This is a genomic window from Corynebacterium pyruviciproducens ATCC BAA-1742, from assembly GCF_000411375.1.
Taxonomy (GTDB): domain Bacteria; phylum Actinomycetota; class Actinomycetes; order Mycobacteriales; family Mycobacteriaceae; genus Corynebacterium; species Corynebacterium pyruviciproducens.
The window spans coordinates 821,063-878,733 of record NZ_KE150446.1 but is presented as its reverse complement, the minus strand read 5'-3'; the positions used below and the strand labels follow the sequence as shown (position 1 = coordinate 878,733).

At 60.5% G+C, this 57,671-nt stretch carries 47 protein-coding genes (2 of these 47 running past the window's edge); 14 read left to right on the top strand and 33 right to left on the bottom strand.

The window, feature by feature from the left end; translation table 11 throughout:
- The 8 genes from nuoG to HMPREF1219_RS03755 all read right to left on the bottom strand — a co-directional run.
- A protein-coding gene (gene nuoG, locus HMPREF1219_RS03790; RefSeq protein WP_016457696.1) for an NADH-quinone oxidoreductase subunit NuoG crosses the window boundary here: on the bottom strand, nucleotides 1-572 show its beginning. The gene continues 1,912 nt to the left of window position 1, outside the view; the window shows 572 of its 2,484 coding nt (coding positions 1-572); it begins with the start codon at nucleotides 570-572; its stop codon lies off the left edge, out of view.
- Nucleotides 569-1,912 carry an NADH-quinone oxidoreductase subunit NuoF gene (gene nuoF / locus HMPREF1219_RS03785; RefSeq protein WP_016457695.1) on the bottom strand — a complete coding sequence of 448 codons (1,344 nt, stop codon included), beginning with the start codon at nucleotides 1,910-1,912 and terminating at the stop codon, nucleotides 569-571. The genes nuoG and nuoF overlap by 4 nt, the downstream gene beginning before the upstream one ends.
- Nucleotides 1,905-2,657 (bottom strand): NADH-quinone oxidoreductase subunit NuoE, encoded by a 753-nt coding sequence (nuoE, locus tag HMPREF1219_RS03780; RefSeq protein ID WP_016457694.1) that lies wholly within the window; start codon nucleotides 2,655-2,657, stop codon nucleotides 1,905-1,907. The genes nuoF and nuoE overlap by 8 nt, the downstream gene beginning before the upstream one ends.
- Entirely contained in the window at nucleotides 2,654-4,018 is a 1,365-nt protein-coding gene (locus HMPREF1219_RS03775) for an NADH-quinone oxidoreductase subunit D (RefSeq protein WP_016457693.1), read from the bottom strand. Before HMPREF1219_RS03775 ends, nuoE begins: the two co-directional genes overlap by 4 nt.
- Nucleotides 4,018-4,686, bottom strand: coding sequence for an NADH-quinone oxidoreductase subunit C (locus HMPREF1219_RS03770; RefSeq protein WP_419762889.1), 669 nt, complete (start codon nucleotides 4,684-4,686; stop codon nucleotides 4,018-4,020). Before HMPREF1219_RS03770 ends, HMPREF1219_RS03775 begins: the two co-directional genes overlap by 1 nt.
- A gap of 50 nt (nucleotides 4,687-4,736) precedes the next feature.
- Nucleotides 4,737-5,306, bottom strand: coding sequence for an NADH-quinone oxidoreductase subunit B (locus HMPREF1219_RS03765; RefSeq protein ID WP_016457691.1), 570 nt, complete (start codon nucleotides 5,304-5,306; stop codon nucleotides 4,737-4,739).
- 137 nt (nucleotides 5,307-5,443) lie between these two features.
- Nucleotides 5,444-5,803 carry an NADH-quinone oxidoreductase subunit A gene (gene ndhC / locus HMPREF1219_RS03760; protein ID WP_016457690.1) on the bottom strand — a complete coding sequence of 120 codons (360 nt, stop codon included), beginning with the start codon at nucleotides 5,801-5,803 and terminating at the stop codon, nucleotides 5,444-5,446.
- 18 nt (nucleotides 5,804-5,821) lie between these two features.
- Entirely contained in the window at nucleotides 5,822-6,292 is a 471-nt protein-coding gene (locus HMPREF1219_RS03755) for a response regulator transcription factor (RefSeq protein ID WP_016457689.1), read from the bottom strand.
- A gap of 721 nt (nucleotides 6,293-7,013) precedes the next feature.
- Here HMPREF1219_RS03755 and miaB point away from each other — a divergent pair.
- Nucleotides 7,014-8,597 carry a tRNA (N6-isopentenyl adenosine(37)-C2)-methylthiotransferase MiaB gene (miaB, locus tag HMPREF1219_RS03750; RefSeq protein WP_016457688.1) on the top strand — a complete coding sequence of 528 codons (1,584 nt, stop codon included), beginning with the start codon at nucleotides 7,014-7,016 and terminating at the stop codon, nucleotides 8,595-8,597.
- 112 nt (nucleotides 8,598-8,709) lie between these two features.
- The gene (locus HMPREF1219_RS03745) at nucleotides 8,710-9,462 is read left to right on the top strand and encodes an Rv2732c family membrane protein (protein WP_016457687.1); all 753 of its coding nucleotides are present in this window, start codon (nucleotides 8,710-8,712) and stop codon (nucleotides 9,460-9,462) included.
- 126 nt (nucleotides 9,463-9,588) lie between these two features.
- Here HMPREF1219_RS03745 and HMPREF1219_RS03740 read toward each other — a convergent pair whose 3' ends face one another.
- Nucleotides 9,589-10,971, bottom strand: a complete 1,383-nt coding sequence (locus HMPREF1219_RS03740; protein ID WP_040427207.1) for a DUF349 domain-containing protein — start codon at nucleotides 10,969-10,971, stop codon at nucleotides 9,589-9,591.
- Between the two features lie 598 nt (nucleotides 10,972-11,569).
- Between HMPREF1219_RS03740 and miaA the strand changes: the two genes are divergently transcribed.
- Nucleotides 11,570-12,523 carry a tRNA (adenosine(37)-N6)-dimethylallyltransferase MiaA gene (miaA, locus tag HMPREF1219_RS03735; protein WP_016457685.1) on the top strand — a complete coding sequence of 318 codons (954 nt, stop codon included), beginning with the start codon at nucleotides 11,570-11,572 and terminating at the stop codon, nucleotides 12,521-12,523.
- A 23-nt stretch (nucleotides 12,524-12,546) separates the two neighbouring features.
- Nucleotides 12,547-13,374, top strand: a complete 828-nt coding sequence (dapF, locus tag HMPREF1219_RS03730) for a diaminopimelate epimerase (protein WP_016457684.1) — start codon at nucleotides 12,547-12,549, stop codon at nucleotides 13,372-13,374.
- 88 nt (nucleotides 13,375-13,462) lie between these two features.
- Here the strand turns inward: dapF and HMPREF1219_RS03725 are convergent, their stop codons facing one another.
- Nucleotides 13,463-14,020 carry a hypothetical protein gene (locus HMPREF1219_RS03725; protein ID WP_245554389.1) on the bottom strand — a complete coding sequence of 186 codons (558 nt, stop codon included), beginning with the start codon at nucleotides 14,018-14,020 and terminating at the stop codon, nucleotides 13,463-13,465.
- A gap of 689 nt (nucleotides 14,021-14,709) precedes the next feature.
- Nucleotides 14,710-15,447, bottom strand: coding sequence for a hypothetical protein (locus HMPREF1219_RS03720; RefSeq protein WP_016457682.1), 738 nt, complete (start codon nucleotides 15,445-15,447; stop codon nucleotides 14,710-14,712).
- 271 nt (nucleotides 15,448-15,718) lie between these two features.
- Here HMPREF1219_RS03720 and hflX point away from each other — a divergent pair, with 271 nt between their 5' ends.
- Both hflX and HMPREF1219_RS03710 read left to right on the top strand, forming a co-directional pair.
- A complete protein-coding gene (gene hflX, locus HMPREF1219_RS03715; protein WP_016457681.1) occupies nucleotides 15,719-17,260 on the top strand; it encodes a GTPase HflX in 1,542 nt (513 codons plus the stop codon).
- A gap of 74 nt (nucleotides 17,261-17,334) precedes the next feature.
- Entirely contained in the window at nucleotides 17,335-18,627 is a 1,293-nt protein-coding gene (locus HMPREF1219_RS03710) for a uracil-xanthine permease family protein (RefSeq protein ID WP_040426848.1), read from the top strand.
- Nucleotides 18,628-18,695: 68 nt separating this feature from the next.
- On the opposite strand, the gene HMPREF1219_RS03705 is transcribed toward HMPREF1219_RS03710, so the two are convergent.
- The 6 genes from HMPREF1219_RS03705 to lexA form a co-directional block, all read right to left on the bottom strand.
- Nucleotides 18,696-18,965 (bottom strand): HPr family phosphocarrier protein, encoded by a 270-nt coding sequence (locus tag HMPREF1219_RS03705; RefSeq protein ID WP_016457679.1) that lies wholly within the window; start codon nucleotides 18,963-18,965, stop codon nucleotides 18,696-18,698.
- A gap of 281 nt (nucleotides 18,966-19,246) precedes the next feature.
- Entirely contained in the window at nucleotides 19,247-21,373 is a 2,127-nt protein-coding gene (locus tag HMPREF1219_RS03700; RefSeq protein ID WP_016457678.1) for a PTS fructose transporter subunit IIABC, read from the bottom strand.
- 53 nt (nucleotides 21,374-21,426) lie between these two features.
- Entirely contained in the window at nucleotides 21,427-22,389 is a 963-nt protein-coding gene (locus tag HMPREF1219_RS03695; RefSeq protein WP_016457677.1) for a 1-phosphofructokinase family hexose kinase, read from the bottom strand.
- Nucleotides 22,386-23,216: a DeoR/GlpR family DNA-binding transcription regulator gene (locus tag HMPREF1219_RS03690; protein ID WP_016457676.1), complete on the bottom strand. Its 831-nt coding sequence runs from the start codon at nucleotides 23,214-23,216 to the stop codon at nucleotides 22,386-22,388. Before HMPREF1219_RS03690 ends, HMPREF1219_RS03695 begins: the two co-directional genes overlap by 4 nt.
- Before the next feature lie 392 nt (nucleotides 23,217-23,608).
- Nucleotides 23,609-24,391 (bottom strand): DeoR/GlpR family DNA-binding transcription regulator, encoded by a 783-nt coding sequence (locus HMPREF1219_RS03685; protein ID WP_016457675.1) that lies wholly within the window; start codon nucleotides 24,389-24,391, stop codon nucleotides 23,609-23,611.
- A 479-nt stretch (nucleotides 24,392-24,870) separates the two neighbouring features.
- Nucleotides 24,871-25,581: a transcriptional repressor LexA gene (lexA, locus tag HMPREF1219_RS03680; RefSeq protein ID WP_016457674.1), complete on the bottom strand. Its 711-nt coding sequence runs from the start codon at nucleotides 25,579-25,581 to the stop codon at nucleotides 24,871-24,873.
- 834 nt (nucleotides 25,582-26,415) lie between these two features.
- On the opposite strand from lexA, the gene nrdR reads away from it, so the two are divergent.
- The gene (gene nrdR, locus HMPREF1219_RS03675) at nucleotides 26,416-26,880 is read left to right on the top strand and encodes a transcriptional regulator NrdR (protein ID WP_040427203.1); all 465 of its coding nucleotides are present in this window, start codon (nucleotides 26,416-26,418) and stop codon (nucleotides 26,878-26,880) included.
- A gap of 62 nt (nucleotides 26,881-26,942) precedes the next feature.
- Here the strand turns inward: nrdR and hrpA are convergent, their stop codons facing one another.
- From hrpA to HMPREF1219_RS03645, 6 genes are all read right to left on the bottom strand, one after another.
- A complete protein-coding gene (gene hrpA, locus HMPREF1219_RS03670) occupies nucleotides 26,943-30,959 on the bottom strand; it encodes an ATP-dependent RNA helicase HrpA (protein WP_016457671.1) in 4,017 nt (1,338 codons plus the stop codon).
- A 196-nt stretch (nucleotides 30,960-31,155) separates the two neighbouring features.
- Nucleotides 31,156-32,094, bottom strand: coding sequence for a hydrogen peroxide-inducible genes activator (locus tag HMPREF1219_RS03665; RefSeq protein WP_245554388.1), 939 nt, complete (start codon nucleotides 32,092-32,094; stop codon nucleotides 31,156-31,158).
- A 636-nt stretch (nucleotides 32,095-32,730) separates the two neighbouring features.
- Complete coding sequence (locus tag HMPREF1219_RS03660) at nucleotides 32,731-33,393, bottom strand: LysE family translocator (protein ID WP_016457669.1); 663 nt, start codon at nucleotides 33,391-33,393, stop codon at nucleotides 32,731-32,733.
- Nucleotides 33,394-33,513: 120 nt separating this feature from the next.
- Nucleotides 33,514-33,888, bottom strand: a complete 375-nt coding sequence (locus tag HMPREF1219_RS03655; protein ID WP_040427201.1) for an ankyrin repeat domain-containing protein — start codon at nucleotides 33,886-33,888, stop codon at nucleotides 33,514-33,516.
- 99 nt (nucleotides 33,889-33,987) lie between these two features.
- The gene (locus tag HMPREF1219_RS03650) at nucleotides 33,988-36,510 is read right to left on the bottom strand and encodes a DEAD/DEAH box helicase (protein WP_016457667.1); all 2,523 of its coding nucleotides are present in this window, start codon (nucleotides 36,508-36,510) and stop codon (nucleotides 33,988-33,990) included.
- A 161-nt stretch (nucleotides 36,511-36,671) separates the two neighbouring features.
- Complete coding sequence (locus tag HMPREF1219_RS03645) at nucleotides 36,672-37,817, bottom strand: PAC2 family protein (protein ID WP_016457666.1); 1,146 nt, start codon at nucleotides 37,815-37,817, stop codon at nucleotides 36,672-36,674.
- Nucleotides 37,818-38,331: 514 nt separating this feature from the next.
- Here HMPREF1219_RS03645 and HMPREF1219_RS03640 point away from each other — a divergent pair.
- Nucleotides 38,332-39,597: a DUF4192 domain-containing protein gene (locus tag HMPREF1219_RS03640; protein ID WP_016457665.1), complete on the top strand. Its 1,266-nt coding sequence runs from the start codon at nucleotides 38,332-38,334 to the stop codon at nucleotides 39,595-39,597.
- A gap of 562 nt (nucleotides 39,598-40,159) precedes the next feature.
- Here the strand turns inward: HMPREF1219_RS03640 and galE are convergent.
- The 7 genes from galE to HMPREF1219_RS13190 form a co-directional block, all read right to left on the bottom strand.
- On the bottom strand, nucleotides 40,160-41,137 hold the full coding sequence (gene galE / locus HMPREF1219_RS03635; RefSeq protein ID WP_016457664.1) for a UDP-glucose 4-epimerase GalE: 978 nt from the start codon (nucleotides 41,135-41,137) through the stop codon (nucleotides 40,160-40,162).
- 228 nt (nucleotides 41,138-41,365) lie between these two features.
- Nucleotides 41,366-42,073, bottom strand: a complete 708-nt coding sequence (locus HMPREF1219_RS03630; protein WP_016457663.1) for a metal-dependent transcriptional regulator — start codon at nucleotides 42,071-42,073, stop codon at nucleotides 41,366-41,368.
- A gap of 245 nt (nucleotides 42,074-42,318) precedes the next feature.
- On the bottom strand, nucleotides 42,319-43,659 hold the full coding sequence (locus HMPREF1219_RS03625; protein WP_040427196.1) for an MFS transporter: 1,341 nt from the start codon (nucleotides 43,657-43,659) through the stop codon (nucleotides 42,319-42,321).
- 188 nt (nucleotides 43,660-43,847) lie between these two features.
- On the bottom strand, nucleotides 43,848-44,831 hold the full coding sequence (locus tag HMPREF1219_RS03620; RefSeq protein WP_016457661.1) for a sigma-70 family RNA polymerase sigma factor: 984 nt from the start codon (nucleotides 44,829-44,831) through the stop codon (nucleotides 43,848-43,850).
- 276 nt (nucleotides 44,832-45,107) lie between these two features.
- Complete coding sequence (dtd, locus tag HMPREF1219_RS03615) at nucleotides 45,108-45,542, bottom strand: D-aminoacyl-tRNA deacylase (protein WP_016457660.1); 435 nt, start codon at nucleotides 45,540-45,542, stop codon at nucleotides 45,108-45,110.
- A gap of 331 nt (nucleotides 45,543-45,873) precedes the next feature.
- Nucleotides 45,874-47,439 (bottom strand): DUF7782 domain-containing protein, encoded by a 1,566-nt coding sequence (locus HMPREF1219_RS03610; protein ID WP_051120472.1) that lies wholly within the window; start codon nucleotides 47,437-47,439, stop codon nucleotides 45,874-45,876.
- A gap of 470 nt (nucleotides 47,440-47,909) precedes the next feature.
- Nucleotides 47,910-48,764, bottom strand: a complete 855-nt coding sequence (locus tag HMPREF1219_RS13190; protein WP_016457658.1) for a DUF3099 domain-containing protein — start codon at nucleotides 48,762-48,764, stop codon at nucleotides 47,910-47,912.
- 46 nt (nucleotides 48,765-48,810) lie between these two features.
- Between HMPREF1219_RS13190 and HMPREF1219_RS03600 the strand changes: the two genes are divergently transcribed.
- The 4 genes from HMPREF1219_RS03600 (at nucleotide 48,811) to HMPREF1219_RS12755 (ending at nucleotide 52,122) form a co-directional block, all read left to right on the top strand.
- Nucleotides 48,811-49,062, top strand: a complete 252-nt coding sequence (locus HMPREF1219_RS03600) for a DUF3039 domain-containing protein (RefSeq protein ID WP_016457657.1) — start codon at nucleotides 48,811-48,813, stop codon at nucleotides 49,060-49,062.
- A gap of 2 nt (nucleotides 49,063-49,064) precedes the next feature.
- Entirely contained in the window at nucleotides 49,065-50,780 is a 1,716-nt protein-coding gene (locus HMPREF1219_RS03595; RefSeq protein WP_016457656.1) for a DEAD/DEAH box helicase, read from the top strand.
- A 368-nt stretch (nucleotides 50,781-51,148) separates the two neighbouring features.
- Complete coding sequence (locus HMPREF1219_RS13185; RefSeq protein WP_016457655.1) at nucleotides 51,149-51,946, top strand: DUF4282 domain-containing protein; 798 nt, start codon at nucleotides 51,149-51,151, stop codon at nucleotides 51,944-51,946.
- Between the two features lie 8 nt (nucleotides 51,947-51,954).
- The gene (locus tag HMPREF1219_RS12755) at nucleotides 51,955-52,122 is read left to right on the top strand and encodes a hypothetical protein (RefSeq protein ID WP_156823201.1); all 168 of its coding nucleotides are present in this window, start codon (nucleotides 51,955-51,957) and stop codon (nucleotides 52,120-52,122) included.
- Between the two features lie 47 nt (nucleotides 52,123-52,169).
- Here HMPREF1219_RS12755 and HMPREF1219_RS03585 read toward each other — a convergent pair whose 3' ends face one another.
- Nucleotides 52,170-53,933, bottom strand: coding sequence for an RNA polymerase sigma factor (locus tag HMPREF1219_RS03585; protein ID WP_016457653.1), 1,764 nt, complete (start codon nucleotides 53,931-53,933; stop codon nucleotides 52,170-52,172).
- 282 nt (nucleotides 53,934-54,215) lie between these two features.
- Nucleotides 54,216-54,968, bottom strand: a complete 753-nt coding sequence (gene ppgK / locus HMPREF1219_RS03580) for a polyphosphate--glucose phosphotransferase (RefSeq protein WP_016457652.1) — start codon at nucleotides 54,966-54,968, stop codon at nucleotides 54,216-54,218.
- Between the two features lie 433 nt (nucleotides 54,969-55,401).
- Here ppgK and HMPREF1219_RS03575 point away from each other — a divergent pair, with 433 nt between their 5' ends.
- Nucleotides 55,402-56,322 (top strand): inositol monophosphatase family protein, encoded by a 921-nt coding sequence (locus tag HMPREF1219_RS03575; protein WP_016457651.1) that lies wholly within the window; start codon nucleotides 55,402-55,404, stop codon nucleotides 56,320-56,322.
- Between the two features lie 314 nt (nucleotides 56,323-56,636).
- Entirely contained in the window at nucleotides 56,637-56,930 is a 294-nt protein-coding gene (locus tag HMPREF1219_RS03570; protein WP_016457650.1) for a DUF4193 family protein, read from the top strand.
- Nucleotides 56,931-57,469: 539 nt separating this feature from the next.
- On the opposite strand, the gene HMPREF1219_RS03565 is transcribed toward HMPREF1219_RS03570, so the two are convergent.
- Nucleotides 57,470-57,671, bottom strand: partial view of a DUF3093 domain-containing protein gene (locus HMPREF1219_RS03565; RefSeq protein ID WP_016457649.1) — the final stretch only. Its footprint extends 335 nt past the window's final position; the window shows 202 of its 537 coding nt (coding positions 336-537); its start codon lies beyond the right edge, outside the window; it ends in the stop codon at nucleotides 57,470-57,472.

Here is a 57,671-nt window from a genome sequence, read left to right as displayed (position 1 = left end):
TCGCCGGCGATCTGTTCTTGGAACCTCACGCAGCGGGTGCACATGATGCAACGCTCGCGGTCGAGCAGCACGCCGGACACCAGGTTGATGGGCTTGGGGAACTCCCTCTTTTCCAGATCAAATCGGGTGGCCCCCTGGCCCGCGCTCATCGCCTGATTCTGCAACGGGCATTCGCCACCCTTATCGCAGATGGGGCAATCGAGCGGGTGGTTAACCAGGAGAAACTCCATGATTCCCTGTTGTGCCTCGCGTGCCATGTCGGAGGTGTACTGGGTTTTCACCACCATGCCCTCGGCGGCCTGCAGAGAGCAGGAAGCCTGGGGTTTGGGGAATCCGCGGCCGTTGCCGGCATCGGGGACATCGACCATGCACTGGCGGCAGGCTGCGATGGGCTCGAGACCGGGGTGGTCGCAGAAACGGGGGACATCGATGCCCAGCTTCTCCGCGGCGCGGATGACAACCGTGCCCTTGGGGACGGTGACCTTCTGGCCGTCGATTTCTAAGGTGACGGTCTCAACTGGTTGGTTCTGTTCCACCGTTTCGGTCTCCTTGTCCGTAACCTTGTCACTCATGGCAGCATCTCCTCGTCAGAGAAGATGGCGCTCTTTTCGTAGGGGAACAATTCCCATGCCGGCGTGGTGTAGCCGGCCTCGAACTCCTCGCGGAAGTTGGCCACTGCGCTGGTGACGCAGGCGACGGCACCGTCGGCAAGCGCGCAGAAGCTGCGTCCGCCGATGTGATCGCAGATGGAGATGAGCTTGTCCACATCCCCCGGCTTGCCTTCGCCCCGTTCCAGGCGCTGGAGGAGCTGCAGCAGCCACCACGTGCCCTCACGGCACGGTGTGCACTTGCCGCACGATTCGTGTTTGTAGAACTCCACAAAGCGGGTTGTTGTACGAACCACGGAAGTGGTCTCGTCAAAGATCTGCAGCGCCTTTGTCCCGAGCATAGAACCTGCGGCGCGCAGCGCCTCGTAATCGAGCGGCACGTCGAGATGCTCGGGGGTGAGGATCTGGGTGGACGAACCACCAGGCGTGAAGTACTTGAGGTGGTGACCGTCGCGGATGCCACCGGCCATCTCGATGAGTTCACGCAGCGTGATGCCGAGCGGTGCCTCGTACTGCCCGGGACGTTTGACGTGCCCGGACAGCGAGTAAATGGTGGCTCCCTTGGATTTCTCGGAGCCGATCGCCGTGTACCACTCGGCGCCGTTGCGCACGATCGCTGGCACGGAGGAGATGGACTCAACATTGTTGATCACTGTGGGGGAGGCATACAGGCCTTCCACGGCCGGGAACGGCGGGCGCAGCCTCGGGTGGCCGCGCTTGCCCTCGAGCGAATCGAGGAGAGCGGTCTCCTCGCCGCAGATGTAGGCGCCGGCACCGGAGTGCACCTGGATGTGCACGGTCTTGCCGGAGCCCATGATGTTCTCGCCGGCGTATCCCTTGCGGTAGGCCTCCTGGATGGCTGCCTGGAGGCGGCGGGCGATGTGGACGACCTCACCGCGTAGGTAAATAAAGGCGTGCTCGGAATGGAACGCGAGGCACGAGATAATCGCGCCCTCTACCAGTGTGTGCGGTGTAGCCATCATGAGCGGCATGTCCTTACACGTGCCGGGTTCTGATTCATCGCCGTTGACAACGAGGTATTTGGGCTTGGGGTTGTCCACGGGGACGAAAGACCACTTTCGGCCGACGGGGAACCCGGCACCACCACGGCCACGCAGGCCGGAGTCAAGGACGAGGCTCACCAGGTCCTTGGGGTCCATGTCGAGGGCTTTGCGCAGTGCCTGGTAGCCACCGCGACGCTCGTAGCTTTCGATCTTCCACGGGGTCGGGTCTGCCCAGTTGGCGGAGAGGATCGGCGTGATCTTGAGGTGGGGAAGCCCGCCGGTGCTTTCGGGGCTAGTCATGGTGTCCACCTCCCACGGTCTCGTCGTAGGTGTAGCCGTCCGCGATCTCCAGGCCGCGGAGGCTGGCTGGGCCGGCGGCGGGGCCATCGTCGGCCCGGCCGTCGTAGAAACCGGCGAGGACACGCTCGTTGTCGCGCCAACTTGTGATTTCAGGCCCGCGCGTCGAGTGAACCGGCGTGCCATGGCGCAGTTTGTCCAGAATCTCGATTGCCTTCTTAGGCGTCATGTTGTCCATGAATTCCCAGTTGAGCATGAGGACGGGGGCGAAGTCGCACGCCGCGTTGCACTCGATGCGCTCGAGTGTGAACATCCCATCGCTCGTGGTGTCCTTGTCCTCGAGGGAGTGCTCTTTGTCGAGCCCTAGGTGGCGCCGGACGGCGTTGTAGATGATGTCACCGCCCATCGTTGCGCACAATGCGGACGTGCACACGCCTACGAGGTGTTTTCCTACCTCGTGGGTGTGATACATCGAATAGAACGTCGCCACGCCGACGACCTGAGCCTCCGTGAGGTGAAGAATCTCGGCGATGTGGCGAACCCCCTCGCCGGATACCTTGCCGTCCACGCTCTGCACGAGGTGCAGCATGGGCAGCAGTGCGGACTGGGGGTTAGGGTAGCGGCCCGCAAGCTCCTTCAGATCAGCGACATCAGCGTCGGTGAGTTTTGTTTTAGTATCGGCGAGATCGACGCGGTCGTCGTCGCCAAAGTGTGCCTCAAAGTGCTGGTGAGGCGCCTGGGTGGTCACCGGTCTACACCTCCAAGTACGGGGTCGATGGAACTGATTGCAACAACAACATCCGAGAGCGTCCCGCCCTCACAGAGAGCAGGCAGCGCCTGGATGGCGTGGAATGCAGGGTCGCGCATGTGGACTCGGTAGGGATGGGTGCCGCCGTCAGAGACCACGTGGCAGCCGATAATGCCCTTGGGGGATTCCAGCTCCACGTATGCCTGGCCGGCCGGCACCTTGAATCCCTCGGTCACCAGCTTGAAGTGGTGGATGAGGGATTCCATGTCTTGGCCCATGATGTTCTTCACGTGCTCGTAGCTGTTGCCCTGGCCGTCCTTGTACACCTTGAGGTAGGCGGGGCGCGCGATCTTGGGATCTTCAATCATGAAGGGCTGGCCCTCCGTCTCAACGAGACGGTCGCGGCATTGGCGGGCGATCTTCAGCGATTCGAACATCTCCGCCAGGCGCACTCGGTAGGCGCCGTAGGCATCGCAGGTGTCCCACACCGGAACATCGAAATCGTAGGTTTCGTAGCCCAGGCACGGTTCGGCCTTGCGCAGGTCCCACTTGAGGCCCGCGGCACGCAACCGTGGTCCGGTGATTCCCAGCGTCATGCATCCGGTGAGGTCAAGGTAGGCAACGTCAACGAAGCGCTTCTTAAACACCGGGTTATCGTTGAGCATCTTGGAAAAGTCCGGCATCCTCTTTTCCAGCCAGTCAAGGCACGTATCGAGGATCTGCATGCCGTCTTCCGGCAGGTCGCCGGCGACTCCACCGGGGCGGATGTAGGCGTGGTTCATGCGCAGGCCGGACACGCACTCGAAGAAGTCGAGGATGTGTTCGCGTTCGCGCAGACCGTTGGTGAGAAGAGTCGTGCCACCCAGCTCGTTCCCGCCTGTGGCCAGTGCCACTAGGTGGCTGGCGATGCGGCAGAGCTCCAGGCACAGCACGCGGATGATTTGGGCGCGCTGCGGAATTCTGTCCGTGATTCCCATGGCCTTTTCCACGGCCATGGAGTAGACGCACTCGTTGAACATGGGGGCGACGTAATCCATGCGTGTGACGAGGGCGGAGCCCTGCGTCCAGGTCCGGTATTCGGCGGTCTTCTCGATGCCTGTGTGAAGGTAGCCGATGGCGGGCCGCAAGTTGGTGACGATGTCTCCGTCCATCTCCAGGCACAGGCGCATCACGCCGTGGGTGGAGGGGTGGGCGGGACCCATGTTGATAATCATGCGGTCCGCACGGTTTTTGTGCTGCGCCTCAACAATCTGCTGCCAGTCGCCGCCATCAGCCTGATACTGCGGGATGGAGGGATCTGAGAACTCTTGCTCCGGCGACAGGGCTGTCGAACCCGCGGGAGCGGTGTATCCGGTAGTCACTAGCGGTACCTCCTTCGGTTTTCTACGGATGGGATGTCTGTATCGGAGAACTCCACCGGAATGCCACCGAGCTTGTAGTCCTTCCGCTGCGGGTGGCCCGACCAGTCATCCGGCATGAGGATGCGGGTGAGGCAGGGGTGACCGTCGAAGATAATGCCGAACATGTCCCAGGTTTCCCGTTCGTGGAAGTTCACGCCGGGGTAGATGGATGTGAGGGACGGGATGTGCGGTTCGTCCACCGGGCACACCGCCTCGAGGCGAATGCGCCGGTTGTGGGTGAAGGAATACAGGTGGTACACAGCGTGGAGCTCGGCGTCCTTATCGTGCGGGTAGTGCACGCCGGAGACCGAGGAGCAGGTTTCGTAGCGCAGTTGCGCGTCGTCGCGCAACGCCCTGGCCACGCGGAGCAAAAGCTCACGGGGAACATAAACCGTAAGCTGGTCGCCTCCGGAGACCACCGGAGCGTCGATAAGCTCAGGAACCAGTTCGGTGAGCCGTGCTATGATCGGATTGTCCTGCGGGTTCTCGTCGGAAACGATCCGCGGAGGAAGGCGCACGATCTTGGAGAAGCCGGACACATCTCCGGTGCCGTCAACCCACATGCCGCGCTTAGCGCCAAAGACAGCGTGAGAACCGTCGCGGGCGTCGTCTCCGTCGCGGGCGTCAATCTGCTGTTCCCCTGCGGGGGGATTCTTATCTGTTTCAGTCACGTCGCACTCTACTTCTTCATCTTCACTAGCTTCTCGGGAGCCTGCCGGATCTCGCCGGCCAGTGCCGCCTCTTCTTTTCGGCGCTCGTCCTCGATCGTGTGCGTCTCGCCCACCTTCGTCTGCTTTGCGATGATCGCGCGCAGCTTGAAGGTTGCGTCGATGAGCATCTCGGGGCGTGGCGGGCAGCCGGGAACGTACACGTCAACGGGGACGATGTGATCGGCACCCTGGACAATGGCGTAGTTATTAAAAATTCCTCCGGACGAGGAGCACGCGCCCATGGCGATGACCCACTTGGGGTCAGGCATCTGGTCGTACACACGTCGGAGGATAGGGGCCATCTTCTGGCTCACGCGTCCGGAGACAATGAGCAAGTCCGCTTGGCGTGGGGAGGCACGGAACACCTCCTGGCCCCAGCGGGAGGAGTCATAGCGGGGGCCCGCGAAGCTCATCATCTCGAACGCGCAACACGCGAGGCCGAAGGTGGCTGGCCACACGGACCACTCGCGAGTGAGCCCGAAGAGCCACTCGGTTGTGGTGGTGAGATAACCGCCTTTGAGGTTGTCTTCAATTCCCATGGTGAATAATCCAGTTCCTTATTAATTAACGTGGGTAGCGGGGATAGGGGGTTGCCAGGGTTGCTGGGTACGTGTGGTGCGTGAGGGGAGACACGCACCTGAACCCGTGTTCCCCGTGTGCACCATCGCGTGCCCTTCTATTCCCAGGTGAGTCCGCCGCGGCGCCAGACGTAGATGTAGGCGGTAAGGAGGGTGGCGACGAACAAGATGATTTCCACCACCATGAACCAGCCCATGAGCCCGAAGCTGACGGCAAAGGGGAACAAGAAAATTGTTTCTACATCGAAGATGATGAACATCATGGCGATGGTGAAGTACTTGAGTGACATCTTTCCACCGTCAGATGGCCTATCCACGGCTTCGATGCCACACTCGTAGACGTCGTACTTGGCGTTGTTGTGGCGGTGCGGACCCAGAATGATGGAGACCACAATCATCACAGCGACAAAGATTGCCGCGATAGCGACGAGTGCGAGGATCGGAACGTAATAACTCACGAAATTCTCCTCTTTCTATTAACTATTGGCCTGCTGCGCGGGCTGACTCATCGCTTGACGCTTACGCAATACATCGGCGACAGTAGCGGGTAGCTGCAGCGGATCGACAGGAAGTGGCACCACCTCGTCGGCCTTGGACCACGTGGCGATCCACGCGTCGTCTCGCCGGGCGAGCATGACAACAAGTGGTGGGGGATTATCCACTTCGTTACGAATTTGGTACGCCAGTCCGATGCCCCCGAGCGGCGCAGTTTCGCCGTCCAGGAGGCAGAGGTCGAACTCGCGGTTGTGAAGCGCGCGCACAAGGATGGGCGCGGTAGCAAAATCTGTTAGTTCCACGGCGGGGAAATCAGGCCCGAGAGAGCCGCCGATGGCGGCGCGGACATCATCTCTGATGGTGCGTCGATCGGAGTACACAGCAATCCGTACCGGTGATGTTGCCGGGTCCGGGCTTTCGTTGGTGGAGCTAACCGCACTGGATTCTGGCATATCATCAGACTAAAACATTCCACCCCAGATTTCGGGGTTTTCAATGTTGTCGGGTCCTCAAATTCGCAGCTCCGCATGATTTTTCCCGCCACTCACAACCGTGATTTTCGCAACGGATTTGGTTCCTAATTCCTGGCGTGGATGAACGGCGCGAAATTGTTCACTTAAGTAACACTATTTCTGCGGTCAAGGAGGAGAGTCTGCTGTATATATTAAGTTCCATGAATAGCATGTGGGTACCCCCGAAACATCTGACCAATCCTGTAAGCGGGGCAACCCTCAAATCTGAGCGCCGTGAAACTAGTGACTGGCACCACAAAAACATGAGTAATTTTCATGTGATTGAAGCCTATGTAACACCCCGTGGTGACCGCTGTCACGATCGCTTGGCTATTCGATCGGGGAGGCGACGGGCCACCGCCACCCCACGAGGTGCGTCCCCGAACGCGGAGGACCCGTGCCCTCATTCGGGGTGAGCGCTTTATTCACTTGCCTGTAACTTTCACCGTTCCAGCTCTAGCTTGTCGACGGCCCCGACGCAAGGTCGGCCCCGACGCAAGATCGACCCCGGTGCAAGGTCGGTACCGACGCTCACGACGGGCTCACCGCCGCCTAGCCCCCACGTAGTGGCCGAGGTGATACGTGGGTGGGCGGGGAAGCGCCCAGCCGGTGCCGTCGCTGACATCTTCGCGGGACCGTGAAAAGTGGCGAGGTGGCGTTTATGAAGCTGGGGCGGCATACCATACAATGTTGTGCCGTGACTGCCTCGATACAAAAGACCTACCAAGTGCGCACCTTCGGTTGCCAGATGAACGTTCACGATTCTGAACGCCTCGCCGGAATGCTCGAAGAAGCAGGGTATGTGGAGTATCAAGGCGAAGACCCCTTAGTAGCCGGAGACCACACCGAAGTTCCGGACCTCATTGTCTTTAACACCTGCGCCGTGCGTGAAAACGCCGCGCAGCGTTTGTACGGCACGCTGGGGCAGCTCCTGGGCGTGAAAGAGGATCATCCGGCCATGCAGATCGCGGTGGGTGGCTGTCAGGCGCAAAACGACGGTAAGAAGATCGTAGAGAAGGCGCCGTGGGTTGACGTAGTCTTTGGCACACACAACCTGGGCTCCCTGCCGGCCTTGCTGGATCGGGCCTCCCACAACAAGCGCGCGGAGGTGGAGATTAAAGACTCCCTGGAGGACTTCCCCTCCGTCCTGCCCGCAAAACGGGAGTCCGCCTACTCGGGGTGGGTGAGCATCTCCGTTGGCTGTAATAATACGTGTACTTTCTGCATCGTTCCCCACCTGCGCGGGCGGGAACTCGACCGCCGGCCGGGGGACATCCTCGCCGAGGTGCGGGCCTTGGTTGACCAGGGCGTGGAAGAGGTGACACTGCTGGGGCAAAACGTCAACGCCTACGGCGTCAACTTCGCCGATGCCACGATCGACCGTGACCGTTCGGCTTTTTCCAAGCTCTTGCGCGCGTGCGGCGATATCGAGGGATTGGAACGAGTGAGGTTCACCTCGCCGCACCCGGCCGAGTTCACCAGTGATGTCATCGACGCGATGGTTGATACCCCCAACGTGTGTCCGCAGTTACACATGCCACTCCAGTCCGGTTCGGATGCCGTGCTGAAGAAGATGCGACGCAGCTACCGGACGAAGAAATTCATGGCTATCTTGGACGAGGTTCGCGAGAAGATCCCGCATGCGGCGATCACCACAGACATCATCGTGGGTTTCCCAGGGGAGACAGAAGAGGACTTTCAAAAGACTCTGGATATTGTGGAGCGGGCACGCTTCAGCAGCGCTTTCACGTTCCAGTACAGCCCCCGGCCCGGCACGCCCGCGGCCGAGTACGAGGAGCAGATTCCGAAGGAGGTTGTGCAGGAGCGGTTCGAGCGTCTGCAGGCACTCCAGGAACGCATCTGCGCGGAGGAGAATAAGCGATTCATCGGCGAGGAAGTAGAGCTCCTCGTGCAGGACCACGTGTCCAAGAAGGGCTCCGCCAACCACAGATTGTCTGGCCGTGCGCGCGACGGTCGGTTGGTGCACTTCACGCCCCATGCCGCCGCTGGTGAGACGAGCGTCGGCGGAACGCAGACCGCAGCGAACTCCGCCATTCGGCCCGGAGATTTTGTGACCGTCACGGTCACCGAATCGAAGCCGCACTATCTCATCGCCGATTCGGGCGTGCATACGCACCGACGTACCAAGGCAGGGGATAACTTTGAGGCCGGGACAATCCCTACTACCGCCCCCAACCCGCACGAGGTTGGCCTGGGGATGCCCGCCATGCCCGGCCGGGCCTGAACCGGCATAGCCGGACCCACCGCTCCGGCCGATGGCCTACGATGGCCTACTATTCAATGAGAAGGTCGGGCTCATGCCAAGGCTCGCGATAAACAGGTAAAGGAAGTTACACATGTCATCCCACGATGAACAGTCCAACAGTGAGCATCGTCCGGCTTCCTCAGACGGTTCCTCTCCGGCTAAGCCCACGATGAGCTCGGCGGAATTGGCGCGAGCAGAAAAGGCAGCCGGGCGGAAGATTTACGTCGGCGGGGCAGCCTTCATGCTCCCCATCGCCCTTGCCATGTTTATCGGCGCCCAGTTCCTCCGCTATTTCGGGTCGCTCACGGGCATCGACGTATTTACCGTCAGCGAGGGCGCAAAGGAGTACATGCTCAGCGCGCCGATTTACATTTCCTCCTGGCTGGGATTGACTGCACTAGTGATCCTCGGTCCCGTCACGTTGATCACGCGTTCCGCGGTCGTTTCCTGGATCGGTTGGGCAACAAGTACTGCCGCGTTCTTCACCTCACTTCTGGTGTGGTGGCTGTCCCTCACCCCTCCCGGTGATCTGCCGTGGGGAGTGGGACTCGGGTTCGTTATCCAGGAGGCGGCCTATATTCTGGCGATCATGGGATTTGTGCTCACGCTGTTCACAAAGACCCCCGAGCAGATCGAACTGGCGGCGGAGAGGCGCAGGATCGATACGGCCCGTGAGCGCGCGAGCGAGCAGTCGGTTTTGTTGGCCGAGACACGTAACGCCGATCACCCGCTGCTTGCCGACGATCGTCGCAGCCGGGCCCACAATCGCACCCAATCGACATTTGCCCGGCAGACTCGTCGCGATGAGGCACCAAGCCAGCCAGAGCGAGACACAGACAAGTAAACCGACCACCCTTTACAAACAAAACATCCCTCAGAGGCGCACCGCGCGTGCGTGGGTGTGATACAGAAAGCTCCCGGCGGACGAGGAAGTCCGCCGGGAGCTTAGTACATTCGGGTGGAATGTAGGCTAGCGATTCTCTACTGCCTGGGATGCGGTCTTTGCCCATTCCTCCCACTGGGCCGCCTGCTCGCGCAGCTCGGCGGCCTTCTTTGCCTTGCCCTTGGCCTCGGCTTGCTCTGCCTGCTGGGTCAGCTCCTCCACCTTCTTGCTGAACTGTGCTGCGCGCTCTTGCGCGGCAGGGTCGGTGCGACGCCACTGATCGTCTGCCGCGTTGGACACGCGAGACTCGACGGCTGCGATCTTCTGCTCGAACTCGCGGATGCGTGACCGGGGAACGTAGCCGATCTCTTCCCACTTGTCCTGCAGCTCGTGGAGCTTGTGGCGGGCCTGCTCGAGGTCCTTGTCGGGCTGGATGAGCGGCTCGTACTCATCAAGTAGTGCCTGCTTGGCCTCGGCGTTCTGCTCAAACTCCTGGTCGCGTTCGCGGGTGACTGCGTCACGATTTCCAAAGAACACGTCCTGAGCTGCACGGAACCGTGCCCACAGCTTGTTGTCGGCATCGCGGGGCGCCCTGCCGGCGACCTTCCACTCCTTCATAAGCTCGCGATACTTGCCGGCGGTTTCTCCCCAGTCGGTGGAATCCTGCAGGGCCTCGGCCTTCTCCACCAGCTCTTCCTTGATCTTCTTGGCGGCTGCGCGGTTGCGGTCAAGTTCGGCGAAGTGGCTGCCACGGCGGCGCCGGAACGAGTCACGCGCGCGGGCGTAGCGCTTCCACAGCGCGTCATCCGTCTTGCGGTCGATGCCGTGAATGGTCTTCCATTCCTCGAGGATCTCCTTGATGCGATCACCGGCGGCCTTCCACTCGGTGGATTCCGCGGCGATGTGCTCCGCCTCCGCAATGAGCTCTTCCTTCCGGGCGATGGCCCGCTGCGCCCTCTCCGCCTTGGCCTTCTTCGCCTCTTCGCGGGCCTCGTCGGTGGCGCTGATGAGGAAGTCAAGGTAGGCGGTAACGGCATCGAGGTCGCCTACGACCTGCTCGCCGGGGAGCCGCTCGGCAATCGCCTTAGCCTGGGAGGCGATGGTGTTCGCCTCATCGGGGTGGGCCTCGAGTCGGTAGCCCAGGACCAGGACCTCGGTGCGCAGATCGTCGAAGCGCTGGGCGAAGTGGGTGAGACCCTGTTGGGGGTCACCGGCCTGCCACGAGCCAACGGCGACCTCGCCCACTGCTGTGGTGCGGTAGATCGTGCCCTCGGAGTCGACCCTGCCGAACTTGGATGGTTGGTCGGCTGCGGTGGGAATTGTGGGCGCTCCGGAGAGGCTGAACGCCGCAGATGCGGACCCTGCGGAGGGCGAAGCCGGCGTTGCAGCCGCGGGCGCGGACGTGGTTCGCGCTGCTGGGCGTGCACCCGGGCGCGGGCCGGGCTTGGGTGTGGGACGCGACTTGGGCATCGCACCGGGGGTGACAGAGCGCTTCTTGGGGGTAGGTGCTGCTGCTGAAGTATCGGTGCGTGGGACAGCCCCTGGGGCGGGGGTGCGGGGGTCGTCGGAGTTGGGGTTTTGCGTCGTCATGGTACTAATCCACGTCCTTCTACCGCCGTGTGGCGGCTAGGTTGTGCCGCGCAACACGGCTGCCAAAATAATTCGCCCGGGTGAAAACACCCTAAGTCGTCTTTATTTTACAGCGAATCTCCGCATAAGTCCGTACTTTACCTGCCTAAATTCCACCACTGCGGGGATGCCATACGCCTTGCCCGCAGCGGGCGCTGGGCTCATCCAGCCGTCGGGCAAGACAGAGCCCGATGGTGGGGAGGTAAGCGATTTCGTGTAGTAGGTGGTTGCGCACAGGTTTGCCACCTACGCTTATTGCGCTTTTCTCACCGTCACGTGAGCCAGCACTCGAAGCGCGCGGGCAGACGCTGCGAGCAACTTCCACGGGCATCTGCCGCGAGCGCCTCCCGCGAGCAACTCTCAGGAACTACTGCGGTGTGCAACTTTCCAGAGCTGAAGCGGGCGTTGCTGCTCGTGGGTGCCTCGCTAGACTAACCGTATGGTTTCACCTCACTCAGTACAGCCCAGCCTCACCCCGATCGTCATCGTCGGGCCGACGGCCTCCGGGAAGTCCGATCTGGCACTGAGCCTGTGCGAGAAGGTCGGGGGAGAGGTTGTGAACATGGATTCCATGCAGCTGTATAAGGGCATGGATATCGGAACTGCGAAGCTGTCCCCAGAGGAACGGCGTGGCATTCCTCACCACCTTCTTGATATTTGGGAGGTGACCGAGGAAGCGTCGGTGCGCAACTACCAAGAGCTGGCCGTGCGAACTGTTGAGGGCCTCATGGACCGGGGAATCCGCCCTGTCCTCGTTGGTGGTTCGATGATGTACTACCAGTCGCTTGTTGATTCCTGGACGTTCCCATCCACGGACCCGGAGGTACGGGCCCACTGGGAGCAGGTCCTATCCGATGTTGGGGTGCGTGAGCTCCACCGGTTGCTTGCGCAGCGTGACCCGGACGCCGCGGAGACGATCGAAGAAAACGATTCTCGCCGCACCGTCCGCGCGCTGGAGGTAATTGAGCTGACTGGTAAGCCGTACCGTGCGAGCCTGCCCACCCGCGGGGGTACGCCACGGTGGGGGGCGACCATCGTGGGATTGGCGACAGTGTCTCAGTGGCTCAACCCAAGGATCGAACTGCGTGCCCGTCGCATGTTCGAGCTGGGTCTGGTGGAGGAGACGCGGGACCTCGTCGGCCGTGGCCTCACGCGCGAATCAACCGCAGGACGCGCCATCGGATACGCGCAAGTGTTGGACATGGAGGCCGGTCTGGTGAGCTTTGATGAGGCTGTAGAGCGGACGATCACAGGGACGCGGCGCTACGTGCGCAGGCAGCGCAGTTGGTTCAAGCGGGACAAGCGGATTCACTGGATCGACGCGCAGGCGGGCGGTCACGGCGCGCCCGGCCTCGCCGAGGAAGCGCTCGACGTTCTACACTTAAACGCATGATTCCATCTCGGTTAGCTCACGCGATGCTCCTCAAAGGCCACGGCACGGAGAATGACTTCGTCCTTCTCGTCGATGTGGAGGGTCAGCTGGCCCCCACCCCCGAGGAGGTGGCGCAGCTCTGTTCGCGTCGCAGGGGCATCGGTGCCGACGGCCTGTTGCGCGTTGTTCGCGCCAGCGATGTTGACGATGACCTCGCTTCCGCCTCGCAGGCCACGTGGTTCATGGACTACCGCAACGCGGACGGATCCGTAGCCGAGATGTGTGGCAATGGGTCCCGTGTGTTTGCGCACTACCTGCGCGCTTCGGGTCTAGTTACAGAGGACACGTTCCTCATCGGCACGCGTGCCGGCGATAAGCGGGCAACCGTAGAGAGTTTCGATGGACACCACGCCGTTGTGTCTGTGGAGATGGGGCACGTGGAGGTCACCGGCCTTTCCACCTGTTCGCTTGGGGAGACAACGTTCGCCGGGTTGGGGGTGGACGTGGGCAACCCGCACCTGGCCTGCATTATCCCCGGGCTGACGGCGCAACAATTGGCGGCGCTTCCCATTGAACAAGGGTTCCGCTACGACGAGGAGTTCTTCCCCCAGGGAGTGAATGTGGAAATCGCGACGGAACTTTGCGACGGTGCCGTCTCCATGCGAGTCAACGAGCGAGGGGTGGGTGAGACGCGTTCGTGCGGCACGGGCACCGTTGCCACGGCGATGGCTGCGCTTGCCGACGCGGGGCTTTCCGCAGGCACCGTCTCCGTTCATGTCCCCGGAGGCGCCGTGACGGTGACGATTGCCGATGGGGAGGCGACGCTGCGCGGCCCGTCCGAGCTCGTTTTCGCCGTCGCTGCGACGGAGTAGCGCGTCGACGGGGTAACTCGGCGAGGGGCAGCGCGCCCGGCGCGCCCGGCGTAGCGTGCGCGAGGTGGCGGTTAACGCGGTGGGGAGGTTACTCTTTGCCGTCGGCTTCGGGTTCGTCTGCTCTACGCTTACCCCACATCTTTCGCCATTGGGGAGTAACTGAGGTATCGATTCCGGCTTTATTCCACGCCGTCATCGGGTCGTCGGTGAGGCGGCGGGATTCAAAAGCTGATTTCGTTCCGATGCGGAGGGCGGAGCGACGCGCGGCGGCCCACTTTTCAGCGATATCAGCGGCTCTCTCATCGGTCGCGTGGAGAATGCGGCGCAACTCCTCGGAGGATGTCGCAGACGCTGTTTTCGCCCCCAGCCGGTTGAGAAAACGGTGGCAATTGGCGGCTGCGTAGTGGAACGATTCGATATCCGGATCGGTGGAATCCGGGTTCGCGAGCTCCGGGCGGTGGAGCGTGCGGTCCGCGAGGTTATCGGTATCCGCACCTGTCAGAAAATCGTCGTACTGGGCGAGGGTTGATTCAATGTCTTCGCTCGACAGCCGAATGGACATGATGAGCGCATCGCGCTCGGTGGACTTCTGATCCTGGTTGACCAACAGGAAGGTGCACAAGAGGATGAAAACCGACAGAATCAAGCCCGGGATTTTCAACCATAGTGAGAGGATGATGCAGCAGACCACAACCACCGCAACGGGGAAAACAACCCCGGGCCGTTGATTCAAAGGCGCACCATTGTTAGTGGTGCCGTCGTCGTCCACAGCTGCATCCTTTCTGCTTCTGCACGTATCTACGAGTTGTTGCCCCATAGATCCGTGCGCGGGATTTCATCTTTTTACGCCATGGTCCCCACGGGACTCTTCCATTATTATCCGTCCGGTATCAGGTGTGGTGCCCGCTACCGGATGAATCTCAAACTACCGTGATTCTACCCCGCGGTGTTTTCCGGTCACAGTAGGTAGTGGGGGTTCACTTCGGCGGGGAGAAGCCATCCTCATCGCTGCCGAGAAGCGCAGTTTAGGGGCCATTTTGGTGTGCCGGACCGGTAATTCCAGGGACCGTGGAAGGCTCCTTGCTTGTCTGGTTAACCAGACAAGACGGCGACGTCCCACCCGCCGCAGGCCGCCTGGATGAATCATCAAACTACACGCCGTGGCGACCGCGGCGACAACATCGTCACGGGGTTTGGAGCAGTAGCAACCGCGGCGATGAGGAAGAGCCCTGTGCGCCTTGGCTGGGGGAGCTTGCCTGTCCACACCTTACGGGTGGGAGACACCCGTAACGTGTGCGGACCACCGGCCGGGAACGCCGGTGAGAGAGCACGCTCCTAGTGGCCGCCGCAGCCACAGCCACCGCCGCCACAGCTGCCACCACCGCAGCTGCCACCACAGCTTGAGGAGGCAACCGAGACGGAGCCGGTGAGCATGACCGTGCCGGTGAGGATATCCCCCTTAGCGGGCAGCTCCTCGGCATCGGGGAGGCAGATATCCATCGGCAGCGGCTCATGGACCACGGTGTGGATGAACCGCTGGCCTGTAAGCTCCGAGGTGCGGTAATCCGCCAGCACAATGGGGGCGGTGAGGCTGGCGGAAGCGTCGGGGACGGCAGCCCCCGACCCAGCGTCGATAAGCTTCGCGCCGGGGGACTCGATGGAGGGCTCGCAGTCACGGGCGGGCTCGACGGTGGCATCGAGGGCCAGCGCCGTGAGTTCTACAGCCTCGAACTGCAGTGGCTCGGAATCGACGAGCAGGGGGCCCTGCGCGAGGTTGACGGTGAGGGAGGCCACGTGGTAGCCGTCATCGTTGACCACGTCGAGGAGCGCCAGCACGTCGTTGACCATGGTCACATGGGCGGTAACGACGGTGGAGCCGGTGAACCCGCTGAACACCGCGTAGGGCTCGGAGGTGAGGATGGAGATCCGGCCGCCTGATGGATCGTTGTACTGAACGAGCTGGCCACCCTTTGTTTCTCCCACCACGCCGAGGGCGTTGCTGTTGATCGCTGCTTCTACGGTCCGCGTCCAATCACCGAGGTCGAGGCCGATACACCGGAGGTCTTGAGTCATGGGGACAGTATAAACGTCTCACCTAAGGGCACAGAGAGGAGGGGCGGACGGACGCGCGCGTAGGAATACGCGCGCGTAGATAGACGTGATGTTCGTGACACGGTCGCGGTGCTGACCTCCGTAGGTGCACGCGCGTAGGAGGCGCGTAGGAGTATGCGCGCGTAGGAGCACGCGCGCATAGATACATAAATAGATGCCCCGGGGAGAAGGCAAGCGGCCCGAGCAGGATGCTATTTTCCCCGGCTGACGCGGTGTGGAACAATGATGGGTAATGGCTAAGTTTGATTCATCTCTCTACCCCCGTGGCGGCGCTGCAGACCGAGACGCGATCCTGGCTGAAGTATTCGCCGATCACCGCGACACCACCGCCCACACCACGCACCCCGGCGCAGCAGCACCGCAACCCTCCGTCGGCGAGCTCGACCTGGAGGACCGCTCCCGCCACCGCGGGATGATGAAGGAAACGGAGATCTCCCGCACCGAGCGAGAAGATGGATACGACGTTGAGTACCGCAAGCTGCGCCTCGAACGTGTCGTCCTCGTCGGCGTATGGACCGAGGGGACGGTGGCCGAAATCGAAGCGGCCCTGGACGAGTTGCGCGCACTCGCAGAAACCGCCGGCTCCGAGGTAGTGGACACGCTGTACCAAAAGCGCGACAAACCCGACCCCGGCACCTACATCGGCCAGGGCAAGGTAGGAGAGCTGAAAGCCACCATTAACGCCCACGATGCGGACACCGTCATCTGCGACGGCGAGCTCTCACCCGGCCAGATGATCGCGTTGGAGAAGGCGCTCGACGTCAAGGTGATCGATCGCACCATGCTCATCCTCGACATCTTCGCCCAGCACGCGAAATCCCGCGAAGGTAAAACACAGGTCGCACTCGCGCAGATGGAATACCTCATCACCCGCGTGCGTGGCTGGGGTGGCGCACTGTCCCGTCAGGCCGGTGGCCGCGCCGGGTCTAACGGTGGCGTGGGCCTGCGTGGCCCCGGTGAAACCAAGATTGAGGCCGATAGACGGCGGCTGCGCAGCGAGATGGCAAAGCTGCGCAGGGAACTCGCCTCCATGAAGAAGGCCCGCGACGTGAAGGCGATGCGGCGCCGTGGCTCGACGATCCCCAAGATCGCCATCGCCGGGTACACCAACGCCGGCAAGTCATCGCTCATCAACGCTCTCACCGGCGCAGGTGTGCTGGTGGAGGACGCGCTGTTCGCCACCCTCGACCCCACAACTCGCCGTGCTCAGCTTGTCGACGGCCGGTCGATCATCTTCTCGGATACCGTCGGTTTTGTTCGACACCTGCCCACCCAACTCGTGGAGGCCTTCCGTTCCACCCTCGAGGAGGTTCTGGGTGCGGACCTCATTTTGCACGTGGTCGACGGATCGGACCCCTTCCCCCTCAAACAGATTGAGGCCGTGCGGAGGGTGATCCTGGACATCGTGCGCGAAGAGGAAGTGGAGGCACCGCCGGAGATTATCGTGGTGAACAAGATCGATGCCGCCGACCCGCTCGTTCTCGCCGAGCTGCGCCACACCCTCGACGACGTGGTCTTTGTTTCAGCGCTTACAGGGGAGGGGATCCACGAGCTGGAAAGCGCCATCGAGCTCTTCCTCAACACGCTCGATGCGCATGTCACACTCCACGTGCCCTTTTCTCGAGGCGACGTGGTGGCGCGGGTGCATGAGGAGGGAACCGTGCTTGCTGAAAGCTACACGGAATCCGGCACCGTCCTCGATGCCCGCCTGCCCCAGCAACTGGCCGCACAGCTGACCCAGTTCGTGCACGAGGGCGACGCGGAAGACGAGTAAGCCCCACGGACCGGCTCCCCCGAAACGACGCTCCGATTTCGTTTGTTGCTCGTGTCTTGCGATAATAAGGGCTCGTGAATTGGAATTGGGGCTGGACCGTCCACGGAGACGGCAAACGCATTGAGCCAGGCGGCGTGGTTGCGCCGGAAGAACGGCTGTCATGGCCGAGGACAATTGGGATCGGGATGCAGCACGTCATCGCCATGTTCGGCGCGACCCTGCTAGTACCCACTCTGACGGGTTTCCCCGTTAACACCACACTCTTGTTCTCTGGCCTGGGAACAATCATCTTCCTCCTCATTACTCGCAACAGGCTCCCCAGCTACCTGGGGAGCTCTTTCGCGTTCATCGCGCCGCTGACTGCGACGGCAGGGGAGACGATGTCCGCCCGTTTGGGAGGCGTAGTCGTCACAGGTGCCCTACTCATCGTCGTGGGCTTCGTGGTCAAGGCAGCGGGGAAGAAGGTCCTCGATGCCGTCATGCCTCCTACGGTCACCGGCGCCATCGTGGCCCTTATCGGGCTCAACCTGGCGCCCACGGCGGCGACGAACTTCTCCAGCTCGCCCCTTGTAGCCACAGTGACGCTCTTCTCCATCCTCATCTGCACCGTAGCGGGGCGCGGGATGGTATCCAGGCTGGGCATCCTCATCGGCGTAATCATCGGGTGGGTCTTCGCTGCTGCCACCGGCAACCTTTCCGAGGGTGCAGAGCAGGCGATCGCGGAAGCCCCGTGGATCGGCTTGCCCACCTTCCACACGCCCTCGTTTGAACCCTCCGTCATCTTTGTCACCCTGCCCGTCATCATCGTGCTCATCGCCGAAAACGTGGGGCACGTCAAGGCGGTCTCAGCAATGACGGGCCGCAACATGGATGATCTGGCCGGTGACGCCTTGCTCGCCGACGGCGTAGCAACCACCTTCGCCGGCTGCTTCGGTGGCTCGGGCACCACCACGTACGCGGAGAACGTTGGTGTCATGGCCGCCACCAAGGTGTACTCCACGGCGGCCTACTGGGTTGCCGCGGCCACGGCCATCGCCCTCGCGTTCATTCCCAAGTTTGGTGCGCTCATCTTCACCATCCCCACCGGCGTGCTGGGTGGCGCGACGCTCGTCCTCTACGGTCTCATCGGCATGCTGGGTATCCGGATCTGGCAGGATAACAACGTCAACTTCAACAACCCCGTTAACCTCACCGCGGCGGCGGTGGCGCTCGTCGCCGGCATCGGCAACCTCACCCTCACCGTGTTCGGGATAGAGCTGCAGGGAATCGCCTGGGGCTCGGCGGGCATCATTGTCTTGTTCCCCGTGATGCGGTGGCTGTACTCCCACGTGGGCGAGGGGGCCAACATCTACAACCTAGGAGACTAGGTCTCCCCGTGTAAGCAGAAAAAAGCACCAGCGGTTGTCGCTGGTGCTTTTGTTCGTCTTGAGGGGAGTTACTCCGCGTCGAGATCCTTCTCAATGAGAGCGGCGATTGCCTCCACGGCCTCCGCGTTATCGGAGGTCACGGTCACCTCGTCGCCGTGCTCTGCACCCATCGCCATGATGGACAGGCTCGAGGCGGCATCGGCCTCGTCGTCCTCATCGGCGCCCACGACGAGAAGCTCAATGTCTTCGTCGTAGTTGCTGGCAGCCTCAGCAATGAGGGTTGCGGGGCGGGCGTGGAGTCCCACGGAGGAGCCGACCTTGACAGTCTTGGAAGCCATAACTGGATCCTTTCAGAAGTAAAGTTTACTGTTGTGCGGTCTCGCCTGAATCCTCGATCCACCGCCATCGTCCAGACACTGTGGCTGTGACGGCGTGGATTCCAGCTCAACCTCGTTGTGAAATTATTACCGTCAATCGTACCCGACTTGTTGCCGGCGGGGAGCCTGATGTGTGAAACCGGGCACCAGTGTGAGGTATATCCCACAAATAGAAACGCGCCCCGCGGTGAGCGGGGCGCGTGGGGTGGTTCCGGGGAGTTCCCGCAACCGTTAGCTACCGTTTACGCGTTGGCTTCTTGCTTCTCGGCCGCCTCAGCCTGCTTTTCGACGATCTTCTGAGGCCACACGGTCTTGAGAAGAACGACGACGGCTGCGGAGACGATGACGCCGGCGATGATGGACACGAGCCAGCCGATCTTCGGCTCAATAGCGAACAGCACGAACACACCACCGTGCGGGGCGCGCGAGCCAGCGCCGAACAGCATGGACAGCGCGCCAGTGACGGCACCACCGGCCATCATCGAGGGGATGACGCGCAGCGGGTCAGCAGCGGCAAAGGGGATCGCGCCCTCGGACACGAAGGAGAGGCCCAAAAGCCACGAGGACTTCCCGTTCTCCTGCTCGGCGGGGGTGAACACGCGCGGGCGAATGAGCGTGGCAAGCGACAGCGCGATGGGCGGAACCATACCGGCGGCCATGACAGCTGCCATGATCTTGAGGGAGCCCTCGTCGCCAGCCGACAGGCCGGCGGTACCGAAGAGGTAGGCCGCCTTGTTCACGGGGCCACCGAGGTCGAAGCACATCATGAGGCCGAGGATGATACCCAGCACCACAGCAGAGGTGCCTGTCATGGAGTTCAGCCAGTTGGTCAGCCCGGTCATGATTCCGGCCAGCGGAGCGCCGAGGAGGAAGAACATGGCCAGACCAACGATGAGCGAGGTGAGCAGCGGGATGATGACCACAGGCATGAGGGAGGCCACGATGCGGTGTACCTTCCACGAGCCGATCCACCAGGCGATGAAGCCGGCGAGAACACCGGTGACGAGGCCGCCGATGAAGCCTGCGCCGAGCAGGACAGAGATCGCACCGCCGACGAAGCCGGGGGCGATGCCCGGGCGGCCTGCGATGGCGAAAGCGGTGTAACCGGACAGTGCGGCGACGATGAAGCCTATGGCCATCTGGCCTGTAGCGAACAACACCGCACCCAGGTAGAGCATGAACCCGGACTTGGTGAGCGTCATGACCTCGCCGTCGACGGTGATGTCATGGCCCGGCAGGTTCGTGAGGGAGTAGTCCGTCACAATGGTCTGCCAGGCGTTGGCCATATCGTAGCCACCGAACAGGAAGCCGAGGGCGAGGAGCAAACCACCGGCTGCCACGAACGGCACCATGTAGCTCACGCCCGTCATGATGGCCTGCTGAATGCGCTTGGGCCAGGAGAGGGAGGAGCTGGAATCGGCGGACTCGCTCGAGGCAGCGGCCGCAGTGCCGGCAACACGGTGCGCGTTGGGGTCCTTGCTGGCGGCGATAGCCTCTTCGATCATGACGCGTGGCTCGTTAATGGCCCGCTTGACACCGGATTCGATGACGGGCTTCCCAGCAAAGCGCTCGCGGTCCTTCACTCCCACGTCGGTGGCGAAGATGACGGCATCTGCTGCCTCAATGACCGCGGGATCCATCGGGGTCACGGCGCTGGAGCCCTGCGTCTCGACGGTGAGCTCTACGCCGTCCATCTCGTCGGCCGTGTTGGTCAGCGAGTCGGCGGCCATGTACGTGTGCGCGATGCCGGTGGGGCAGGCGGTAATGGCCACGATACGGGTGACATCGCCGGCCAGCGTGGACACCGCCTTGAGCTGAGCTGCGGGTGCATCCGCGGTGGTGGCGGTAGCAGCCGCAGTACCAGCAGCTGCGCCAGAAGCGGCCTCGGCAGACTTCTTCTTCTTTTTCTTCGGCGGGTTGTTGAGCACATCGGTGATGAGGCTGACGACCTCTTCATCCGACTGCGCGGAGCGCAGGCTCTGCACGAATTCCTTGTTCACCAGCGCACGAGCAAGTGTGGACAGAATCTTGAGGTGTTCGCGTCCGCCACCCTCAGGAGCTGCAATAAGGAAGGTGAGATCGGCGGGGCCGTCCGGAGCACCGAAGTCCACCGGGTTCTTGAGGCGGGCGAATCCCAAGGTGGGCTCGGTCACCGCCGCACAGCGGCAGTGGGGGATAGCCACGCCACCGGGGACACCGGTGTGGGACTTCGCCTCACGTGCGTGAGCCGCAGCGGCGAGCTCGGCTTCGCTTGTGGAGCGACCGGCCTCGGTGACGATTGCGGCCAGGCTCGTGATCACTTCCTCGGGGGTCGAGCCGAGTTCGGCATCGAGCCTCACCAAAGAGGGATTGATAATCTTTGTCTCCATTGTTATTTCAGTCGATTCCTTCGATCGTGTGATGGTTATGAAGTCTGAAAAGTCTATAGTTCGCGAACAGCAGTCTGCTCGAGATTAATCTGGTCCGGCGCGGGGATGGTCGTGCCAGGAAGCCCCGTGGCTGCGGAGCCGTAGGCCACTGCCATGGCTGCACAGTCAAGCATGGAGGAACCCATGTGACGGCCGCGGAGGAAACCAGCCAGCGAGCTATCTCCGGCCCCCACCGTGGACACCGGGTCTGTGGGTGGTGGCGTGGCGATGAACGAGCCCTCCGGGGAAACGAGGAGCGCACCCGCAGCACCGAGCGTGATGAGCGCAGCCTTCACGCCCTTCGCCTGTAGCTCCTGGGCGGCGTCAATGACGGGTTCGTACGAACCGCTCTTGCCCGCGGTCTCTAGCGCGTTGCCGTCGATGCCAAGGATCTGACCAAGCTCAAAGGCGTTCGGCTTGATGAGGTCCGGGGCAGTCTCTGGGAACGACGCCGCAAGATCCTGCAGCGGTTTATCGGAGGTGTCCACGCAGATGAACACGTCCGGTGCCTCGGCGCGAAGGCGTCGAACCATGAGCGCGTACCAATCGGAGGGGAGTCCTGGGGGCAGCGAACCGGCAAGCACCACCGTGGTGGCGTGCTGGGCTTCCTCGATGATGGCATCCTCGAAGGCCTGTCGCTCGCTCTCGGACAGGTGGGCACCACTCTCGTTCAACTTGGTGGTGGTACCGTCTGGCTCGCACAGCGTCACGTTGGTGCGCACCTGGCCTTCGATATCTACCCTGCGCTGATCCACGCCGACCTTTGACAAGAGGCTGACGAACAGATCATCGCTGCGGGCTGGAAATACCGCGCGGGTGGGAACACCCGCCTTGTGAAGGGCTACGGAAACGTTGATCCCCTTGCCGCCAGCCACGGACTCATGTCCGGTCAGCCGGTGGACGGAGTCCCGTTTAAGGTAACCCGGTAGGTAGAGGGTTTGGTCGATGGACGGATTAGCCGTCACTGTAACAATCATGCTGTAACAACCTTTATGTTGTATTGGAAACAACTGTCAAGAAAATCACTCGGGGCGTGAGCATCAGTCACGATGGCATCCACTGTGGTAAGTTGTGCGAAAGTAACGAGGAAATCCCTGCCTATCTTGGAAGAATCGACCAGGGCAACCGTTTTCTTTGCCGATCGTGCGATCGCACTCTTCACCGCTGCCTCCGTAGGATCCGGGGTGGAAAACCCGTGTGAGGGAGTCACGCCGTTGGCTGCGATGAACGCAATATCTGCCCGCAACGAGTAAAAGTGGCGAGCCGCCGATTCTCCCACGATGGCCCGCGTGTATGGGCGGAGGTTGCCTCCAACGAGATTCACGCCCGTGAGGCCTCCACCGGAGAGGATCTCGGCCACCGGCATGGAATTGGTGACGTACGTTGCGCCCTTGTTCGGAGAGGACTGCCGTAGCGCCGCGGCAAGTGCCGCCGTGGTCGTTCCGGAGTCAATCGTGATGGAGCACGGTCCCGGTGGGATGAGCTCCATGGCGGCGCGTGCAATAGCGGACTTTTCGTGCACGTGCAGGTGCGCTTTGTCGGAATACGCTGCTTCTTGCCGAAACGCTGGCCCGACTACCTCTGAGATGTTGGCGGTGTAACCCGTGGCATCATCGGAGTTGTGTACCGGCGGGATTGCACCACCGTGGACTCGGCGGACGAGTCCCATCTTTTCTAACTTGGCTAAATCGCGACGGGCGGTCTCCGGAGCCACCTCGCAGGCTTTAGCAAGAGCAGGAACACTCACGTGACCGTCCCTAGCGAGGGACGATTCAATGAACGTCTGACGTTCAGAGAAATTCACGCTATTCCTCCTTCCTTTGGGCAATCTCAGACCGCCGTGACAGTTTTGCTTCTCGGTGGGCCGAGCGTCGCAACCTTTTAAAGTTAGCTTCTTTGCGGCTGCGACCGGTATGACTGTTAATCTCGTGATTGAGAGTGGGTGTTGCCAACCGTAGGTGGGAAAACAAACATCCTTTCTGAGGTCACGCCTAGCGGATGATCGAGTTTTTTACCCTCGGTAAATTGGCTGTCAACCTGTGGCTACACCTTAGTAGCGAAGAGTGGGGATTGAATAGGTGAAAATCCCGTTTGAGACATAGGCCACCCCAAATCTGCCCGAAACCGGGCATGGAATGCCGGTTGAGTGTGACGGTGTCTACCGCCGTGCGAGCGAGCGCGGAGAGGGATGCTCTTTTACTGGTCAGCGATGATGACGTTGATAGAACGCTCGCGCATGGCATCGACGAAGCTTTGGGGTGCCCCGGCATCAGTAATGACAACATCGATATCATCGAGGGAGGCGAAGCTGACGAGGTAATCCGAACCCATCTTTGTAGAATCGCACAACGCGACGACGGTGCGAGCGTTGGTAATCATTGCTCGTTTTACAGCCGCTTCCTGGCTATCAGCGGTGGACAACCCATGATCGAGGGTGAGGGCGTTGGTGCCGATGAACGCGACATCAGCGCGCATGAGCGCCAGTGCGCGGAGGGCTGAATCGCCAACCACGGCTTGAGTAATCGCACGGACGCTGCCTCCCAGCAGCTGGACCTCATCCAGACCACTGGATGCAAGATCAAGAGCGATGGAGAGGCAGTTGGTCACGATAGACCACTTTTTTGCGTCGGGCTCTTCCGCAATCATGTGAGCAAGCTGCATGACCGTGGTGCCCGCGTCGAGGAACATGCCACCTTGCGGTTCGGGGAGGAACTGGAGAGCGGCCTTTGCGATTTCATGCTTGGCCCCCGAGGCGCTGCGAGCCCGAATATCGATGCTGCGCTCTGTAGTCTGGTAATTCTGGCTGGCCACTGCACCTCCGTGGACGCGGTGGACTGCCCCCTCTTGGTTGAGAACCGCGAGGTCTCGGCGGATGGTTTCAGCGGTAACGTTGAATCGATCAGCGAGCTCGGTTACATTGACACGTCCTTCCACTGCGGTGAGGGAAGTAATCTGTCGCCTGCGTTCCTCTGCATACATTCTCGTTCACTCCAATCGTCGCTGCGAAACTCAATAGCCCTCGTACGCAAAGCAATGGCAGGCAAACAGTGGGCCTGTCAGGCCGGGCGCGGTGGCTGTAATCCAACACCATTTTTACATGGATTCTGTGGGAATGCTTGTGTTCGGACATTTACGAGCGACGTGTCGGACCGCTTCAATATTCCGCAATCTGCGCTGTCATTCAATATAACGCGTGGTCACAAAGGTAAAGAAGCGACGTGACGTTCGGAAGCTGGAACGGAAAAGCGGACAAATAAAATTTCTGGACGGGCATAAAGCGTACCCCAATGTGGGGTTGAGTGTGGTTTTTATTCCGGTTGGAGGGCGTGAGAAATGTTCTCGTTGCCGGTGCTCGGTGAGTACGGCCCCGGGATAGGCGTGGGAGGGATCAAGGGCTAGCGACGAGGAGACCCGCCCCTGGGCACCACCTGGGTGGGCACGGGGCGGCGTGGCGGGTGTTAGTAACTGCGGAAGACAGCAGTGACAATGCCGAGAATTTCTGCGTTATTGCCCGGGATCGGATCGAACGTCTCGTTGTAAGGCAGAAGCCATACGCCAGTGGAATCCTTATGGAATTCCTTGACGGTAGCTTCGCCGTCGATAAGCGCGGCGACAAAATCGCCCTTCTCTGCGATGGATTGGCGTTTACAAACAACCCAGTCGCCGTCCAAAATGCCGGCATCCTTCATGGATAGGCCATTAACCTCGAGCATGAAGAGCTCGCCATCGCCGACGAGATCCGATGGAAGCGGCATGTATTCCTCAATAGTTTCCTCAGCCAGGACGGGCAGGCCGGCGGAAATTGTTCCAACAACGGGAATGTAGGTGGCGGAGACGAAGCCTTCCTTAAGCACGCCATCCTCGTCTACCGTGACCTTTGGCTCTTCTGGTGCGGTTTCACGGAGGTGGCGCACATCGACGGCGCGGGGCTTATTTGGATCGCGTTTGAGAAATCCCTTCTTTTCCAGCTCTTTCAGCTGGTAAGCGACGGAAGATGTTGACTGAAGGCCGGTCGCGTCACCGATTTCTCGGATGCTCGGCGGATAGCCACGAAGGGCCACTGAGTCCCGGATCACTTCCATGATTCGTTTCTGTCGGTCACTGAGCAGCCGTTGGTCCAGGTGTTGTTTACCCTTGTTGTGCTCGGAGTGCTTCTTACGCGTTGGCATTGTCCATCCTTACCCTGTAGAGCAGGCAAAACTTGCCAAGGGCAAGGGCCTGCGCTGTAACTGTCGCTTCTAAAAAGATAGCTTAGCAAAGCTACAACAAGTGTTCGAGAAAATGCGGATGAGTGTTGACTGTAGCTGCGGATCCTTCTTCTTTACAAAATCGCCCACATGTTCTAATGTGGGGTTTATATTCGAAAAAGGAACGTGTCGCGTTCCCCGTGCATTGTAGTGTGTGAGGCGTAAAGAAAGAGAGCGGAAAGGGGTCATATCATGGCTATAGTTACAGAGAATAACAATAGTAAATACGTGGGAGAATTTAGTAGAGATCTGAGGGTCCTGCCGGCTGCGGTGTGGGATGGCGGAGTACCCGCCGGGGTCACGCGGAAGGGTCGCACTGTTCGAAACGTGAGGGTCGAACATCGAACGGATGAACACCTACTTCGTTCTCGAGCGCCAAAGTCAAATCTTTCGAACGCGGTTACGGCGTCCGCGGGGCGACCAGAAGAAGCCGCGGGCGCCCGTGAAAGCGCAATAGTTAGCCCAACTCCGCTTAGCCGTGTGCGCGATCTGGGGGTGGGTCTCATCTTCGGTCTTCTCATATTCGGGTCTTTCCTCGGCGGCACTGCAAACGATTATTCGCAGGGGGATGTCGCACAATTCTCTTCGGTAGCTGCAGCACGCTAGGCTTTCTCGGGAGAATTTTCCCGTCCGCATTGAACGGTAAGATGCGAGAGGGGAGACGGATCCATATCGAGAGTGCCATCTCCTCGAAAGTGACAAGACCAAAGCCGCGTACCGGCGAAGTGGATCGTAGTGGTGGAGAAAGGCATCGAAATGCACTGTCCGTTTTGTAAATGCGAAAACAGTCGAGTGATCGATTCTCGCGTGGTGGACCAAGGCAGCGCTATTCGCAGGCGTCGTGAGTGCCCTGAATGTAAGGGCAGATTCACCACTATGGAACAAGCGGTGCTCCTTGTGCTCAAGCGAAACGGGTTGACGGAGCCATTTAGCCGGGAAAAGGTCATCCGGGGTGTTCGGCGCGCGTGCCAAGGGCGCTCGGTTTCCGAAGACTCTTTAAAGAAGCTGGCTCAAGAGGTGGAGCTAGCCGTCCGTCAGAAGGGATCGTCGCAGATTCCAGCAAATGAGATTGGCAAAGCGATTCTGCGGCCGCTCAGGGATCTCGACGAGGTTGCCTACCTACGATTCGCCTCGGTGTACAAGTCTTTCGACTCGGCTGACGATTTTGAAAAGGAAATACGGCAGCTTAGACGTGACGAGAGGCGAGAAAACCGCCTGTAATGTCATCAACGGGGAGGCCGAGCGGGGTTGGTTTCCCCGGACAGGCCTGCGTCAGTGCTCGCTTACAGGGCGGAGATCATCTTCGAGATCTTCTTCTCGGAAACCTTGTGAGCGGTGCCGAGCTTTTGTGCAAATAGGCTGACCCGCAATTCCTGCATCATCCAGATGAGATCTTTGTATTGTTTGCTATGGCGGATGGAAGCGGGCTTTGTGGCGAGCTTTGAAGTCAACTGCCCGTTCAACCTGTCCATCACGTCTTGCCTATCGGCATCTCTATCCGGTGAGGTCTCAAGATCGGTCAACCGAAGCCTCGCCGCCTGAACGTAGCGTCGCAGGTGTTTTAACCTCTCGATTCCGAAAGTAGAGACTGCGTTAGGGGGAAGAATTGCGTCCAACTGTTTCTTTATGTCATCGATTGCTGGACCATCCCACAACTTCAGCTCCTCTCGCAGAGACTCGTACTCGTACAAGGCTGGGGCGAGGACTGTGACGGTGCGTCGAACGTAGCCGGGGGTTTCTTCAGTCACGTTCTTCTTCAGCTCAGCGAATTGATCCGGATTACGCACTGGGCCACCGTGGGCAAACATGAGGTCGCGAATACTTGCAACTCGCGCGTCGTTGACCAACCCCTCGGCACCGCCATGGGGATAATTCTCCACAGCTACCCGCTGTTGAATAGGCAGCCCTTTGAGCATTCCCTTCGTGCCCACCGATATTGCATTGAGGAGCATCGTCAAAGTGGACTTGACCATGGCAGCGTCCGCTGCGGCTTTGGTGGGCATGGCTTGCATGGACAAGCCATCGTTACCAGCTACGAGTGCCGGGTAAGCCTTTACCTCCTGGCCATCGACTTTCGTATCCACGGTCTCGGGGATCTCTCCGAGAGTTTCCTGAGTCCACGAGCGTACCGTCTTTGACTTGGAATTCTTTGCGGCCTTGCGGATGGAGGAGCGGATTTGGCCTGACCGTCGGGCTTGCAAAGCCTCCAGGTCCTTGTCCGAGTCAGTGATTTTGCCCCGCCTGTCTACGGCGGCAAACGTCAGCCGCACGTGGGGAGATAGTGATTCGGGATGGAAGTCCTGCGTCTCCAGATCGTGGAGTCCCATGGTCTGGAACACCGCAGCGAGCTGCTCGACGAGCGTTCCCTCGTATGGAATGAGACGAGGCAGCACCTTGTCGGCGTAATCCGGCGCGGGCACGAGCAGGCGGCGGTAATGCTTGGGCAAGCTGCGGATGAGCTCAGTTACCAGTTCCTTGCGCAAGCCCGGGACCTGCCACGTGAAAGCGGCGGGGTCGGCCGTAGCGAGGAGCGGAAGCGGTACGCGCACCGTCACACCGTCGAAAGGGGAACCCGGTTCAAAGTGGTAGGACAGCTCGAACTCCAACGTCCCCTGGCGCCAGACATCAGGAAACTGGTCCTCTTCAACCGTTGCCGCGTCCGGGTTAATGAGCTTGTCGGGGTCGAAATCGAGGAGATGTGGATCCTTTTGCCTTCGGCGTTTCCACCAATGGTCGAAACGAATCCCAGAGGTAATGTGCGCCGGGAGGATGCGATCATAAAACGTAAATAGCGTGTCATCGTCAACGGTGATATCACGCCTGCGCGCCTTCTCCTCCAGGTCACGAACCTGCAACAGCTTCTCTTGGTTCTCGTGGAAGAAGCTGTGGTGGGTCGTCCAATCACCCTCAACCAAGGCGTGACGGATGAACATGTCGCGGGCGGCTTCCTCGTCGACTGATCCATATTGAATGAGGCGATCGGCTACAACCGGAACACCATAGACCAACACTTTCTCATGCACCATGGCGGCGCAGCGTTTACTTGACCAGTGTGGCTCGAAGTACGTCTTTTTCACCAGGTGGGGTGCTAATTCTTCCACCCAGGCAGGGTCAATCGAGGCAACCCCACGTGCCCACAGCCGAGAGGTATCAACCAGCTCAGCCGACATGATGAATTCCGGCGGCTTCTTTGTTAGTGCCGAACCGGGGAAAATGAGGAAGCTTGTGCCACGGGAACCGGCGTACTCCTTGGAATCGCCTTTCCGTGCTCCAATGTGAGACAAAAGACCACTGAGGAGAGCCTTGTGGATGGAATCGGAGTCAGAGAAGTAGGAATGGGCTGCCGAAACCGGGGTGATTTGGGTACGGGAGTCTTTTCCTTTGTGGGATGACGCTTCCCCGCCACCGAGGTTCGGCGGGGCCGTGAGATCCGGAATATCTTCGCACCACAGCAGCGAGGTGTCGACGTTCCAATACAGCCCCTCGTAGATGGAAACTAGCTGGCGAACCAGGTCCCTCCATTCTCGTGCGCGCATGAAGTGGAGGAATTCCCTCTGCAGGCGCTTTCTGTATTGGTTTCCGGAGAGCCGGTCCTTGAGCGAACACAGGTATGCCCACAGCGCGAGGTAACCCATGAGGTCAGACGAACGATCCTTGAACCGCGCGTGCATCTGATCGGCCTGCTGCTGCTTCTCCAGTGGACGCTCTCGGACGTCCTGTAAGCTCAGTGCCGCGACGATGATGGTGACGGGCGCCAATACGTGAAGGCGCTGCGCCTCGATGATCATGCGCGCTAGGCGCGGATCGACGGGTATCCTGGCGATGTCTCGGCCGATGTCGGTCAGGCGGGGAGTGGAATCGGCCGCATTGTGCTCCGTAATAGCGCCGAGTTCTTGGAGTAGCTGAAGGCCGTCACGGATTGATCGCTCCTCGGGTGGCTGAATGAATGGGAAATTACGAATATCTCCCAGTTTCAGCAGTGCCATTTGGAGGATCACGCTAGCCAAGTTCGTGCGCTGGATTTCAGGGTCGGTGAATTCCGGGCGGGCTTGGAAATCTTCCTCCGAATAGAGTCGGATCGCGATTCCGTTTGCGACACGGCCACAGCGTCCGGACCTCTGGTTTGCCGATGCCTGACTGATCGGCTCAATGGGTAGACGCTGGACCTTTGTGCGGTTAGAGTAACGGGAAATTCGGGCGAGGCCCGTATCCACAACGTAGTGAATCCCCGGCACAGTGAGAGACGTCTCTGCGATGTTGGTGGCAAGGACGATTCGACGTCCCTTGTGAGGTGCAAATACACGGTGCTGCTCGGCGTTCGAAAGTCTGCCGAACAGGGGCGTCACCTCTACTCGGGGCAAGTTGGCCTTGTTAATGGTCTCCATTGCATCGCGGATATCACGCTCGCCTGCGAAGAAGCAGAGGATATCGCCGGGTCCCTCGGCCATGAGCTCCTGGATCGCCGAGATCAGCCCTTCGTCCACGTCAATATCGATGTCTTTGCCGTCGACCGTGTCTACCAGGGGGCGATACCGAATTTCCACTGGGTACGTGCGCCCTGAAACCTCAATAATAGGGGCCGGTTTGCCCCGTTTATCCGCAAAGTGATGGGCGAACCGCTCGGGATCAATGGTTGCGGAGGTAATGATAATTTTGAGATCCGGTCGCTTGGGGAGCAACCTCTTGAGGTAACCGAGGATGAAATCGATGTTCAAGGAACGCTCGTGGGCTTCGTCGATAATGATCGTGTCGTACGCGTTGAGGAACCGGTCCCGTTGCATTTCGGCGAGCAGGATGCCGTCTGTCATGATTTTGACAGCGGTATGAGGCCCGACCTTGTCGTCGAACCTGATGGCGTACCCGATGGAGTCGCCCACGTGCTGTCCTACTTCATCGGCGATGCGCTCCGCGACGGTGCGGGCCGCAATCCTGCGTGGTTGCGTGTGACCGATCATCCCACGTCTCCCGCGCCCGAGTTCGAGGCAGATTTTTGGAATCTGTGTTGTCTTGCCCGACCCTGTTTCGCCCGCGATGATGACTACCTGGTTATTCGCGATCGCTTCGGCGATGTCATCAACCCGCTGGCTAACGGGGAGGGCATCGGGGTAGCTGATTGCGGGAATGTGCTCCGCGATGGACTGAGCCCGTTTCTCTGCGTGGAGAAGATCCTTTTCAATCGCGGTAAGAGCCTTGTCCGTCCGGGCCTTCTTGAGGCGCGCGCGGAATCGCCTATCGTCTAGCAACGTGAGTGCGCCGAGTCTGTCGTAGAGGGATTTCTTTGTGGGGGCGGAGTTAGTCATGACGTCCACATTCTATGTGTACTTCACGTGGTGCTCCAAGTAGCGTGGAACAGGCGCGCAGGGGAGAACCAGAGGCCACTTGGGGTAGCTGGAATACCGGGAGATAAGTTGACCCAAGCGATGAGCCCGCCACCGTGTTGAGAAGCGCGGCGACGGGCTGAAAGAAAATAGGGACTTTAGATGTCCTTGGATGTAGTTAGATGTCCTTTTCAGGCACCGACTCGTAGGCGGCCTTGAACACTGCCCCCAGTTGCTCGATTTCCGCGGTGCGGGAGCTGGAAGAACGGTGAACGAGACCGATGGTGCGACGAGCGCCGGCTGCCGGTTCAAACGTGGCGAACGCGAGCCCTGGCCGGTGGATTTCGGAGTGCAGGGCGGATACGGGGAGCAACGTTGAGCCCATCCCGTTGGCAACGCATTGGACAACCGTCGTGAGGCTGGCGGCGCGGGTTACGCGGCTGTACACCCCAGGCTTGACGTCGGCTGCGCGGCACAGATCGATAACCTGGTCGCGGAGGCAGTGGCCGTCGTCGAGTAGCAAAAGCTCGGTGTCGTTGAGCGCCGAGACCTTGAGGTTCTTTTGTCCAGCAAGCTTGCTATCCGCCGGCACGACGAGTACGAAAGGCTCCTCGTAGAGGGGGATATCGATGAGGCCGGAAGTATGAGAGGGGAGGGCCATGAGGTTGACGTCGATGTGCCCATCCCGGAGAGCTTCGACGAGATGGTTGGTCTGATCCTCGACGATACGCGGCTTGAGTTCCGGGTACTCTTCCTTCAAGGCGGTCAGGGCGTTGGGAAGGACATACGGGGCAACGGTGGGAATAATGCCGATGGTGAGCGGCCCAGTGAGGGAGCCGTCAGCGCCTCGGGCGTGGTTGTAAAAAGCATCCGCTGCTTCAAGCGTCTGCTTGGCGTAGGGGAGAAGTGCCTCGCCGACGGGTGTAACAAGAACGCGCCGTGTGGAGCGCTCAATCAGCTGGATTCCGAGCCCGGTCTCCAACGCCACCAGCGCCTGGCTAAGAGAGGGCTGGGAGATGTTGAGCTTGTTCGCAGCGGCGCCAAAATGCTTATTTTCAGCGATCGTGACAAAGGTGCGAATCTGCGCAAGCGTTGGTTTGTAGTCTTTGTTACTCATACTCATACAATAACCTATCTTTGGTTACCCTCAGTAGAACAGTCACCACCCAAAAATAAATGGAGCATTATGAAAGCATGTTGGGGCTGGATAATGTGGGTAAAAAATAATTTATGAGTTGTGTCACATTCTTGCAAGTGTGGTATTTTTAGGGTGGGGTTTGGGCTTAATTGAGAAAGTTATCGTCGGGAAACAATAGATCATATCAGTTATAAAGCCACGTGAACGGGGCGGGAAAGGTGGTATCAGAATGTGAGAAAAAATGCGAGGGCGGATTAGTAGCACCAATAAGGGGTGGGATTCTCGACGGGTACAAATATAGGAAAACGCGTTTAGTAGTAATGGTAACTATTGATTAAAGCGAAATTTTGGGGCGGAATTGATTACGTGAGGTGATGACGGATCACTTCAGGGTGTTGTAAAACAAATATTAGTCAATGGGAAAACCATTTAATTGGTGGCGTTGAGTGGCTCTTGGACGAGAGCGGATCGAGACGACGGAAGTGCAATTCCTTGCTACGTCACCAAGCTGTGAAGCAGATGGAGAATTGGGCGCTGAGTAAGGGGGTTACAGCGCTACGCAGTACATCTGCACCAGATCACGGGGTGTGTGCTCCGCATGCGAGCTTACTTCGGTCACATCAATTGGACTACGCGGGTTGCTGCTTCAAACAGGAAAGTCACGCCTACTCCGGCAAAAATGATGCCCGAGCCAATGTCGATGAAGGCACCTGCTTTGAGCAAACGCTGTTGGATAGCGGGCGTTGAAACCACGATAGCGAGGAAAGAGAAGAAGGCGAGGGTGGAAAGCGCCATCACCGCAACGATGGAAGCCGACACGAAAAACGACGGTTCCGGGGGCACGAGTGGCGCAAACACGGATAGAAGGATGAGCAGGAATTTGGGGTTGGAAAGGTTAGTAAACAAACCGAGCCGTAGTGCCTGGAAGGGGGATTGGTTTTCCTGCGTGCCTGACTCCCCTGGGAGGTGGAGATCGTTATTGCGGTTCTTCCATTCACGGAGCCCGGAACGTGCCGATTTGATGCCGAGATACAAGAGCCAGATGCCACCGAACAACTGGATGAACACCATGATTGACGGGTGTGTGACAAGGATAGCGGCGATGCCGATGACCGTGATTGTCACCCACGTAAAGTTGCCCAGAGTAATGCCGATGGCGGCAAAGAGCGCCCGGACCCGCGACCGTACCGCAAGGCGGAGAACGAGGAAAATATCGGGGCCAGGAGCGACCATTCCGACGACGTTGAGCAGAACCATCGTCAGTAGCATCTTTGCCATTGGGTCACTCCTTGGGAAAATCGTGTGCACGGCGTAGTGGCGTTAATCACCGGATTTGGTTATACCATAGTGCCGTTTAGTCGCTTTCCCATGGAGGCTTAAGTAAACACTGCGCAACGCCTAGGCGAGCAAATCGCTCTTTCCAAACATGCGCGCTGTGTCGATCGCCGTGGGATGCCCGATTGTCAGCGAAGCCCCGGCATTCCGGAGCATGTGGACGATCTCATCCTCGCCCTTAAACAGCGCACCCGCGATGATTGACTGGTTGCGTAGGTTGAGCTTGTTCACATCCGCACCTAACCGGATGAGGCCCCTAACCGCGTCGGTGTTCCCGCTGTAGGCGGCGAGCATGAGGAGTGTGTTGCCATCCTCATTGGTGAGATCGACGGGTACACCGGCTTCGATGTACTGAATAAGCAATTGTGCATCTGCGGGCGTGCCGGAGCGAGCCAAATTGAAAATCTTCCCGGCAAATTCCGCAGTCTCTTGGTCCATGGCGGGCGCGTCGTTGTTCGGCTTATCCGGGTGCGTTGGTTGGGAATCGGTCACGGGTGACACCACCTCAAATTCTAAATAGTCGTGTGCTGATCAGTGCTAGTTTTGCTCAATGGTCAATGCCGATAGCCTGACTTCGCCCTCCGCGTCGGAGGCATCCAGGTCCACTGTGCCAACGAATGCGAAGGACCTGTCGTCCTCGGGGTCTTTGACTATTTGGCGAACATGCCACGAGCGGCCTTCCTCGGTGAGCCGGAAGTAGTCCTTGCCACGGGCAGCGGGGCTCAGATCAAGGTCGGCGTAATCATCAAAATAAGCGTCGAGGGCGGAGGAAAAGTCGGGCTGGTCATCCAGATACTCGGTGAGCTCTCCAAGCGTGTCCTCCTTTTCCAGCGCAAAGAGTTCCACCAGGTGGAAGAAGTAGTTGCGAACCATAATGGTGAACGCCCTCTTGTTGGCGCTGAGAGCATTCGGGTCTGTCACCCCGAAAGCAAGCTGTTGCTCGATCGTATCGGCGGAGACAGGCGCATCGGGGTCCGCCATCTGCGCCCACTCGTCGATAAGCGAGGAGTCGACCTGCTGGATGATCTCACCGAGCCATACGACAACGTCGTCAAGCTCGTCGGTGTAGTACGCCTCCGGGACGGACTGTTTCAGGGTGCGCCACGCGTCGGTGAGGTAGCGCAGAAGCTCTCCCTCGGAACGGGACACCCCGAACTCTGCGACGATATCGGAGAAGGTGAGGCCGTGTTCGATCATGTAGCGGATAACCGACTTGGGGGTAAGCTCGTATTCTCTCACCCACGGATGCCCCTTGGCATACATCTCGCACGCGCCGGTCAGTAGCTCTCCCAGAGGTTGGGGCCATGTGACCTCATCGAGGAGAACTCGGCGCTCGTTGTAGTCCACACCCTCATCCTTGAGAGCGGCGTTTTCCTCCGCTCGCTCCGCGCGCTGCTGAGCCCGCAGAAGGTTACGGGGGTTCTCCAGAATAGACTCAAACACGCTGATCACGTCCAGCGTCAACGTGGGTGATTCGGGATCCAGAAGTTCGAGGGCCGCGAGAGCAAACTGCCCCAGTGGCTGGTTGAGGGCGAAATCGCGGGGAAGGTCCTCGGTGAGTTCAGTCCCGTTCTCCTCCGACACCACGCCTGCTTCAACGAGGCCTCGGTATAGCTCAATGGCCGTCAAAATGTCGTGGTTTTGCTGCTTACGCGTGTTGTGGGACGTGCGCAAGAGATGGCGGAAATGCTCAAGAGTATCGCCGTCCCTAGCCAGGACGTTGATGAGCATCGAGGTGCTCACCCTGAATTGGCTTGTCAGCTGCTCGGGAGACGAGGTGGTCAGTTTCTCAAAAGTGTCGTCGCTCCACGTCACCTCTCCCTTCTTCACCTTGGCTTTGCGGAGCTTCTTCAGCTTCTTCTCGTCCTGGCCGGCACGTTTGCGCAGCTTGTAGTTCTCAATCTCGTGCTCTGGCGCTTCGACGATGACGGTGCCCTTGGTATCGAAACCGGCGCGCCCGGCGCGGCCCGCGATCTGGTGGAATTCACGCGACTTGAGCACGCGGCTGCGGAACCCGTCGTACTTGACAAGCCCCGTAAACAGCACGGTGCGGATGGGCACGTTAATTCCCACTCCGAGGGTGTCGGTTCCGCAGATGACCTTGAGCAGACCGGCCTGGGAGAGACGTTCCACGAGCCTGCGGTACTTTGGCAGCATTCCGGCGTGGTGCACGCCAATGCCCTTGCGCAGCAACCGGGAGAGGGTCTTGCCAAACTTGGTGGTGAAGCGGAAGGAGCCGATTTCCTCGGCGATTTTCGCCTTCTCTTCCTTGTTAGCGACGTTGATGCTGCTCAAAGCCTGGGCGCGTTCGAGTGCCTCCCGTTGCGTGAAGTGCACGATGTAAACGGGGACGGTCCCGGATTCCAAGAGATTCTCCACGGTCTCCTGTACCGGTGTGTACACGTAGTGGAATTCAAGAGGAACCGGTCGCACTGACCCGCTGACCTCGTTGGTGGGCCTCCCCGTGCGCTTGGCAAGGTCTTCCCGCAGAGCGGTCGTGTCGCCCAGCGTGGCGCTCATGAGGAGGAATTGTGCCTTGGGCAGCTCGAGCAGAGGTACCTGCCACGCCCAGCCGCGCTGTGGATCGGCGTAGTAGTGGAACTCGTCCATGATCACCTGGTCGATGTCGGCCTCGGCGCCGTCGCGCAGGGCTATGTTGGCAACAATTTCTGCGGTGGCGCAGATGATCGGTGCCTTGCCGTTGACGGTGGCATCGCCTGTCATCATGCCCACGGTCTCGGGCCCGAAGATGGAGCAGAGGGCGAAGAATTTCTCACTGACCAGCGCTTTGATTGGTGCCGTGTAGAAGGACCGCTGGCCGCGGGAGAGTGCGATGAAATGTGCGGCGTTGGCCACCATGGATTTGCCGGAGCCAGTCGGGGTGGAGAGGATGACGTTGTCGCCGGCGAGGATCCCGAGGGCGGCTTCCTCCTGCGCGGGGTAGAGCTCGATCCCCTGGGAGCGGACGTAGTGGATGAACGAGTCAAAGGTTGCTTCGTCGACGAGCGATTCGGGGACCTCCTTGAGGTCCGGCAGTATCTGGGCAAGGTTCTGCGACACTGTGTCCTTTCGTCCTTTCTTTTCGACGTGCCCTCTCGTAGGTGTGGGACTAGCTTCCAGCGTACTTGCGCAGTGCGGTGGGGGCGAAACGGGAAAGCCGGCCCGGGCCACGGGTGTTTCCCGCGGGCTCAGGCCGGCCGTGGCTGCTCAGGCTTTCGTGGCTATTCGGCATCGTGGTCGCCGGTGGCCCCATCCTCACGGTTGGGACCATCCTCGTGACTGCTGCCACCCTGCTCGCCGGGGTTGTTGTGCGGCGCAGAGGTGGGATCCTCTGCAGTTGGCTCGCTATGCAGCGAGTTGAGGGCCTCACGTGGGTCCGTGGTGCCTGGCATGGGGCCACCTGGCTGGGAGGGCAGGCCCTCATGGGCCGAGGACAGCGACGCTGAATCGTCGATGGAGGCCAGGTACTGCTCGAATGCCTCGCCCAGTTCCTCTGGGGTAGGCAGGCTTGCCTCTCCCGGAAGTGCCATTCCCGGGTGGGCGCTCTTGAACTCCGCTAGACGCTCGTCGTACTGGCGTTCAAGCAGCAAGACAACGGTCATGATTTCGGAGTTCTCGGCGGTCTGCTCGTACAGTTGCTCCTCTACCTTGGCCGCGTCGCGCTCCAAAACATGAAGCGGGAGCTTAAGGTCTGCGATTCCTTCCACAGACCGCAGGAGGTTGAGTGTGGCCGCCGGGTACAGGGAGCCGGAGACGTAATTGGGCACCATGGCAGTAAAGCCGCCCGATTCCTTTCCGCGCTTATCCAACTCCATCTCGATGTTGAGCTGAGCGGACCCAGGGAGGTGGACGATGGAATCGAAATAGGGGTGCTTCTCCTTGATTGCCGGGAAATTGCCGTGCGCCGTAACCACCAGGGGGCGGGTGTGGGGGACAGACATCGGGGCAGAGTAGAGGCAGATCGTCTTGTCTACGCCGAACTTCTCCGCAAGGTCAGTGACCGCCTGTGAGAAGGCCTCCCACCGCATGTCTGGTTCCGGCCCGGATAGCAGGAGGAAGGGGCGTCCCTCAGTGTCTCGTACAACACGCAAGCCGAGCTCGAGAGACTCGACGCGGGAGACGTGAGCATCGTGCATGGTCACCGAAGGCCTGCGGGAGCGGTAATCCAACAATTCGTCGTTGTTAAAGGAGGCGACGAGGCGGTTATCCAGCGCTGCTAGCAAATGGTCAGCAGCCGCTTCGACCGCGTGACCAGCATCGGCGAACCCCTGCAGTGCGACGATCATCGTGACCGAGGAGTCGCGCGAACCGGACATTTCCGGCGCCGGATACTCAAGCTCGTACATGGGGCGCTCAGTATCAGCCATGACTCAATCCTTTCCATTCCATGCGGGCCACACCGCGGCCGTCGTGTTTCGCAATCCAGGTCCACTCCCGAAGAAGTGGAAAACCGTATTGCGCGATTCACACGTGATGTGGCTGTACGAGGAAAATACAAGTATAACCACGAGTGCTGAGTGGCAGTTAGCATTCCCCACGCTTGAACCGCATCCCGTTGTGGCGGTCATTGTGTTTGTACTAGTAGCAACGGTGGGCGGGATGAATTTATTCCCCTCTTTTTGGCAACGTTGCCCGCCCACGGCGATTGCGTTAGCACGGGCCAGCCAGATAACGCAAGAAGAAGGCACTGTGATCGCTGAAACAGTCCGCTATGACCCAGTGCACTCGGCAAGAAACAGACTCCGGGGACCGTGGATAGGCTGTGTCCCGTCCACGTGCAATTGACCAGTAGCAGAAAGGCTATAGGGGGCCGTGTTGTCTGTGGATGAATTCGCCCTGTTAAGCAAGCGCCCTACCTAGGACGAGGCCGATAGTGGAGTCATGACACAACGCATACACGTCACACCAGCACAGATATTTGCTAACATACCGGGTCTTCTCGGGTTCTACCCCGAGGAGTCAATCATCTTCCTGAACTTCGCGCTTGTCAAGAATGGTTCCAAGGTTCGCTTGGCTTTGGACTTCTCGTCACGCACTGACCTCAACGATTGGAACGCCACAAAGCAGGCCTGCACCGTCATCGCCGACCACAAACCGGACGTCGTGTGGGCGCTCATCGTCTCTGGAGACAGTGATCCCTACATCATCGACGAGGCGCTCGAGGAACTCGTTGATCTGGCCGAAAGCGCCCACCTTCCACTCGCCGCCGTGTGGGTAACCCCCGAGATCGCCTCAGGCAGTCCCTTCGTCCTCGGCGTCCGAGCGGAGGAAGACAGCGGCATCACCACCATCCCGTGCGACCCCGAGTGGGTGGAGGGAGAAATCAGCGATGTCGCAACCGCAGTCTCGACGATGCAACTCGTAGAAGACGGGCAGCTGCCAGAACTGAGCCGGGCTGACGTTTTGTCAAGGTTCGCGCAGGGTAACCCCCATGTGGAAGTTTCCGCCTCCCAACTGAGGCGACTGGCTGAAGACGCGAGGGAACTGGCCGCGACGATTCGCCTCGGCGGCGGCGTGGACCGGGTCCGAGACGAGTTCCGGATGCTACTCACAGCCTCGGCAACAGCCACAAAAGAAACCGCCGTGATGAAGAACGAGGACCTCCTGTTCCGCGGCATCACAATCATGAGCAACAAACTCACCCGTGATCTCACCATCGATCTTGTCTTAGAGCAGCCGGGTGCCTCCCGCAGGTTGCTTCTTGCCATCGCCAAGACGGCTACCGGGTTCCCTCGGCACAACGCCCTGTGCCTCTACGTCCTTGCGTGCATCGCCACTGGCGCCATCGCCCACAACTTTGCCGCCATGGAGGTCACCCTGCAAGAAAACCAGCACCACGTCCTAGCCCAATGCATCGTGCAGGCGCACATGCACGGCATTCACAAGGAACTCATGAAGGCCTGCCTGGAGGGGACAAAGGAAATCATCCGGGAATACGGGAGCCCGCGCGGTGGCAACGAACCTGCCGAGCACGTTCAACCGCAGCTCCGCGCCGCCGCCGGCAGCCGCGGTGCCAGGCAGCACAACGAGCAGCGTGAGACCAACAAGGTCACGGACCGAAAGCATCTTGTCACGGACCGAAAGCCTCTCACTGCCACGGAGGCGGGGGATAACGAGGACACCGAGCCCGAACAGAAAGCCAGCTAACCACCAGCAATAACCACTGAGAACACACGGGGACGGGGAATCACGATGACAACTATCAGGGCACCTACTGAGGGCAAATGGGGATCAGACCACGGGGATGATCGAGGGGCCAAATAACGAGAGATACGAAACGGGTGTGTCACACCACCTGCGGGAGGGGACACGATGCGACTACTGGGGGAAAAGAAGTGGAACATACCGGAGCGTGGGGGAGAAAATCCCACCTCACTCATCGCGCCGGGTGTCGAGCACATGCGTACTCGAAGCACTTGTCACGAGAGGAACAAGGGGGACGGGGGAACTACTCGTGGGGACCGGTACCGGGGAGGCCACTGGTGAATGTAGCCGAGCGGGGGAAAACGCGTCGGGTGAGCATGTCACGCCACGTCAATGGGGGAGAGAAAGGAGCCGATGGATGACCGAATTGTAGGAAAAGGTCGGGCCCGCGCACGTTAGCTAGCGCGGGCCCGCCCCGTATTATGCGTCGGATGCCACCTTCGCCCACACTGGCGAGGGAAGGCCCATGCCCCTTCAGTCACAGGTGCGTGACTGCGGGGGCGTATTACTTCCTCAGGAAGTGCATATCAGCGTTCTTGGTGAACTCCCACGCGTCGGAGACAATGCGGTGCAAGTCCGTGCGGGTGGGATTCCACCCCAGCTCCCTCTTAATCTTGTCCGAGCTGGCGACGAGCACAGCCGGGTCGCCGGCGCGCCGGGGTGCGGCCTCAGCCGGGATGGGGTGGCCGGTAACCTCGCGGCAGGCCTCGATGACCTCGCGCACGGAGTAGCCATCGCCGGAGCCCAAGTTGTAGATCCTGTGGGTGGAGGGCTCGTTCGTCTCGAGGGCGAGCATGTGTGCGTCGGCAAGGTCGCGGATGTGGATGTAATCGCGGATGCACGTGCCGTCCTTGGTAGGCCAATCGTCGCCAAAGATCTTGATGTCTTTGCGGGCGCCCAGGGGGACCTGCAGGATGAGCGGAATGAGGTGGGTCTCCACCTCGCGGTTTTCGCCGATAGAGCCGTAGGCGCCGGCGACGTTGAAATAGCGCAGGCTCGTCGCCGCCAGCCCGTAGGCTGCGCAGTAAGAAGAGATGGCGTAGTCGATGGCGAGCTTGGTGGCACCATACGGGTTGGTGGGCTGGGTGGGGAAGTCCTCGGTGATGGGAACCCGCTCCGGCTCCCCGTAGGTAGCCGCCGTGGAGGAGAAGACGAGGCTTGTCACCTTGTTCTTCACCATCGCGTTGAGCAGCGTGAGTGTGGTGACCATGTTGTGGTCCCAGTACTCGGCCGGCTTCTCCACCGATTCGCCCACCAATGAGCGGGCGGCGAAGTGGAGGACTCCGTCGTAATCGCCGGCTGCGAGGACATCGTCGATGACATCGCGCACGTCTCCCTCGACGAACGTGGCCTGGGGGTGGACCGCCTCGCGGTTGCCGGTGGAAAAGTTATCGATGACGGTGACCTCGTGGCCACCCTCGATGAGTACCGCGGCGCAGACGCTACCTACGTAGCCTGCGCCACCCGTGACTACCAACTTCATTGCTGTTACCACTTTCGCGCTTGGTGTTGACTCGGCGCTTCAATCCTCGTGCGGGCGTGGCCCCGAAAGGGGATAACGCAGGACGCTTTGAGGGCTGTGAAGCTCGAAAACAGTGTACATCGGTGGTCACCAGGCGCAGTGGAGCGCACACGGTTCGCCGGCTGGTGCCGCGGGCATCGCAACTGGGGCACGCGGGTGGGTGGATGCGGATGACTGGAGTGCGAAAACTTACGCGTTCTCCGGGAAGATGCGCACCGCGTGGACTACTTCCTCCGGCAGGTCGATGGTGGAATCGTTGGCGCGGATCTCGCCCCAGCTGCCGTGGTTGATAGCGACGAGCGCGTCGCCGGGGCGGAGTTTCGACTCGCAGAAACGCCGGAATAGTGAGGGGTGTACCTGGACAATCTCGTGCAGCTGCGCGAGGGTGCCCGCGACCTCCTCTTCCTGCGGCAGATCGACGATCCGGACACCCATGGTCTGGGAGTTCGCCGTCACGTCGGCATCGCCGGCTTCCTGGGTATCGAGGTTGTCTAACCCCGGGATCGGGTTGCCAAAGGGAGATTCTGAGACGTCGGAGAGGACGGTGACAAGTTTCTCCTCCACATCGTCGCTCATCACGTGCTCCCACCGGCAGGCCTCGTCGTGCACCTTGTCAATATCCAGGCCAATAACGTCGTAAAGCAGCCGTTCTGCCAGCCGATGCTTGCGCATGACGGCGGTTGCACGCTTGCGGCCCTCCGGTGTGAGCTTCAAACGCCGGTTGGGTTCGACCACGAGGAGGTTATCGCGCTCCATCCGGCCCACCGTCTGGCTTACCGTGGGGCCGGACTGTTCCAGGCGCTCGACAATGCGGGCGCGAAGCGGGGGAATGCCTTCCTCTTCGAGCTCGTAGATGGTTCGAAGATACATTTCGGTTGTATCAACAAGTTCCTTCACAGCGGGCAGCCTTTCATCTTGGTCTATATGTTCTCAGACTAGCAATAAGTGCAGACGATTGAGGCGAGTCGGCGGTATCGACACGCGGTGTCGTTTCAGTCTACCGCCGAATGCCTGCGGGCGGGGCAGGGTGAGTGAGCGCTCGCCGGGGTGGCGCGCGGTGGCGCAGGTAAAGCGGCACCGCACGCCGCATCGCCGGTCCGCGTGCTCCGCAGCATCCGGCGAGGTCACTCGTTGGCGGTGAGTTAGACCAGCTCCACGCCCTTTTGCTCCGGAAGGGTAAACGCCGCAGCGGCCGCGACGGCGAAGGCGATCCCGAACACCCCGAATACGGCGCTGTGCCCGCCCATGAGCAGCAACGGGGGAACCACCAAGGGTGCGAGGATGGAGCCGACGCGTCCGAATGCTGCGGCGGCGCCGGTACCCCGCCCGCGGAGGAAGGTGGGGTAGAGCTCCGGCCCGATGGCGTAGAGGGCGCCCCATGCCCCGAGGTTGAAGAAGGAGAGCAGGCAGCCGGCGAGGATGATTGTCCACGCCGAGCCCGCGAGGCCGTACATGACGGCGGCGAGAGCGGAGCCCGCGAGGAAGACGGAGAGCGTCATCCGCCTCCCCCACACCTCAATGAGCCACGCTGCGGCCGCGTAGCCGGGAAGCTGCGCGAGGGTGATGATGAGGGTGAAGCTGAAAGATTTGACAAGGGTGAAGCCTTGATCCACTAGGAGGGAGGGGATCCACGTGAACGCGCCATAGTAGGACAGTGAGACGCAGAACCACACGCACCACAGGGCTGCGGTGCGACGTCGACAAGCCGAAGACCAAATCCCGTGCCGGACCGTGAGGTCGGGAGCGGACGCAGTGTCTTCGCCCGGCTCGGCGGAAACGCGCGCCTCAAGCGCGGAGGAGGCGCTCTCTTCAAAGCTGCGGACCACCTCTTCGGCTTCGTCGGTTTTGCCCTTGAGTTCGAGGTAACGCACAGACTCCGGGATAGAGCGGCGCACGTAGAGGGCGTAGAGCGCGGGGAGAGCCCCCACGGCCAGTCCCCACCTCCAGCCGTTGGGTGTCTGCGCCACCACGAACGTGCCGATGATCGCCGCGGCGATCCAGCCGACGGCCCAGAAGGCCTCGAGGAGGACGACGATGCGCCCCCTCACGTGGCGCGGCGCGAATTCGCTCACCAGGGTGGACGTGACGGGAAGCTCGGCGCCGAGGCCGAGACCGGTGAAGAAGCGGAAGACGAGGAGGGCGGTGACGCTCGTCGCCAACGCGGAGGCCCCCGTTGCCAACCCGTAAACGAGGAGGGTGACGGAGAAGATGCTGCGTCGCCCAAACTTATCGGCCAGCAGGCCCCCGAACGCTGCGCCGAGCGCCATGCCGATAAAGCCGATGGAGGCGATCCACGAGGTGGTGTGCTTATCCAGGCCCCAGTCGAGCGCGAGGGAGGCGATGACGAAGGAGACCAGTCCCACGTCCATGGCGTCGAGTGCCCAGCCGATGCCGGAGCCGAAGAGTAGTTTTTGGTGCTTCTTGGTAAAGGGGAGGCGGTCCAGCCTGTGTGCACGGGTTGGACTCTCCGTTGAGATATTCATGCGGAGAAATTTAAGCGTCGCGGTGGCGAAAAGCGACAAGTCTCACACATTCTCACAAATTTGGGGGTGAAAACTTCTGTGTAAGGGGCCCGTGAGACCCCGGGGTGCACACAATAACCCGCCAGCTGCAACGCTGACGGGTGGTAGTAAAGGAGATAATCCGTGGCGGGGCGGGGCACCGGGCCTAGTTAGCCGGCGTAAGCGCGCAGCTTCTCCGCGCGGGAGCCCTCGCGAAGCTTGGCCATCACCTCGCGCTCAATCTGGCGCACGCGCTCGCGGGAGAGCCCGTAGCGGCGCCCGATCTGGTCGAGTGTGCGTGGCACGCCATCGTCGAGGCCGTAGCGCATCCGGATGACATCCTGCTCGCGGGATTCGAGTGTGCCGATGACCTCGCGGATATCGGAGTGGCGCAGCGCCACAACAACGGCCTCCTCGGCATCGGTGGCCTCGGAGTCCTCGATGAAGTCACCGAGCGGGGCCTCTTCATCGGCGCCGACCGGCATGTCCAGGCTCACCGGATCGCGCGACTGGCGGAACAGCATCTCGATCTTTGTCTCATCGATGCCGGATTCCTCGGCCAGCTCCTCGTTGGTGACCTCGCGGCCGAACTGCTGGTACATCTCACGCTTGATCCGTGACAGCTTGTTCACCTGCTCAACCAGGTGAACGGGCAGCCGGATGGTGCGCGACTGGTCGGCCATTCCGCGCGTGATTGCCTGGCGGATCCACCACGTGGCGTAGGTGGAGAACTTGAACCCCTTGGCGTAGTCGAACTTCTCCATCGCGCGGATAAGCCCCAGGTTGCCCTCCTGGATGAGGTCGAGCAGCGGCATTCCGCGGCCTGAGTACCGCTTGGCTAGGCTCACCACGAGGCGGAGGTTTGCCTCCAGCATGTGGGTGCGCGCCTTCTCGCCTTCGCGTGCCAACACCTTGAGGTCGCGCTTCATCGCGCGGGTGGGTTTGTAATCCCGGTCATCGAGCAGGTGCTGCGCGTACAAGCCCACTTCCACCGCCTTGGCTAGTTCCACCTCTTCCTCCGCGGATAGCAGGGGGGTCTTGCCAATCCCGTTGAGGTACACGCGGACGAGGTCCTGCGCGGGGTTGTCGTTGGTCTGGTGCCTACGGTTGCGTGGGTCGACCGTTTGCTCTTCCTGCTTTACTTGCGTTGTCACTAAGGTCAGCCTCCAACCGATAGGGTGTGCGTTCTATCAGTTCCAACGGGTTGTTGCCGCCAAAGGTTCCGTTAACCTACCGAACACCCCTAAACAGGGGTATTTGTGGGGTGGTGACCTGCTGCTCGGCGTGTCGGCGCAGCGTTCACACCCAATCCCTCTGCTTCTCGGCTCCGCTGGGCAGGTGTGCTAACTTGTCGACGCCCCTAGGTTTCCTTTGAGCAGCCGACTAGCTTCGGTCACCGTCGCCGCGGTGCGCGTTGCGGTGTGCGTGCGTCAGCACTCGACAAGGACGGTGAACGGCCCATCGTTGACAGATACGACCTCCATGTGGGCACCGAACCGGCCGGTTTCCACAGTGAGACCACGGGTGCGGAGATCCGCCGCGATGGCATCGATCACAGGTGCCGCGCGGTCACCGGGGGCGGCATCCGACCACGAGGGGCGGCGCCCCTTGGCGGTTCGGCCCATGAGCGTGAACTGGCTAACAAGCAGGACGGGGGCTCCGGCGTCCGTGGCGGAGAGCTCACCGTCGAGGATCCTCAGCTCCGCAATCTTGCGGGCCATCGTCTTCCAAGCGTCGTCCGCGTCATCGCGGCCGATGCCAACAAGCGCGAGGATCCCACCGGTATCCGGGCAGTCGATCGCCCCCACAGTCTCACCGTCGACCGTGACGGATGCGGAGGTCACCCGTGTCAATACTGCTTTCATGTGCTCATCCTTTCTCAGCGTGCACACCGTGTCGCTAGTGTCGATCCTATTGCAGGGAGGATTCATCCCGTCGCATGGCTGCGGGGCTTACCTAGCCTCACCCACCCGCGCGGAACCCACACGCCCACCGCTTGGGGTCTCACTTCGGCAGGAGAGCTCGGCCGTGGACACCCCCACCGCAGCACCGGGGAGAGGCCACCCGTACAGAGTTGCCGGGCGCCTCACCAGATGAGGCTACTCACCTGTTCCCCTTGTCGGGGCGCACCGGACCGGGGCGGGCACCTGTGCGCGAGGGGACCGCATGGTGCAAGGGACATCTTCTACCAGAGGCTCAGTAAAACGAGGCGGGGGAAACGAGATCCGCTGGGAGCACGATCCCATGCTGGATGAGTGCGGTGAGAAGAGGCAGAAATAGCCGGGTAAGTTCCTCGCTATCCACACCGTTTGCCAGCGCGAAAAGCTCCACGACCTCGCCGAGGGGAAGCCCCTGCGGGGAGAGCCCGGACAGGAGTGACACCATGTCCGCATCGATCTCGTGGGTGTAGGCGAATCCGTCCATTCGCGTCAGGCGCATCACGTGGTCTTTCCACCCCACGGTCTGCTCGGTATCCGGGAGCGACACCTTCTCCAATGCAACGCTCGGGCGAACAAGGTAGGTGGCGGCAAGCATCGAATCCGGTGTATTCGTGCGCAGCCACTGCGCGCGGGTGAAGAACTCCGCCACCTCGTCGCCAGCGCCTTCCCCCAGGGGCGTGAGGATCTCCTCGGTGAAAACCTCACTGGGGGTGTCGTCGTCGAGTCGCTGCATGTGGATCATGCCGAGGCCGATGCGGGTGACCTCGTTGGTGCGGAAGTACTCCAGCCAGCTGCGCGTCATCTCAATACCGCGCTGGGAGCGGGGATCGATGCCCTCGTCCCGCAGGTACATGGCCGTGTAGGCGGCGGGATCGACGAGGTCGCGTTGGATCGCCCAGCAGCACACGCCAGTATCCGGCACGAACCCGGCGACATGATGCTGCCAGGATTCCTCGGCCGTGAGTGCCCACGCGCCAAGCACATGCGCGGTGCCACCGTGGGCGAGGTAATCCGGCAGCGTGCGGAGGACAAATTCCGTCGCGCCGTCGAGCGCAAATGTGGATTGGCGGTATGTTTTCGCCCCATCCTCGGGGGCGATGACAAACGGCGGGTTGGCAATGATCCGGTCGAAGGTGAGCCCTTTCACGGGCTCGAACCAGGATCCCTGTTTCAGCGAGGCACCGGTACCGGCAAGAGTCAGCTCGGCGAAGTCGAGCGCGCGCTGTGAAATGTCGGTGCCCCACAATTCGCGGGCGTGGCCAACCTGTGACAGGAGCAGCGTTCCCGCCCCGGTACCGAGGTCCAACACACGGGCCACAGGCGTGGTTGGTACCACCTGCATGAGCAGGCGAGATGCCGCGCCAAGCCCCATGACGTGCTGGTCCGAGATCTCGTTCACGTGCATGGAGGGATCGGGATCGGAGTAGGCCCAGCGGGGCACATCACCGAGCGTGTGCGGGCGAATGTCGCAGGTGAAGACGTGGGAGGCGGTACCTGTGACCGGTGACTGCACTGACTGGATTACACCTGCCTCCGTGCCACGCCGCGTGAGTTCCTCGCCCAGCGCGAGTGAGAGGTCCGCCGGCATGTGGAGGATAGCGGCCCGGATAATCTGATCCAGCGGAGTGCCTGAGGAGGTGGCCTCAATTATCGGCGCGGGTTCTCCGCGCGCAATGCACGCCATTACGTCCTCTCCCAGGTGCTCAGCTAAACCTTGCGGAGTAAACCCGAGTTCGGTGAAGTGGCTTGCAAGTTCCAGCCCCAGCTCTCGCCGGGGGGAGATGGAAGCAGCGCTGTGGGTGCCAGGTGGGCGTCGTCTCATAACAGAATTATGAACTACGTGGCCGTGTCCTCGCCACCGTGGGCGGTAGCCGTGCGAGAGTCCCGTGCCACTAGCCACGCACAGAATCGCACCCGCAGCGACACTAAAGCCGCTAGCCCGTGCAGAATCGCAATCGCCAGCAAAGAAAGAAAACCGCCCGGTAACACGTGAATAGACGGGGCCCATAGCCCGTGAATTGACGGGCCCGCCAACACGCGAACAATCGGGTGTGCGGCAAAAGAATTGAAAAGTCCGCTGGCCGATGCAGAACAACGATGCAGAACAACACAGAGTGATAAGGCGGCGGGTAGGCAGAGGCGCGAGGCGGTGACACGCTCGGGTGCTGCCGCTGGAGCGGATTGGCTTCCACGGGGTGAAAAGTCCTAGCCTTGTGCCTAGCGCAGATTCCTGCCGGTACGCGGAATCAAAGTGCTGTGTGGCACCCCTTTGCGGTGCAGAACCGAAGTGGCCTATGCGCCTGAGTCGGAGGCGGCTTCTCTCGCCGCGGTAGCCTCGCCACCTGCCGGTGAGGTGGACGGCTCGGGTGCCTCTTCACCGTTGTGACGCGCCGGGGCCTCAAGCTCCATCCGCACCGGCGCATGGAAGGCCATGTACGCCGAGTGCGCCTGCTGCGCACGGATCCGTTCCGGCTTGTATACGTTCTGCTCGCGCTTATCCCGAGGTTCACCCACCCCGTTGGCGATGACCACGCTAATCCAAGGCAGGGGGATAGATATAAGGAAAAGGCACCAGCTGAGCAGAATATTCTGCCAAATCAAGTAGGAGATGGCGGACATAACAAGAAACGGGATGCGCATTCCCTGCAGCCACATGTAAATAACTTTGCGATGTTCGTGATTTTGCCACGGGGTGCGCTTTTGCTGGTCCGTGATGAGCTCAACGGACGAGGAGCGACGGACGTGGGTCGCCCACCAATGCTTGGCGTGCTCGCCGAATCCCTCGTCAGAGTCTGCGGTGTCCGAGGGATCCTCTGCGTCGATCACCATCGCGCCTTCAGCATCCGGCGGGGTTTCGGAGTTAGACGTGCCTGTATCCCTTGTCTCGCGCGCGTCGGTCGCCCCGCGCGCGTCCCTTGTCTCGTTCGCATCCCTTGTGTCGTGCGCGTCGGTCGCCCGGCGCGCGTCCTCCGAGTGATCGGCATTGTGCGCGCGGCCGTCCTGAGAGGGGTGGCCCTCGGTCTCGCCACCGCGCGGGTGGGCATCGCTCGCGCCGGGGCGGTCACCACAGGCGGAACCGAAATCGGAGGCATGGCTGTGCGAGCCAGCCGCGTCGTGCGTCTCCTCACCTGGGTTTGGGCCTGTCATAACCCTTAGGTTAAACCCAATTGAGAATTTTCGGGGAAACTGGGGCATGATAGGGGGCGTGCCTACTTCTACCAAAACTATCGAGCGCCCGGATGTGCGTGAGGATACATCCACGTCAGACGATACCCCCAGGTTCTTCCACTACGTAAAGAAGAATCAGATCGTTGATTCCGCTGTGAGCGGCAAAATGGTTGTCGCGTTGTGCGGGGAAACGTTTCCTGTACGGAAGCAGGCGAAGCCCGGATCTCCCGTGTGCCCCGATTGTGAGCGGATCTACAAGAGCCTGCGCAAAAGGTGAGCATGGGGCTACGCAACTGGCAACAACGTGCGCTCAACACCTACCTGCGGGAAAACCCCAAGGACTTTCTTGCCGTCGCTACACCAGGCGCCGGCAAGACGACGTTTGCGCTCACCGTAGCCTCCGAGCTTCTCAACCGACGCATTGTTAACCGCGTCATCGTCGTTGTGCCCACTGAGCACCTGAAAACCCAGTGGGCACAGTCGGCTGCCCGGTTTGGGATCTCGCTCGACGCGCACTTTTCTAACTCGGATGGCGTCAACCCCGCGATGAACGGGGTGTGCGTGACCTACGCACAGGTATCGATGCACCCTTACAAGCACCATGCAGTCGCGGAGGCCAAAAAGTCGCTCGTGATCCTCGATGAGGTGCACCACGGTGGTGATGCGAAGAGCTGGGGCGAGGGTATCCAGATGGCCTACGGCGACGCGGAGCGCAGGCTGTCCCTCACCGGTACCCCCTTCCGCTCCGACGATGCCGCCATCCCGTTTGTCCGCTATGCGCCGGACGGGAATGGGCACCTGGTTTCGCAATCCGATCACACGTACGGCTACGGCGAGGCGCTTGCCGACGGAGTTGTGCGTCCGGTTGTGTTCCTCGCTTACTCTGGGCAGGCACGCTGGCGAGATAGCGCTGGCGAGGAATACGAGGCGCGACTGGGTGAGCCCCTCAACGCGGAGCAGACAGCCCGTGCGTGGCGCACGGCCCTGGACCCCAAGGGCGATTGGATCCCGGCGGTGTTGCAGGCCGCCCAGACGCGGCTGGAACAGCTGCGCCAAAACATGCCTGATGCCGGTGGTCTCGTCATCGCTACCAGCAAAGAGACCGCCCGTGCGTACGCCAAGATTTTGGAGAAGCTCTCGCGCTCACCGGTGACTGTTGTGCTCTCAGACGATTCCAAGGCCAGCGAGAAGATCGCTAACTTTTCCAAGAGCCAGGATGAATGGATGGTGGCCGTGCGCATGGTGAGCGAGGGCGTGGATGTTCCTCGCCTCGCCGTGGGCGTGTACGCCACGTCAGCCTCCACTCCGCTCTTTTTTGCCCAGGCGATTGGCCGTTTTGTGCGTTCGCGGATGCCAGGGGAGACGGCATCAATCTTTCTCCCCAGCGTCCCCGTGCTGCTCGATCTTGCCGCCAAGCTGGAAGATTCGCGCGATCACGTGTTGGGCAAGCCCCACCGCCCCTCGGAGGGGTGGGACGACGAGCTCCTGGAAGATGCGAACAAGGAGAAGAACGAGCCCGATGCCGAGCGAGGGTACGAGTCGGTTTCAGCGGAGGCGGAGCTCGATTCCCTTATCTATGACGGTTCTACCTACGGCACGCCTACTTTCACGGGTTCTGACGAGGAGCGCGACTACCTTGGCTTGCCTGGACTTTTGGACGCGGAGCAGATGCGTGAGCTGTTGCGGCGTCGGCAAAAGGAACAGCTGGATAAGCGTGAGGAAGAGCGTCGAGAAGCCGAGAAAAAACAGGAAGAGGAGCGCCAACGTCGCTCGGACAGTGGCGGTGTAGCGGCCGCCAAGAGCAGGGTCGCCTCCCAGGAGATTCCGCGTTTGCGCAAGGAACTCAACGCCTTGGTGCAAATTGCTGCCGCCCGGAAGCACCGCCCGCATGCGCAAATTCATACCGAGGTGCGCAAGGCCTGCGGCGGGCCACCTACATCAATGTGCACCGCCGCGCAGCTGCAGGAGCGCATCGATTACCTCCGCAGGTGGTGACTTGTCGCGCTGAATGGCGCGGCAGACGCCTGCTCCCTCCCCGTCCAAAAAATCGCCCCATTGGGGCGGGGAGCGTGGCTGATTCCGCGCGGTAGGCGGCAAACCCGTGGCAGCTGGATGTGCCCTCTGCCCAGGTGCACTCATGTCCAGTTGCCAGCACTGGTCCGCGGCGGACAGCCAGTGTGAGCGGGGATCTTGTGTGTCTCTCCTCCGACACCGCCGAGCCAAGGAACGACCCCACCGACGGCGGGAGAACGCACAAAAAGTGGCGAAGACCACGAGGAGTTCTCGGGCTCGTGCGGTTGCAAGGGGGATAGCTAAGGCGCATACTGTATAACGTTCGTTCAATAAATTGAGAAGGGGCCCCAGTGACAACAAACAATCACGAAGACGGTGCCGACGAAACCCGCGTCAACCCGCAACGTGAGGACAAGGCCACCCGCCTTAGCGAGTCAGCAGTAGAGAATAAGGCCTCCGCCTCGGAGCAGGGCTCAGCCAGCGGTGATGCGACCAACGCTGCCGAGGCACACAAACCTACTCATGCGGACGAAAGCTCACAGGTGGCACAGTCCGTTAACGATCCGTACGGCCTAGGTACCACCTACGGTTCGACGGGGCACGCCGGTGGGGCCGGAGCAACCGGGGCCACCGAGGCGTCTGACTCCCAGCACCTAAGCCAGGGCGCACAAGGAACTGCCGGTTGTAACCCCTACCCGGCGCAGCACCAGACGCAATCAGCGCATGGCTCAGGCTTTTCCGCCACAACGCGGCAGCCTGCGGGATCTCCGGCAGCCCCGTCAATCTCTCCCAGCGCCAGGCCCGATGTCGCTGGGCAATCGCGGAGCTTTATTTCTGCGCTGTTCGATTTCAGCTTCTCCCAGTTCATCACCCTGGGGTTTGCAAAGCTCATCTATATCGTCGCCGTCGTAGCAACGGCAGTTCTGATATTCTTCACGGTCATTGGTGTTTTCGCCACGGTATTCTCTGGCTCTGTAGGCATCGTCGAAGGCATCTTCGTCTTCATTTTCGGCCTCTTTGCAGCGATCGTTGGGGGCGCCATCAATCTCATCGTTGTGCGCCTCGTGCTTGAGCTTGCGGTCAGCATCATCCGTCTCGCACAGAATTCCACTGAGATAAAGGAAGAGCTTCGCCGGAGGAACATCTAGCACTCTCCATGACGCTTGCGTCGCGCATGATGCCCGCAATAGCGATGCTGCCCGCGGTACACCTGACGCTCGCGACGGTGACGACGCTCGCGACGGTGACGACGCCCGCGACGGTGACGACGCCCGCGACGGTGACGACGCCCGCGACGGTGACGACGCTCGCGCCTGAGACATAAAACATCCCTCGCACCGTGATGGTTGCGAGGGATGTTTTGTGTTTAAGTTACTCGAGGTAGTCGCGCAAAACCTGGGAACGAGAGGGGTGACGAAGCTTCGACATCGTCTTCGACTCGATCTGGCGAATACGTTCGCGGGTAACGCCGTACACCTGGCCGATCTCGTCCAAAGTGCGTGGCATGCCGTCGGTAAGCCCGAACCGGAGCTTCACCACGCCAGCCTCGCGCTCGGAGAGCGTCTGGAGCACATCCTGCAGCTGATCCTGCAGAAGTGTGAAGGACACGGCATCGACGGCAACAACGGCCTCGGAGTCCTCGATGAAATCGCCGAGCTGGCTGTCGCCTTCGTCGCCGATGGTCTGATCCAACGAGATCGGCTCACGGGCGTACTGCTGGATTTCCAGCACCTTCTCCTCAGTGATGTCCATTTCCTTGGCCAGTTCCTGAGGAGTGGGTTCGCGGCCGAGGTCCTGCAACAGCTCACGCTGGATACGCCCGAGCTTGTTGATGACCTCCACCATGTGCACCGGGATACGGATCGTACGAGCCTGGTCCGCCATAGCGCGGGTGATGGCCTGCCGGATCCACCAGGTGGCATAGGTGGAGAACTTGTAGCCCTTGGTGTAGTCGAACTTCTCCACCGCGCGGATCAGGCCAAGATTGCCTTCCTGGATGAGATCCAAAAACGCCATGCCACGGCCCGTGTAACGCTTGGCAAGGCTCACCACGAGTCGGAGGTTCGCCTCGAGGAGGTGATTCTTTGCCTTCCGGCCGTCACGAGCTACCGAGCGGAGGTCTCGCTTTTGCATGTTGGACGGTTTCTCGTGATCTTGTAGCCACTCGGGATCCTTGAATTGGTCGAGGATATGCGTGGCGTAAAGCCCAGCTTCAATCCGCTTGGCTAGCGAGACTTCCTGCTCAGCGTTGAGAAGTGCGACCTTGCCGATCTGCTTGAGGTAGGCACGAACCGAGTCAGCGGATGCGGTGAGCTCCGCATCCTTGCGGGCTTGGCGGAGTGCTGCGGACTCCTCCTCGTCCCAGACGGAGTGTTCATCTTCGTCTTCGTCAGCGACATCGCCATCGGCACCGCTGTCGAACGGGTGATCCTCGTCCTCAGCCTCGAGATCATCAAGATCAGCGTCTTCTGCCACCTTTGTATCCTCGTCTTCGTCCGCGGCCTTGGATGAGCGCTTGGTGGTCTTCTTAGCAGACTTGCGGGTGGTCTTCTTCGCCGTCTTCTTGGCGGACTTCTTCGCGGTCTTCTTGGCAGTGTTCTTTGCCGTCTTCTTAGCGGTCTTCTTCGCGGGCGCTTCCGAGGTCTCTTCCGCGTCGCTGGTTGCGGTGGATTCCTCCGGGGTGGAGGTCGAATCGGCAGTGGTCTTTGCTGAGGCCTTCCGCGCAGTCTTGCGGGTGGTCTTCTTCGCCGCCTTTTTGGCCGTCTTCTTCGCAGGGGCGGTGGCCTTCTCGGACGAATCCTCAGTCGGCTCTGAAGCAGATGCAGCCTTTCTCGGGGCTGCCTTACGCGCGGTCTGCTTGGCAGTTTTCTTCGCCGTCTTCTTTGCAGGGGCAGCAGAAGTGGTTTCCTGCTTTTCCTCAGGAGCGGCAGAGTCTGCCTCTGTCGAGGCAGAGGCGGTTGATTTTGCAGTCCGCGCCGAACGTGTGGCCTTTCTCGGGGCCGCCTTTTTGGCTACTTTCTTAGCAGTGCGAGGAGCCTTTTTTGCCGTCTTCTTTGCAGGGGCGGTTGTGCTCGCAGAAGGGGAAGTCTCCTGGGACTGGTTCTGGGAATTATCCGAAGATTCAGTGGCTGTCACGTACGCCCTTTCGCCTCAACTACAACATCGAGTCATCTCCGCCACAGGCCCGGGAGCATTGCTCACGGTATCCCGTACCGAAGACCGTCTACGGCACTACATAATAGTTTGGGAGCTTGACATGCAAGCAATCACCCTGCCGTAGACAATCGACCACCCAGTATAGGTCAAATTAGTGAGGAGTGTTGTTTTCCGTCCCCTTATTTTGTGTGAAGTTGGTCACTTGGGGGTTCCGCCTTTGCACGATGTTGTGTATAGAGAATGCCTCGGCGGAAACTCAATCTACGGGCGCAGCTTGTTCTCTGCAGCGTAGGCCGCACCGATGATCCCCGCCTTGTTGCGGAGTTTTGCCGGCACCACTGGAGTCTCGCAGGTTAGCAGCGGGACCCATTTATCGGCTTTGCGGGAAATTCCGCCACCGACAATAAATAGGGAAGGCCAGAACAGGTTCTCGTATTCCTTGAGAACCTTGGACACTCGCTTAGCCCACTGTTTATAGGAAAGGTCCTTCTTGTCCTTTACGGCGCTGGACGCGTACTTCTCGGCTTCATGGCCGTCAACTGTAAGGTGGCCAAGTTCTGTGTTGGGGAACAAGGTGCCGTCGATAAGGAGTGCAGTTCCAATTCCGGTGCCCAGGGTCACGAGGATCACGGAACCGTGGGCGGCCTCCTTGACGCCATAGTTCACCTCGGCAAGTCCGGCCGCATCCGCATCGTTGAGCACGTACACCTCTTCGGTTCCGAGGTGCTCAGAAAACAGCTTGTGAGCATCAGTGTTGACCCACGATTTGTCGATGTTGGCCGCCATGAGCGCGGTTTGATTCTTCACGGCGGAGGGGATCGTGATGCCGATGGGACCGTCCCATTCGGCCTGGTCGACGATCTGCTTCACGGTATCTGCCACTGCCTCAGGGGTTGCTGGCTGCGGGGTGAGGATCTTTATCCGCTCACCGATGAAGTCACCCTTATCCAAATCAACCCTGGCTCCCTTAATGCCGGAGCCTCCAACGTCGATACCAAATCCGATGCGCGTCATGCATTCATCATAGCCTGAAGCACCACATCATTCTCTGGAATCCGCGTGGTTACGGGGAAAACTTCGTCTCATACCCGTCACTGGTCACTGTGAAGGGTGAAGCAAGATGTTCGCTTACGGCGGTTTCTCGCGGTTTGCGGTGTACCCATTGTGTACTGGGAACAGGTGAACGGTCATGGGTTGCGGCCTGGTTGTCTCAGCTGAGCTTTCTTGTTAGGGCCGGGGGTTGGTCTGGCGGAAACTTTCGAGGTGACGCACAATTGTTGTCAGCAGTACCGGCGGTACAGGCGAACACCGCGAGCCCGGGCAGGATTCTGGAAGTGGCAGTGCGAGTTGGTCAACGAGCTAACTCGGCCCTGCGTGTTGCGGGGAAGAACCGGTCGTGGCCTGGCGGCGTTGAAGTAACGCCGGATCTAACGGAGAGAGGAAGAAAATGAACCAGCCAAGCAAGGACATTGACCGCGGGGCATCTGCGGATGGGCAGCCCAGTTATGAAGAACTGCGGGACATTGCCTTCCGTATCGCCGTTGAGGCGGCGGCGCTGATCCGGCGGGAACGTGCAGAAATCGGCGATTTGCAGGCGGTGACGGAAACCAAGAGCTCTGCGGTTGACCCGGTGACCCAGGTAGATAAGCACTCCGAAGAGTTCATCACCGGGGAAATCGCCCGCCTGCGGCCCGAGGACGGAATACTTGGAGAAGAGGGTTCGAATAAAGAGTCCACGTCAGGCTATACCTGGGTAATTGATCCCATCGATGGCACCGTCAACTTTATTTACGGGATTCCCCAGTTCGCGGTGTCCATCGCATGTGCCAAAGGCGCTGACATCGTTGCCGGGGTGGTGATCAACGTGTCCACCGAAATGGCTTATCTTGCCGCGAAGGGCAGCGGAGCGTACAAGGTCCTCGCCCTCATCGATGAGGACGGTACCCCTGTAGAAGACGCGGCAACGAGGCAGAAGCTCTCGTGCTCTGGTGCCACCACGGTGGGGGAGAGCCTGCTTGCGACGGGCTTCGCCTACCTTGCTTCTCGGAGAAAACAGCAGGCCGAGTTGCTGACCACGGTGTTACCCCAGGTGCGCGACATCAGGAGGATGGGCTCCGCCGCCCTCGATTTGTGCGCGCTAGCTGAGGGGACCGTGGACTGCTACTACGAGCACGGCATTCATCCGTGGGACTATGCCGCTGGTGCCGTCATATCCAGCGAAGCGGGGGCCCGTGTACATTACCCGGGGCTAGATGTTCCGGGAGCCAACGGGAATCCTGTGTGGGGTGCAGCAAGTGGCGTGGAGCAGCAGTTTCACCACATGCTCGAGCGTGCCGGTGGGCTGGAGAGTATGCCGCAATCCGATTAGGGGAAAAGGAAGGGCGGAGGAGTGGCCACCCGTCACAATTCGGGTGCCATTTCTCGGCCTGGTGTGGGCTGAGGAAACGGCCCCACATGTATGTGAGAAAATCTTATTGTTCAGTTAGAAATACTTAGAAACAATTTGAGTGGGATACGTCACCAAAATACCCCCGTGTAAGTCTGTGAACTGTGTCTTTCGATGGTGGGGGTAGTTAAAGTGACAACGTTCCTAGGCCGGCTCTACTATGCCGAGAAAGCAGGATATGCGCTATCGATTCCGGCGCATTTGACAAGTCTAGGGATAAGGAATATTCAACATACATGGCTACCGATTATGATGCTCCGCGTCATCTCGCAGATGATGACCTAGAAGCCGACTCTCTCGAAGGTCTTCGCTCTCAGGAGAAGCAGAGCGACGATATGGATGACAACGGCGACGAGGTGGAAACGTTCGATATTCCCACTGCCGATGTCACGCGTGAGGAAATCGATGTCTCGGTTGTTCCCAAGCGCAGCGACGAATTCACGTGCGGCTCGTGCTTCATCGTCCAAAGTCGCAAGCGCCTGTCCCACCAGGAACCGGACGGAACGCTCATTTGCATGGACTGCGCCTAAGGGTAATTAAAAAGGCCCTCGTGGAACGCTGCAAGCGTTCACCGCGAGGACATAGGTGGTGCAACAACCATGCGTGACCGTGGTCGGCGGGACCAGTGTCGCGCGACGGCGGGTCTGGCTATTTATCGCCGCCTCACCTGGAGGTAACGGTGCTCCCGCCGTACCCGCACATCACCGCCCACTCAGGGGCGAGGCATGAGTGAGGGCTTTACACAACTGACAGCTTGCAGGGAATTCCACGGCTGGCAGGGTGTAAAGCCGTTTTTTTCATGCGGTGTTGCAGCAGGTGGCGTGTTGTGCGGGAGAATTTTTCCGTTGGGGAGTGGAGAGTCACTTCGTTGGAGCTGCAAACGAGACAATGCACTGTCAGTCAAGCGACGTCAACCGAGCAACGGGGACGGGCAGCGTCTGCCGGGCGATGCCTGCCGGGCAATGTTGGTAGGGCGATGTCAGCCGGGCAGCTGTTTCGCCACAGGTGTCCTCGCGGGTAGCGCGGTACCTCGGTACGAACTATCGCGGAACTGCTGCCCAAAGGGGTCTTATGCTTCGGCTTCTCGGACGAGGGAGAGGGCTTGGTCTACTTGCTCGGGCACGAACGTGCGGATGAGCGCCTCGGGGTTACGGGAGCTGACCAGCCAATAGGGTGTGGGATCGTCGGGATCGTCGAGCACAAACATGGCGAGCTCTTTCACCCAGCCGTGGTAAATGAGGAACGCCGCGGGATCGAGTTGGCGTCCCATG

Coding starts and splice junctions, on each gene's coding strand:
- HMPREF1219_RS03720 (WP_016457682.1), bottom strand. CDS start 15,447: ATGACTCAAGACCTCCGGTGTATCGGCCTCGACCTCGGTGATTGGACG.
- HMPREF1219_RS13190 (WP_016457658.1), bottom strand. CDS start 48,764: ATGACAGGCCCAAACCCAGGTGAGGAGACGCACGACGCGGCTGGCTCG.
- HMPREF1219_RS03755 (WP_016457689.1), bottom strand. CDS start 6,292: ATGCCAGAATCCAGTGCGGTTAGCTCCACCAACGAAAGCCCGGACCCG.
- HMPREF1219_RS03570 (WP_016457650.1), top strand. CDS start 56,637: ATGGCTACCGATTATGATGCTCCGCGTCATCTCGCAGATGATGACCTA.
- HMPREF1219_RS03685 (WP_016457675.1), bottom strand. CDS start 24,391: ATGTATGCAGAGGAACGCAGGCGACAGATTACTTCCCTCACCGCAGTG.
- HMPREF1219_RS12755 (WP_156823201.1), top strand. CDS start 51,955: ATGACGCTTGCGTCGCGCATGATGCCCGCAATAGCGATGCTGCCCGCG.
- HMPREF1219_RS03665 (WP_245554388.1), bottom strand. CDS start 32,094: ATGAGTAACAAAGACTACAAACCAACGCTTGCGCAGATTCGCACCTTT.
- HMPREF1219_RS03700 (WP_016457678.1), bottom strand. CDS start 21,373: ATGGAGACAAAGATTATCAATCCCTCTTTGGTGAGGCTCGATGCCGAA.
- HMPREF1219_RS03695 (WP_016457677.1), bottom strand. CDS start 22,389: ATGATTGTTACAGTGACGGCTAATCCGTCCATCGACCAAACCCTCTAC.
- galE (WP_016457664.1), bottom strand. CDS start 41,137: ATGAAGTTGGTAGTCACGGGTGGCGCAGGCTACGTAGGTAGCGTCTGC.
- HMPREF1219_RS03640 (WP_016457665.1), top strand. CDS start 38,332: ATGACACAACGCATACACGTCACACCAGCACAGATATTTGCTAACATA.
- hflX (WP_016457681.1), top strand. CDS start 15,719: ATGGCTAAGTTTGATTCATCTCTCTACCCCCGTGGCGGCGCTGCAGAC.
- dapF (WP_016457684.1), top strand. CDS start 12,547: ATGCTCCTCAAAGGCCACGGCACGGAGAATGACTTCGTCCTTCTCGTC.
- HMPREF1219_RS03745 (WP_016457687.1), top strand. CDS start 8,710: ATGTCATCCCACGATGAACAGTCCAACAGTGAGCATCGTCCGGCTTCC.
- HMPREF1219_RS03625 (WP_040427196.1), bottom strand. CDS start 43,659: ATGAATATCTCAACGGAGAGTCCAACCCGTGCACACAGGCTGGACCGC.
- hrpA (WP_016457671.1), bottom strand. CDS start 30,959: ATGACTAACTCCGCCCCCACAAAGAAATCCCTCTACGACAGACTCGGC.
- lexA (WP_016457674.1), bottom strand. CDS start 25,581: ATGCCAACGCGTAAGAAGCACTCCGAGCACAACAAGGGTAAACAACAC.
- HMPREF1219_RS03610 (WP_051120472.1), bottom strand. CDS start 47,439: ATGAGACGACGCCCACCTGGCACCCACAGCGCTGCTTCCATCTCCCCC.
- HMPREF1219_RS03765 (WP_016457691.1), bottom strand. CDS start 5,306: ATGGGAATTGAAGACAACCTCAAAGGCGGTTATCTCACCACCACAACC.
- nrdR (WP_040427203.1), top strand. CDS start 26,416: ATGCACTGTCCGTTTTGTAAATGCGAAAACAGTCGAGTGATCGATTCT.
- HMPREF1219_RS03655 (WP_040427201.1), bottom strand. CDS start 33,888: ATGGACCAAGAGACTGCGGAATTTGCCGGGAAGATTTTCAATTTGGCT.
- nuoF (WP_016457695.1), bottom strand. CDS start 1,912: ATGACTAGCCCCGAAAGCACCGGCGGGCTTCCCCACCTCAAGATCACG.
- miaA (WP_016457685.1), top strand. CDS start 11,570: ATGGTTTCACCTCACTCAGTACAGCCCAGCCTCACCCCGATCGTCATC.
- HMPREF1219_RS03660 (WP_016457669.1), bottom strand. CDS start 33,393: ATGGCAAAGATGCTACTGACGATGGTTCTGCTCAACGTCGTCGGAATG.
- HMPREF1219_RS03740 (WP_040427207.1), bottom strand. CDS start 10,971: ATGCCCAAGTCGCGTCCCACACCCAAGCCCGGCCCGCGCCCGGGTGCA.
- HMPREF1219_RS03595 (WP_016457656.1), top strand. CDS start 49,065: ATGGGGCTACGCAACTGGCAACAACGTGCGCTCAACACCTACCTGCGG.
- HMPREF1219_RS03645 (WP_016457666.1), bottom strand. CDS start 37,817: ATGGCTGATACTGAGCGCCCCATGTACGAGCTTGAGTATCCGGCGCCG.
- HMPREF1219_RS03575 (WP_016457651.1), top strand. CDS start 55,402: ATGAACCAGCCAAGCAAGGACATTGACCGCGGGGCATCTGCGGATGGG.
- HMPREF1219_RS03600 (WP_016457657.1), top strand. CDS start 48,811: ATGATAGGGGGCGTGCCTACTTCTACCAAAACTATCGAGCGCCCGGAT.
- HMPREF1219_RS03705 (WP_016457679.1), bottom strand. CDS start 18,965: ATGGCTTCCAAGACTGTCAAGGTCGGCTCCTCCGTGGGACTCCACGCC.
- miaB (WP_016457688.1), top strand. CDS start 7,014: ATGAAGCTGGGGCGGCATACCATACAATGTTGTGCCGTGACTGCCTCG.
- dtd (WP_016457660.1), bottom strand. CDS start 45,542: ATGAAAGCAGTATTGACACGGGTGACCTCCGCATCCGTCACGGTCGAC.
- ppgK (WP_016457652.1), bottom strand. CDS start 54,968: ATGACGCGCATCGGATTTGGTATCGACGTTGGAGGCTCCGGCATTAAG.